Origin of the sequence: Imhoffiella purpurea (assembly GCF_000585215.1) — a bacterium.
In the GTDB taxonomy this organism is placed as follows: domain Bacteria; phylum Pseudomonadota; class Gammaproteobacteria; order Chromatiales; family Chromatiaceae; genus Imhoffiella; species Imhoffiella purpurea.
Genome location: NZ_AONC01000022.1, coordinates 1 through 57671, shown reverse-complemented (window position 1 = coordinate 57671; position 57671 = coordinate 1). Strand labels below are relative to the sequence as shown.

Sequence of the window (57671 nt, the reverse complement as noted above, 5' to 3'; positions counted from 1 at the left end):
CTCGTAGATCCGCGATTCGAGCGACTGGAACTCGGCCAGCGAGATCCACTGCGCCTTTCGGGCGTCGCTGCCGCCCTTGACGCGCGGCAGGGGTCCGGGACGCAGCTCGAACAGAAAGGCATCCGTGATGGTACGCCCGCGCAGCGATCGCTGCGGATCGTCGTAGCGCGCCCGGGCACGGATACTTCCACGCAAAACCGGCTCGGGCACCTTGATGCCGGTCTCCTCGCGCAGTTCGCGGATCACCGCATCCTCGATGGTCTCCTCGACGTCGAGAAAGCCACCGGGCAGGGCCAGCAGACCGCGACCCGGCTGGGCACCGCGCTCGACCATGAGGATATGGCCCGCCTGCAGCACCACGGCATCGACGGTCTGGAAGATGGGCGGATAGGGCAATGCCGCGAACTGTGAGCGATAGCGGCGCACGAAGGCCCATTCCTGACGCAGCGCCTCCCAGGCGTCCGGCTCGGCCCCGATCCAGTCGCGCAGATAGGACTTGACCCCGTCCGGCAGGGGCTGGGCGGCCAGGGTCTCGTCCAAATCGGACGCACCCTCTCCCAGCAGGACGTCACGAATCTCGGTCGCCGACAGCATGGAGACCGGCTCGACCGGGCTGAAGTCCCATTGCGGAAAGAGATCCAGATAGCTGGAGCTGTGATCCTTGCGATGACCGACCAGGGTGATGGACGCCTCGCCGCCGGCCACGGCCGTGACGATCCCATCCACCGCGCCCTGCACCCCGGCGACCCAGCTCGACAGATTGTAGAGCCGATCGGCGACGCCCGTGATCACGACCCGATCGCGCAGATCGGCGGGCAGCGCGGACTCGATCATCTCGCGCCGCTCGGCATAGCCGAATGGATCGCGGATATTGCGCGGACGGTTAATGGATCCGACCAGGACGACCAGATTGGCGGCCAGATCGAGCGCCTGACGAACGCAGGCGAGATGGCCGTCGTAAAACGGCTGAAAGCGGCCGATATAGACCGCGAGATCGTAGCGATTCATGGGAATCCCCCAATGAATGTCTGTGGGATCACCGTCTATCGGTGATCACGGCGGAGGGCCGCCGATGACTTTCGAGGCTACGCCCAATACCGGCGAAGTCAATCGTGAATGCTCGGGACAGACCGGACGCCGTTCACAGATTTCCACCCCGGGATCCTCGATCGCTCACCATCCCGTGCCGGTCCAAGATTCCCTCGATCGTTTTCACCTCTGGAATGCGCAGCCGACGGGCGTCGGTCAATGCAAGACGCAGCAGCGATTCGGCCCGATCACGATCTCCATCACCGCCCCTGGCCAGCAAATTCAACGCGATCTCGGCTTGGCACATCAGCCGGTTACGCACGTCGCCGAGACGCTCATAGACCGGGAGTTCCTCCTTGAGGCGGATGCGCAACGCCTCGCCCAGCTCCCCGCGCGCCTGCAGGATGTCGGCGATCCTACCTTGGGTGACAGCCTTCGAGAGCACGTCGCCAAGGCGCTCATAGACCGGAAGCTGCTCATCAAGGCGGATACGTAGCGCCTCGTCCACCTCGCCGCGCGCCTGCAGGATATCAGCGATCCTCCCATGGGTGACGGCCTTCGAGCGCACGTCGCCGAGGCGCTCATAGACAGGAAGCTGCTCCTCCAGGCGGATGCGCAGCGCTTCGTCTAGCTCCCCGCGCGCCTGCAGGATGTCGGCGATCTGCCCCTGGGTGACGGCCTTCGAGCGCACGTCACCGAGGCGCTCATAGACCGGAAGCTCCTCTTCAAGGCGGATGCGCAACGCCTGCTCCAGCTCCCCACGCGCCTGCAGGATGTCAGCGATTTTTCCCTGAGTGGCGGCCTTCTCACGCACATCGCCGAGGCGCTCATAGACCGGAAGCTCCTCTTCCAACCGGATACGCAACGCCTCATCCAGTTCTCCACGCTCCTGCAAAATGTCGGCGATTTGCCCCTGGGCAACAGCTTTCAAACGCACGTCGCCAAGGTGCTCGAAAGCGACTAGCACCTCATCGGTCAAGATGTGGACTGCCTCAGCCAACTGCCCACGCACCCGCAGAATGTCTGCTATTTGCCCCTGAGTGATGGCCTTCGAGCGAACGTCACCGAAGCGCTCATAGACCGGAAGCTCCTCCTTGAGGCGGATAACCAAGGCAGCATCGAGTTCCCCACGTGCCTGCAGAATGTCTGCTATCTGTCCCTGGGTGATGGCTTTCGAACGCACGTCGCCAAGGCGCTCAAAAGCGACTAGCACCTCATCGGTCAAGATATGCAGTGCCTCAGCTAACTGCCCACGCGCCCGCAGAATGTCTGCTATCTGCCCCTGCGTGATAGCCTTCGAGCGCGCGTCGCCGAGGCGCGTAAAAGCAACTAACACCTCGTCAGTCAGAATGCGCAGCGACTCATCGAGCTCGCCACGGACCCTCAGAATATCGGCGATTTTACTCTTGGTGACCGCCATTTCACGCATGTCGCCGAGGCGCTCATAGACCGGGAGCTCCTCCTCGAGGCGGATACGCAGCGCCTCATCCAACTTCTCGCCTGCTTGCAAGATATCGGCTATTTGCCCCTGGGTGACGGCCTTCGACCGCACATCACCGAGGCGCTCAAAAACGACCAACACTTCATCACTCAAGATGTGCAGCGCTTCATCCAAATCCCCGCGTGCTTGCAGAATGTCGGCGACTTTACCCTTGGTGACAGCCATTTCGCGCACATCACCGATGCGCTCATGGACCGGTAGCTGCTCCTCAAGACGGATGCGCAGCGCCTCGTCGATATCCCCCCTGAGCACCCTGAGCTCCGCAAGCTCCTCCCACCATTCCAGACGGTGGCGGCAGACAGGCTCGTCATCGTTGTCCAGCGTCGCGGCGATGCGGGCCTCCAGTTCCTGGACGCGCGCGTCCTGTTCTTCGCGCGTCAGACGCGGATCGACACCGTACATCCAGTCTCGGACGGCGAATGGGCGCACTTGATCGACGGTCAACTCCGGGAAGTCGAGGATGTCACTGCGCCAATCGAAGAAGTCCGGCGCATCGGCGGTAAGACGGGCGAGCAGACGGCGCGGGATCCAGACGACGACGGGCACGGGAATGCGCGAGGGCCAGTCGCCGCGGCTGAGATTGAGGGCGCTCAGGAGGCGTTCAGCGCGACCCTCGTCCGCGAGTAGGGGCTCGAGCCCCACGATCATGACCGGACCGGGCGGCTGCAGGGCGGCAACGGCCTCCAACGGCTCCTGTTCGGCGGGGTCCGGCAGCTGGATGCGATGGAGGGTGAGACCCGGCAGGGAGGCGGCGAGGTTGGCAATGAGCGCGTCGCGCGTGGCGGGCGCGTCGCAGGTGCAGAGCAGCAGGGAGAAGCCCCGGCTGCGCACGATGGCGCGGCGCAGGGCGCGGAAGGCGTCGCCGGCCAGCTCGACCGGGCTAGGGCTGGCGGAAGCGCTCAAGGGTCCGGAGCACCGGGTTGACCTCGTACCAGATGTCGCCGTTCATGTACTCGAAGACGAAGAGCAGGAAGAGCAGCTGCTGGTGGAGGTCGTCCTTGGGGATGTCGCGCTGGGGCCGGTCGAACCTGGGCAGGGTGGCCCAGGCGTCGTCCGGCACCTCGCGCCGCAGGGCGTTGGCGTATTTGCGGATGGCCTTCTGGGCGATCGGACGGGTGATGGGGAGCGCATCCAGCTCGTTGCAGGCGGCCTGGATGAAGGTCATGAGGTGACGCGGGTGTCCGCCGCTCATTTCGCACAGGTAGTCGAGGGTGTCGCCGCTGTCGAAGGCCTGATCCAGGCTGGTCTCGGCGACGGCGCAGCGTTTCTCGACCATCTCGCGCATCTTGGCCATGCCCAAAGAGTCTGGGTGGATCGGCTCGTCCCGGCTGGGGCGCAGCCGGATCATGGAGACCGGCGTGTTGTATTCGCCGAAGGTCTGCTCCAGCTGACCGACGCGGGGCGAGTAGATGAGCGAGATGGGCACGGTGTAGACGGTATGCACCTTTAGCGAGGCGAGGTGCTCGCTGCGGTCGATGAAGAGACGCTCGTGGGTGTTGGTCCCGTCGCCGCAGTCGCGGCGCACCAGCTTGTCGAGACCGTCGATGATGAGGACCAGACCGTCGTGGCCGGCCTGGCGGGCCTTGACCTCGGCGTCGCCGAGCAAATCGTTGACGGCCTTGAGCAGCGAGGTGCTGTGCATCTCGACGGCGGCCCGCAGCTGGCTACGGGCGTTGGGACGGTTGCGCAGCTCGATGGCGAGCTTGCCGAAGCCGCCCTCGACCTCGCCGCCGCTGAAGCCGACCTCTTTGGAGAGAAGGCCGCAGATGTCGTCCCAGACCCGTTTGAGATAGGTGTTGACGGGACTGAAGCCCGGCAGCTTGCGCTCGGCGAGCTGCTGCTGAAGCTGCGCGGCGATGTAGACCAGCAGGTCCGGAAAGTCGAGATCGTTGACGTCGAGGCGCTCCCCGACGTCGCAGAAGACGACGATGAAGCCCTGGCGGCCAGCCTCTGGCGTTTCCAGCATGCCCTTGAGTCGATAGAGCTCGCTGGTCTTGCCGACGCCACGATGACCGGTGAAGAGCTTGTAGTCCCATTGACCGGCCTTGGCGCGGCGCAGGCTGCGGGCATAGAGGGCGACGACGTTGTCGTCGCCGCGCACGGCATCGAAATTCACCCAGCGCGGATCCTCGGGTCCGATGGACTCGATGGGCTCGCACTGCTGGTAGAGCCGGGTGATGGGGGCTTGGGCGTTGGTGTCGGTCATGTGCGGATCGGGTGTTCGATGGCTGTGGCCATTGTAGGGCATGAAGGGCGCGAGAGGTCTCACGAGACTGGCCGATGGAGGCAGCCTGATCGGACAGCGTGACCCCCAAGCTCAGGGCGCAGACGGCATGGCCTCTTCCGGAAGCTCCCGAATCACCCGATAGACATGGCTGCCGGGATCCTTGGGCCAACGGCCCCGGGGGGATGGATCGGCCGCCTCCGAGCGCTCGAGCGCCGCGCTCAGGTGCGGTGCGAAGCATTCCGGCTGGAGCCGGCTCTTGTTGTAACCGCTGCCCGTGGCCTGGCGAAGCGCCTGCTCGATGTCCCCACAGCGGTCGGTAGCGGGGATATCCGCAGTGAAGTGGTAGAGCAGCCAGACCTCGAAGCAGGGATTGCTGACCGCGAGCCCGAAACCGACGCTCTTGGCCTCCCTGGCGACAGCGGCCAGCTTGTCGCTTCCCCATCGGTCGACGTCCAGCATGAGCCAGAGGCTGTCGCCCTCGTCCAGCTGGTATTCATCCTGGAATCGGCGCAGACGTTCGAGGACGTATTCCGGAGCCGAGCGGTTGTCTGCGCCGGCGGCCAGAACCTTCACCTGGACCCGCGTGCTGCGGAACATGGCGAAATACTGCCGCTCGGTCTGCTGCCCCTCCGCAGCGATGATGACGAGACGGGTGTCGCGCACATGCTCCTGGGCGCGATCGAGAGGGCGAGGCCTGCGCTTGGTGAGCGCCATGAACGGATGCTCAGCAGGACGCGTCCGAGCCGACCGCGGGCTCGCGGATCAGGGGAATGCCGCCGAAACGTCCGTTGAGGTAACTCTTCTCGACCTTGAGATCCGGACGCACCTTGAGTGCGTTCATGGAAAAGAGGCTGGATGCACCGTGCTGGTCCTTCTCGAAGAACCAGATCTCGTCGCGGCGCAGCAGCTCCAGGTCCATGAGGTGGGTGTCATGGGTGGTGAAGATGAGCTGGGTGCGCTGGGCATCGTCGCAGCGGTCGATGAAGCTGGTGACGAATAGACGCGAGAGCAGCGGATGGAGCTTGCGGTCGAGTTCGTCGACGACGTAGACGCGTTCGCCGGAAGCGGCATCCGCCAGGATGGGCAGAATCTCCATGAGGCGCTGGATTCCAGCGGATTCGTCCTCGAAATCGAAATCCTCTTCCAAGGAATCCCTCCCTTTATGCCGGGTCTTCAGACGGGCAACCGTCGGCTGATTCCGGTCATCGAGGTATAGCGTGAGGCTTTGACCGTCCGGCCCCGGCAATCCGAAAACGGCACCTTCGGAGAGATCCGCGTCCAAGTCGTCCCTCATGCCGACCGGCATATCCGGAAAATGTCTCTCGAAATCAAGAGGCTCCTGCTCGATGCCAAGTCCCTCGATACCCGTGCTGGCATTGCGCAGGAAATCCGCCATGAATGCGACGAAGTCTTCTTCCCGGTCGAGTCGCACCGCGAGCGGCTGAGGCGCTTCTTCGGCCGACACGATGGTCAGAACGAATCTGAACCAATGGAACAGCGGCTTCAATGCCTCGACGTTGCGGTCCACGGACTCGGTGAGGAAGAGCTGGTTGGGCCGCGTTCCCTGGGCGACGAACTCGAGAAACTGCCGCTGTTTCCTGTCTCCTCCCGCCAGCTTCGGCCCGATCTCGACGGTGACCTTGCCATCCTCCGTGGTCACGCGCTCGAAATAACGCGACTCCCGCGCGGTCTCACGGATGAAGAGCCACTCTTCATGGACTCGCTCGCTATCCACCGCGAACCCATAACTGTACTCGACCCCCTGGTGGTCGATCAGGAACTCGAAGCGCGATGGACTCTCCCGCCACTGCCGATCGAGACGGAAGGGAGCGGTTCGGATACGTCGTCCACTTCGGGTCCCTCGCACCACGAGATTCTGAGCGAATCTCAGCGCTTCGATGAGTTTGGTCTTGCCGTGGGCATTGGCACCGTACAGGGCGGCCAGCCGCAGGATGCGGGGCTTGCGTCCGGCCCGGCTTTGCACGACGTGGCGCGGGTGCTCGGCACCGGCGGAGGCGACCATCGAGAACAGCACCTCATCGGCGAAGCAGGCATAGTTTTCGACGGCGAATTGAAGCAGCATCTTCCGAACCTAAATCTATCAACTCAGGTGGATTATGGGAGTTTCTCGTGAAATTTTCGACGATTCACCCACAAGAGCATCAAAAAATCTCGGCCAGACCTCTCAACCGCCCGAGCGAATTATTCCCGCCCGGGCGGTCGGGAATCAGGTCACTGAACCTTCATGGCCGAGACCAGCCCGCTTTCCTGATTCTCCTTGAGCGAGCGGATGATCTGCGAGGAGATCTCCTCGATCGACTGGGTGGTGGTGTTGAGCACCGGAACCCCGAGACGCTTGTAGATCTGCTGCGCCTGGCGGATGTCGTCCTGACAGCGCTTGAGGGAGGCGTAGCTGCTGCCTGGACGGCGCTCCTCGCGGATCAGCTGCAGACGCTGGGGATCGATGATCAGGGCGAACAGCTTGTGCTTGCAGTCGTAGAGGAGCTGGGGCACGTCGCCGCGCTCGAAGTCCTCCTCGGTAATGGGATAGTTGGCCGAGCGCAGACCGTAGTGCATGGCCAGATAGAGACAGGTCGGGGTCTTGCCCGAGCGCGAGACGCCGGTCAGGACCACATCGGCGCGATGGAAGTTGTCAGGCCGGATGCCGTCGTCGTTGGCCATCGCGAAGTTGATGGCCTCGATGCGCTTGGTGTAATAGCTGGGCTTGGTGATGGCATGGCTCTGGCCGGACTTGAGGCTGGGGGCTACGCCCAGCTCCTTGGCCAGCGGATCGACGAAGAACTCGAAGAGCTCGACATAGAAGCAGTTGCCACCCTTGAGGATGTCGCCGATCTCCTTGTTGAGCATGGTCGCGAACACGATGGGGCGCGCACCGTCCCGATCGGCGGCCTCCTCCATCCGCTGCGTCAGCGCCTTGGCGCGCAACTCGGTGTTGATATAGGGCATGTACACCTGCTCGAAATTCACGGTATCGAACTGCGACAGCAGGCTGTGTCCGAGCGTCTCGGCGGTGATACCGGTACTTTCGGAGACGAAGAAAACGGTGCGATTCATTGGGCTCACGACTGATATGGATTCGATGATCGGCTGCAACGCCGCCGGGGCCTGTGCCACTAGCCTCGCCTGGTGACAAGACCCGCGTCACGGGAGCAGACTACAACCGTTCATCACAACCGACCACCCTGACCCATGTCAATGTGATCCATAATGGAATTTGTTGATATTCGATGCACCTGATGCGGGTGACGATGGATCACCGGCAGGACCTCCCACCACATGGCTGAGGAACCTCCAATGGCCACGATCGACAACGACCAGGAACTTCGTGCCGCGCTCGACCAGCTGAGCCCCGAGCAGCAGCGTCGGCTCGGCTGCCGCTTCGCCGAGAACGTCATGCGCCTGAGCCGCGACGAGCGCGTCAACCGCGCCATCGCCACCGGGATGCGCGAGGACGCCGCCCCGGACGAGATCGAGGACGCCTTCCGCGCGGCCAAGGCCTATACCGTCAAGACCTATACGGAGTGCGGCAAGGATACCGACTGGCTGGCTCAGGCCGACCACTTCGTCGCCGCCGCGGCGGCCGCCGCGCTGACCCCGGACGCGCTGATGGCCGAGCGGCAGAACCGCGCCTGGAAGGCGGCGGTTCAGGCGCGCATGGCGGTCAACTGCGCCATGATGGAGGACGAAATCGCCTCCGAGCACGAAGAGGCCGGACACCAGCACCGGATCGCCGGCGAATTCCTGGGCTGATCGGATCCTCGAACGCCGTCACGCCCTTCGCTCGCGAACCAAGCGCGCGGCGAAGCCGGGATTCGGCGCGCGACCGTGAAATCGCCTACCGGAACGCGGCAGCGTCCTGGTGCGATGCGCATCGCTTCAGATTCCAAGCCAGATCAGCCGGCACCCGACTCCGCGGACGCCAGCATGGCATCGTAGATCTCCCATGCCTCCATGGCCCGCTCGGCGCTGACCTTCTCGACCGCTTGTCCGAGATGCACCACGACATAGTCGCCGACCTCTATCGTCTCGTGCTGGAGCATGAAAAGATTCACCTCGCGCTCGACGCCCTTGGCCTCGCAGCGCGCGAGAAAGCCGTCCACCGAACGGACCTGCATTGGAATACCGAAGCACATCCCCGAAACCTCCGATTCGATCCATCAGCCTGGCAGCGAGACTATGCCCGTCCGACCCGACCTTCAAGATCAGGAAACCCAGTCCATGACCTCGGACACCATGCCTCAAGCGCCCGCGACACTGATTCTCGGAATCGGCAACGTACTCATGACCGACGAGGCCGTGGGTCCGGAGGTGATTCGCCGATTCTCGAACCAAACGGACGAGGATCCATCCATTGTCTGCATCGACGGCGGGACACTGAGCTTCACGCTCGCCGTGCCGATCGGCGACTGCCGGCAGCTGATCGTGGTCGACGCCTCCGCGCTCGGCGAGCCTCCCGGCAGCGTCCGCGTCTTCGAGGGCGAGGAGATGGATCGTCAGCTCCGCTCGCACGCCAAGACGGTGCACGAGGTCAGCCTCGCGGATCTCATGGACATGGCGCGGCTGACCGACACGCTCCCCGGGCGCCGGGCCCTGATCGGCATCGAGCCGGGATTCATCGGCTGGGGAGAGCGTCTAACGCCGGAGGTCGAGGCCGCCGTTCCGGTGGCGATCGCACGGATTCGCGAGCTTCTGGCGCGCTGGAAGTCCTAACCGGCCGACGAACGGTATGGCCGAGCACAAGGAAATGTGAATTTCATTGAGGAATGATATTCGAGTCTAACCACTTTCTAATAAAGGTGCGCTGCATCAAATCCGACAGGAGTGAATGGTCCTAGAATTTCGTCCGACCGACGCAGAGGTGCCCATATGTCCGGTTTGGATCAGATCCCTGTCACTATCGAATCGAGCGCTTCATGTTCCGCTCGGTCTCGCGACTTCGGCAACGCCCCCGCCGTCCTCAACCAGATCCGCGACGCCCTCGAACGTCTCGTTTCCAGCGGCGAGGAAACTTGCATCGACCTCAACGCCATGCCCTTCGGGCCAGGCGACCTGGAACGGCTGACCGAACTCCTCGGCACGGGCGAGGCAGAGGCCAGCGTCGAGGCGCTCGGCCCCACGCGGATTCGAGAGACCGGGATCCCCGGCGTCTGGCTGGTCGACTATCTGAATGCCGAAGGCCAGCGGCTGACGCTCCATGTCGAGATCGCGACCGTCCCTCAGATACTGCGTCCGCAACCCCAGGATCTCGCCTGCGCGATCGAACGGCTCGACGCCCGGCTCACGCGTCTCCGGGATCCCGCTCACTCGCCACTATCGTCCTGACACCCACAAGGAGGGACCATGGCCAACCTCAAGACACCCGACAAGACACTCGGCGAAGGACTGCGCGAGATCGGCTTGTCGCGCCGCGGATTCCTCAAGTTCTGCGCCGCGACCGCCTCCATGATGGCCCTGCCGCCCAATCTGGTGCCGGCGATCGCCGCCGCGCTCGAGCAGGCCAGGCGCCCCTCGGTCATCTGGCTCTCCTTCCAGGAATGCACGGGCTGCACCGAGTCACTGACCCGCAGCCACAGCCCGAGCGTCGAGAACCTCATCCTCGACCTGGTCTCGCTCGACTATCACCACACCCTGCAGGCCGCCGCCGGCGAGGCCGCCGAGGAGGCGCGTCTGCAGGCGATGGAGGCCAATCGGGGCCAATACCTGGTGATCGTCGACGGATCCATTCCCGGACCCGACGCCAACCCCGGGTATTCGACGGTCGCCGGCCACAGCAACTACGACATCCTCATGGAGACGGTCGAGCACGCCGCCGCCGTGATCGCGGTCGGGACCTGCGCCGCCTTCGGTGGACTGCCGCAGGCCAAACCCAATCCGACCGGCGCCATGTCGGTCATGGACCTGGTCCACGACAAGCCGGTGATCAACGTCTCCGGGTGTCCGCCCATCCCCATGGTCATCACCGGGGTGCTGGCGCACTACCTTACCTTCGGCCGGCTGCCCGAGCTGGACGCCTACCGCCGCCCCATGGCCTTCTACGGTCAGTCCATCCACGACCGCTGCTATCGCCGCCCCTTCTACGACAAGGGCCTGTTCGCCGAGAGCTTCGACGACGCGGGGGCCAAGCTCGGCTGGTGTCTCTACCGTCTGGGCTGCAAGGGGCCGACCACGTACAACGCCTGCGCCACCATGCGCTGGAATTCGGGAACCAGCTGGCCGGTCGAGTCCGGCCATCCCTGTCTCGGCTGCTCCGAGCCAGGCTTCTGGGACGACGCGGGATTCTACGAACCCGTCTCGGTGCCCATCGGCGTCACCTCCAAGACCCTGATCGAGGGCGCCGCGGTCGGCGCCGTGGCTGGAGCCGGAATCGCGGCACTCGCCCGCAAGGCCAAGAAGGAGGCGGTGGCGAACCGCCAGCCCGTCACCATCGACGAACTGGAGCAGAAGCTATGAGCGGCGCGATGGGATTTCTGCTGTGGGTCAAGGGCCCCATGTTCAACATCGCCCTGGCGATCTTCGCCATCGGGCTGATCGCACGCCTGGTCGAAATCTTCCTGCTCGGACGCGCGCCCAACTATGCCGAGCCGCGCGCCGGCGAATGGGGCCCGGGACTGCGGACCATGCTCAGCCGCACCATTGCCGACCCCGGCACCTTCAAGCGGGCGCCCTTCAACGTGGTCGTCGGCTGGGTCTGGCACATCGGCTTCCTGATCGCCCTGCTGCTCTTCATCCCGCACATCGAGCTGTTCAAGGGCGTGCTCGGTCTCTACTGGCCCGGACTGCCGAACCCGGTGGTCGATCTGGTCACGGCCGTGACCCTCATCACCCTGCTCGCAACCCTCGTCCATCGGCTCTGGCACCCGGTCAAGCGGCGCATCAGCACGACCGAGGACTATCTGGTATGGACGATCGTCTTCATGGTGGTGCTGACCGGCTATCTGGCCTATCACCGTCTGGTCGAGCCCTATCCGCTCGCCCTGGGGATGCACATCCTCTCGGCCGAGCTGATGCTGATCATGCTGCCATTCACCAAGCTGACACACATCTTCACGGCCTTCATCGCCCGCTGGTACAACGGCGCCGCCTTCGGCCGCAAGGGGGTTCAGTCATGAGCGAACTCACGCTAGAGCGCGGACTCGCCGCCTTCCGCGCCGAGATCGACGCGCCGACCGCGGCCTTCTTCTCCAGCTGCGTGCACTGCGGCGTCTGCGCCCAGTCCTGCCCCTTCTACCTGGAGACCGGCGATCCCAAGTACACGCCCATCCTCAAGCTCGAACCGCTGCGTCTGATCTGGGAGGCCGAGTTCACCCTCTGGGGCCGGATCAAGGGTCTGCTCGGACTCCAGGAGAAGGTCACGGACGCCATGCTGGCCGAGTGGGAGGAACTGCTCTACGACTCCTGCTCCATGTGCGGACGCTGTTCCATGGTCTGCCCGGTCGGCAACGACCTGGCCTATATGATCCGCAAGTCGCGCGAGGGCATGGTGCAGGCCGGCCACGCGCCCGAGGGGCTCATCAACGCCTCGATCCGCGCCGTCACCACCGGCAGCCCCATGGGGCTGCAATGGAAGACCCTGGCGGTCCAGATCAAGCACGTCGAGGCCAGTACGGGGCTGGAGGTTCCGGTCGACAAGACCGGCGCCGAATATCTGGTGATGCTCTCCTCGATGGAGGTCATCAACTTCCCCGAGTATCTGGAGGCCATCACCAAGATCTTCGATCACGCCGGGGTGACCTGGACCCTCTCCACCCAGTGCTTCGAGGCCACCAACGCCGGCATCCAGATCGGCAACAAGGACATCGCCGCCCAGCTGGTCGAGCGGGTCGTGGCCGCGGCCGAGACGCTGAAGGTCTCCAAGGTCATCAGCCCCGAGTGCGGCCACGCCTTCACCGCCATCCGCTGGGAGGGGCCGAATCTGATCGGACGCCCCTACCCCTTCCGGGTCTTCCACATCGTCGAGGTGCTCGACGAGCTGCGCGCGACCGGACGCATCCAGACCGAGGGCAAGGAGGACGACCGTCTCTCGATGCACGATCCCTGCAACCTGGCGCGCAAGAGCGGCGTCATCCAGCAGCAGCGCAATCTGATCGATCTGGTCGCCGAGGACTTCGTCGACATGAACGAGCACGGACGCTTTCAGTGGTGCTGTGGCGCCGGCGGCGGCGTCAGCTCCAACGAACGCGCCGAGGAACTCAAGATGGCGGCCTTCAAGCGCAAAAAGGCCCAGATCGAGGAGGTGGCGCCCGAACGCATGGTCACCATGTGCGCAACCTGCCGGACCCAGCTCGAGGAGGGTCTGGAGGAGTACAACATGGACATCCCGGTCATCGGTCTGACCGAGATGATCGCCGACCATCTGGTCGAGAAGCCGCGCGCCGCCGCCGAGCATGACGCCGAGGCCTGATTCGCCGGCCAGCACCCGATAATCGCGGCGCCGGCCCCCGCCGGCCCCGTGCAGGAGATCCGCCAACATGAGTGAACGACTCGTCGTCGACCCCATCACCCGTATCGAAGGCCATCTGCGCATCGAGGCGCAGCTGGACGGCAGCCGCATCGCCCAGGCCTACAGCTCGGGCACCTCGGTACGCGGCATCGAGACCATCCTCAAAGGCCGCGACCCGCGCGACGCCTGGGGCTTCGCCCAGCGCATCTGCGGCGTCTGCACCCTGGTGCACGGCATGGCCTCGGTGCGCGCGGTGGAGGACGCCCTGCGGATCGAGCTTCCGGCCAACGCCCAGCTCATCCGCAATCTGATGATCGGCGCCCAGTTCGTGCACGATCACGTGATGCACTTCTATCATCTGCACGCCCTGGACTGGGTCGACGTGGTCAGCGCCCTGAGCGCCGATCCCCAGGCGACCTCGGATCTGGCCCAGTCGATCAGCGCCTGGCCCAAGTCATCGCCCGGCTATTTCGCCGACACCCAGAAGCGCATCAGGACCTTCGTCGAATCCGGCCAGCTCGGCATCTTCGCCAACGGCTACTGGGGCCATCCGGCCTACAAGCTGCCGCCCGAGGCCAACCTGATGGCGGTCGCCCACTATCTGGAGGCGCTCGCCTGGCAGCGCGACGCGGCCCGGCTGCACGCCATCTTCGGCGGCAAGAACCCGCATCCGAACTTCGTCGTCGGCGGCGTGCCCTGCCCCATCGATCTGGACTCGGACTCGGCCATCAACGCCAAGCGCTTCGCCGAGGTCCGGGACATCCTCCAGTCGATGCAGACCTTCGTCGATCAGGTCTACGTGCCGGATACGCTCGCCATCGCCGGCTTCTACAAGGACTGGGCCGAACGCGGCGAGGGACTGGGCAACTTCATGTGCTACGGCGACCTGCCGGGCACCGGCAGCATGGACCCCGCGACCTTCCTCTTCCCGCGCGGCGTCATCCTCGATCGGGATCTCTCGACCATCCACGAGATCGACCTCCACGACGCGAGCCAGATCCAGGAGTTCGTCGCCCATTCCTGGTACGACTACGAGTCGGGCAACGACCAGGGACTGCACCCCTACGACGGCGAGACCAACCTGGAATACGACGGGCGCGGCGGGGTCAAGCCGCCCTATACCCAGCTCGACGTCGACCAGGGCTATTCCTGGATGAAGTCGCCGCGCTGGAAGGGCCAGGCGATGGAGGTCGGTCCGCTGGCCCGGGTGCTCATGCTCCACGCCACCGGCCATGCCCAGACCCGGGAACTGGTCGAGATGACCCTGTCGAAACTGGACCTGCCGGTCGAGGCCCTCTTCTCCACCCTGGGACGGACCGCCGCCCGGACCCTGGAGACCAAGATCATGGTCGATGCCATGCACGGCTGGCTCGACGACCTGATCGCCAACGTCAAGGCCGGCGACACCCGCACCTTCGACGACAGCCTCTGGAACCCGGCCTCCTGGCCGTCCGAGGCGCGCGGCGCGGGCTACATGGAGGCGCCGCGCGGCGCGCTCGGACACTGGATCCTCATCCGGGACGGGCGGATCGACAACTATCAGGCCGTGGTGCCCTCGACCTGGAACGCCGGCCCACGCGACGTCGCCGACCAGGCCGGCGCCTACGAGGCGGCCCTGCAGGACAATCACGAACTGGCGGACGTCAAACAGCCGATCGAGATCCTGCGGACCATCCACTCCTTCGACCCGTGCATCGCCTGCGCCGTCCACCTCACCGACCCCGAGTCGGGCGAACGGATGCAGATCAGGGTGACCTGACCCCCCGGCGTGCCGCTCACGAGAGCCGGCGGCACGCCCGGCATTCCCGACTCCACTCCCCCGACTCAGCCCCCGAGGACGGCCTCCGGCGATTTCCGGCGCCGATTCGCTTGCCCCCATCGCCTGCCGGTATCAAAATGTCCCGACGACGAAAAGATGTGTTCCGTATCCCAGTCCGAGATTGGAGCGACGCGTAGAGTACGGACGACGAGGCACCTGTCCTCGTCAGCCCCTGCCGCCCATCGGCGCGGCTTGCCCACCGGGCCGCCGCGCATCGTCCAGAACCGACAGGCTGGCGGCTGTTTGGCGAAATCATGGAGGTGACGAGCGATTCGTCGATTGGCCATGACAAGGAAACCCCCTTGCACAGACTTCGATGGTTCGCCCCCGCACGGGGTCCTGGTCCGGCGTAACGAGGCGCTGCTGGCTCCCCGCCGTCCGACGGCTCGCCACACGACCGGACATGCCTTGATTCCGGCTCCGGGCTTCGCGAAAACCAGAACCACTCCAGCCAACCACCACATGGCGTCCGGCGGATCCGCTCACGTCAGCCGCTCACCACAATCATTGGAAGCGATGCCCCGATGAAGATACTCCTGGTCGACGATTCGAAATCCGCACGCTACGCATTGCGGCTCCAACTCCAGCGCCACGGCCTCGAGGTCGATACGGCCGAATCGGCGGAGGCCGCGTTCGAGGTCCTGCGCAAGAGCCTCCCGGACGCCATCCTCATGGATCACATGATGCCCGGCCTCAACGGCTTCGAGGCACTCGAGGTCATCCGCGAGGATCCGCGCACCGCCTCGATACCCGTGATCATGTGCACCTCGCACGAGGAGCCGGATTTCGTCGCCACGGCGAAGAAGAAGGGGGTCTTCGGCATCCTGCCCAAATCGGCCGCGCCCGAGCTGCTGCCCGAGATTCTGGACAAGCTGCGCGCCAAGCTCGGCGCCAGCGTTGAAAAGGCCCCGGCCGAGACACGCGGAGCCCCCGCGCAGCCAGCCGCGGCGGCCGGTCTCTCCGAGGAGGCCGTGATCAAGCTCATCGAGGCCAGGCTGGAGGCACGCCTGTCGCGGATCATGCCGCCCTTGATGGACGAGATCCGCCGCGACCTGAACGAGGGGCTGCTCAACGAGAGTCAGCGCCTCATCGAAGAGCGTTTCGCCGCCGAGCAGAGCGCTCAGCGTGCCGCCCCTCCCAAACCCACCATGGCCGACCTGCAGGCCATCTCCACCCGTCTGGCGACCGAGACCCTGCCCGACCTCATCAAGCGCGGCATCGAGGCGGAGCGCGCCAGTCTCCTGGAATCGCTCGAGAAGCACATGCGCGACCTTCGCCCGCGCGGCGCGGGCGCACATGGGCAGGAAGGCCACCTGGAGAGCGGCGAGAACGCCGCCAAGGCGGCCGCCGCGGCACGTCGAGAAACCCAGGAGGCGATCGAATCGGCGCTCTCGACGTCCCAGCAATCGCTCCAGGCGGTCGAGACGTCGCTGCGCGGAGCCATGGGACGCATCTACACACTGGTCGCACTCGCCGCACTGGCCGGCATCGGAGCCGCCGCAGCCGTCTATTTCCTGCTGCAGGCCTGATTCCGAATCAGAGGCTCCGGAGATTCGATCCCCAGAGAGATATCATCCGACCCCGAGAGGTGGAATGAGGTTCTTCGCATCGATGGAGCGGGCCGCCGAGGACGTGGCGGCCCGCTCTCGACACCCCGACGATCCCGAGCGACGCTGGTTTCTCGAAGCGCTGCTGGCCAGCTCGGCTGGCGCCCTGATCGGAATCCCCGACCTGGCCGAGGCCAAATCCGTCGACTCGCCGCTCGAGCGCCAGGTCTCGCGTCTGGTCAAGAAGATGCGCCGCCAGGGCCGGATCTCGGCCAGCGAGCGCACCTCCTGGTCGGTCTACGACTTCACGACCCGCACCAAGCTCGTCTCCATCAACGAGGCCGTGCCCCGCCAGGCCGCGAGCATGATCAAGCCCTTCGTCGCCCAGGCCTATTTCTATCAGGTCGACCAGGGCCGTAAGGGCGCCCGCTATACGAGCTCGGTGCGCCATACCATGGAGCGGATGATCCAGCACAGCGACAACCGGGCGACCAACCGCATCATCGATCTGGTCAGCCGGCATGGCGCCGGACGCGGACCGCGCGAGGTGGAGGCCGTGCTCAAGGCGGCCGCGCCGAACGTCTTCAAGCAGGTCCGGGTGGTCGAGAAGATCCCAGACAGCGGCGCCACCTACGCCAATCGCGCATCCGCCTGGGACTACAGCCGCTTTCTCTATGCCATGCACCACGGCAAACTGCCCTACAGCGAGGAGATGCGGCGTCTGATGCGACTGCCGAATCACGACCGCATCTTCAAGGGCGTTCCCGGCATTCCCTCCTCGGTGCACGTCTGCGACAAGACCGGATCCACCGCCAAGCTCTGCGGCGACATGGGCATCCTCGAGGCGCGCGACCGACACGGCCGCTATCACGCCTACACCATGATCGGCATCATCGAGCGCCAGACCCGTGCCCGCAACTACGGCAGCTGGATCTCGAAGCGCAGCGACGCCATCCGCGAGGTCTCGAATCTGGTCTACCAGTACATGAAGGATCGGCATCACCTGGTCTGAGTGAATGCGCGTCCCAGGCTGGGCATGCCGTGCGGCGGCGCCTTCTGGTAATCTTGATCGGCTCAGCGAAGACTCGCCTCACACCGATCGGACATACCCCATGAAGACTCAGCCACTCATCCTGCGCAAGGACCAGGAACGCCGCCTGCTCGCCGGCCATTGCTGGACCTACAGCAACGAGGTCGACACCCAGGCGACCCCCCTCAAGTCCCTGGAGCCCGGACAGCCGGTCGAGATACTGAGCAGTCACCAGCGCTGGATCGGTCACGGCTATGTCAATCCGCATTCGCTCATCTGCGCGCGCATCGTCAGCCGCGACCCGAACCACCCCCTGAGCCCGGCCCTCTGGCTGCAGCGCATCCACGACGCGCTCACCCTGCGCGAGCGGCTCTACGATCAGCCCTATTACCGGCTCGTCTTCGGCGAGAGCGACGGACTGCCCGGACTCATCGTCGACCGCTACGGCGACCTGCTCGGCGTCCAGATCACCACGGCCGGCATGGAGCGGGCCCGCGGCGAGATCATGGCCGCACTGGAGCAAGTCGTCCGGCCCCAGTCGATCGTGTTGCGCAACGACACAGCGGTACGCGCGCTCGAAGGTCTGGATCAGAAGGTCGAGGTCGTGCTCGGCTCGCCCTCCGACGCCATCCGACTGGTCGAGCACGGCCTGGAGTACACCGCCGCCCCGCTGACGGGCCAGAAGACCGGCTGGTTCTTCGACCAGTCAGAAAACCGCGCCCGACTCGCCCGCTATGGGGTCGGCAAGCGGGTGCTGGACGTCTGCAGCTATATCGGCGCCTGGGGCGTGCGCGCCGCGGCGCTGGGCGCCGAGCGTGTCAGCTGCGTGGACAGCTCCGAATCGGCGCTCGCGCACCTGGCCGAGAACGCCGCCCGCAACGGTCTCGAGGACCGCATCGACCGGATTCAGGGCGACGCCTTCGAGGTCCTGCGCGCCTTGCGCGACGAAGGCCGGCGCTTCGACACGGTGCTCCTGGATCCGCCCGCCTTCATCAAGCGCCGCAAGGACGAGAAGGACGGCGTCCAGGCCTATCAGCGCCTCAACCGGCTCGGCATCGAACTGCTCGAGCCGGGCGGGCTCCTGGTCACCTCCTCCTGCTCGTTCCATATGGGACGCGACAACTTCCTGCGCACCGTCCAGCAGGCCGGCCGCCGCGCCGGACGCAGCCTGCAGCTGCTCGAGGTCGGCCAGCAGGGTCCCGATCATCCGGTCCAGCCGGCGATCCCCGAGACCGCCTACCTCAAGACGCTCTTCATGCGTGCCCTGCCCGCGTTCTGATTGAGCCGCCAGCCGCCAGCCGCCAGCCGCCAGCCGCCAGCCGCCAGCCGCCAGCAACTATAATCTCGCTGGTAGCTGGTAGCTGGTAGCTGGTAGCTGGTAGCTGGTAGCTGGTAGCTGGTAGCTGGTAGCTGGTAGCTGGTAGCTGGTAATAGATTTTTTTCCGCCGTCTACATAGACTTTCTCATGCCGCACATGAGCCCCGCCGTCCGGTATCGGCTCAAGGATCCACCCATGAAAGTCACGCCAAACCCCATGCAGCACATCGACTCGGGCCGCCGGCCCAACACTCAGAGAACTCGGCTATCCTCGCTCGCCGCACGGCTGCTCGGCACGCTCGTGCTGGTAGGGCTCGTCGGATTGGGCGGATGCGCCCTGCAACAGGAACCGCCGCCCCAGATCACTGGGCCCGTCGACAAGGTCGTGGTGCGAAAATCGATCCGCCAGCTTCAACTCGTCAGCGGCGGGCAGGTGGTGCGCAAGTACCGCATCTCGCTCGGCGGATCGCCGGTGGGCCACAAATACCGCGAGGGCGATCAGCGCACTCCGGTCGGGGATTACACCCTCAATTGGCGCAATCCGAACAGCAACTACTACAAGGCGATCCACATCTCCTACCCCAGCGATCGCGACCGCATGGTCAGCCGCCAGCTCGGATACAGCCCGGGCGGCATGATCATGATCCACGGGCTGCCGAACTATGTGCTCTCGGAGGATCTGCGCAAGCAGTACGCCGGCCGCGACTGGACGCATGGCTGCATCGCGGTCCAGAACCACGAGATCGACGAGATCTGGCGCCTGGTCCCGGACGGCACGCCCATCCAGATCCTGCCCTGAACCGCCCCATGCGGGGCCTGGAAGACCACCGGACTCCCAGGCCCGGTCGGATCACGCCGCCGCCCGAGCCAACACCAGCCGGCGCACGTCCGCCATCAGCACGACCACCAGAAAGACCGCCATCGCCAGGCCGCCGGCGACCAGCGCGTGCCATCCTAAATCCGACTCCAGCCAGCCCGCCCCCAGATAGAGCCCCACGCCCAGCGCGACATAGGCGAGCACGCGTCCCACCTCGTAGGGAACCGGGTAATAGCGCCGTCCGAGCAGATAGGACATGAACACCATGGAGCCATAGCAGACCAGATGCGCCCAGGCCGCGCCCTGGTATCCATGGATCGGCACCCACCAGAACAGCAGCAGGATGGTGATGCCCGAGCCCACCAGCGAGACGCCCGCCCCCAGGAGGGTGCGATCGGTCAGCTTGTACCAGATCGACAGGTTGACGTAGATCCCGAGACAGAGCTGCGCCAGCAGCAGCACGGGAACCACGTCCAGTCCCTCGCGGTAGGCGCTACCGACGAAGTACTGGAAGACGTCCATGAAGAGCACCACCACCAGGAAGAGGAAGACGCAGCAGATCACGAACCAGTTGAGCACCAGGGCATAGGTCTGGCGGGCGTCGCTCTGCTTGGCATAGCTGAAGAAGAAGGGCTCGCCGGCATAGCGGAAGGCCTGGATGAAGAGCGACATGAGGATCGAGAGCTTGTAGCAGGCGCTGTAGATCCCGAGGTGGGCGAGATTGGTCTCGGCATCGTAGGGCAGCAGATACTTGAGCGCGGCACGGTCCAGCATCTCGTTGATGATGCCGGCGAAGCCGATGACCACCATCGGCAGCGAGTAGCGGATGAGACGCCCGAAAAGAACGGTGTCGAAGACACGGAGCCCGCCCCTGAACTGCGGCGACAGCAGGACCAGCTTGATCAGGCTCGCCGCCAGGTTGGCGACGAAGACGTAGCCGACGCCGATCTCGGGGACCCAGAGCCGGCCGAGCAGGGAATCCGGATCGGCCTCGAAGGCATGCCGGCAGACATAGATGAAGAAGAGCGTCAGCCCCACGTTGGCGCCGATCTCGAGCAGCTTGACGACGGCGAACCGCCGCGCCCGGTTCTCCGCCCGCAGCCGGGCGAAGGCCACGGCACCGATCGAATCCAGCGCCAGGATCGCCGCGCACCACCAGATGTACTCGGGATGCCCCGGATGCAGCAGCAGATCGGCGATCGGCTGGCTCAGCACCAGCAGCGCGACGAAGAAGAGCCCGTTGGACAGCAGCAGAAAGCGCAGCACGGTCCCGTAGACGGCCTCCGGCGGCCAGTCCCCGGTCGAGCGGAAGCGGAAATAGCCGGTCTCCAGCCCGAAGGCCAGCACGACCGCGAGAAAGCCCATATAGGCGTAGAACTCGGCGACCACCCCATACTCCGCCGGCGCGAAGCTGTAAGTCAGGAAAGGAACCAGCAGATAGTTGAGGAAGCGCCCGAAGACGCTGCTGACGCCGTAGATGGCTGTCTGTGAGGCGAGACGTTTGAGTGGGTTCAAGGTAGGATCCGAGCAGGTCGCTGAAGAGACTTTGGGGCGGCATTCTATCCTAGAAACCTTCTGGTCCGATTAATCCTAGAACCGATTCCGAATATCTCATAGATCAGTGCCACTCGCCCCGACAGCCCACGCTTTTGCGACATCCCTGGACCCATCTCGATGCACTCTTGCCCCTGCAGTTAACTACAAGGAAAAACTCTCACATAGACGACAGATACCTTAGCGCAGCAAACCCAGGAGGTATAGGCACCATGCGGTAATACATCTACCACTAGCAATAAACAATCTACACCAGCTTCTAAGAATTAGAAGCCACATCTTCACGATAAATGATCGTCGTCTCAATCAAGTCTATTGCGTTGTGAGAATAGTTGGCCACATCGCCATCTTTATTATTAACAGTAGAAGAATAGTTTCTTTTATTCCGCTCAAGATAAGCTTCACCACTTCCTGAATTATCACCTCCAGAAACTATTCTGAAAAGATCACTATATTTAAAATTATACACTTTGCCAAACAAATGAAGAGTAAAATCCATGCGCCCACCAGGCATACGCCCCAGGCGGCAATTCCCCCCCCAACCCTTTTTCTTTATCACGTCTAGCGCACGCCTTGAAAATTCATGCGAGCTAAAAGAAAGACCACGATCCTCCATCAACCTAAACTGTACTGCAATCGAAAACCGCTCATCTCTCGCAGCAAATACAGCACACCCAGCAGATAAAGATAGATCCGTTCGATCCACCTGAAAATCATGGAATAAAATCTGATCAATCTTGTATAGTGAGGCCATTTTGTCGCTAACATCAACGTTGCTCTCTGGCCAAGAGAAAACAATAACAATATCACCCCAACCCTCACCTAATAGCACCAGATCACAATCATCGAGATATTCGCCTGCGGCATCGAGCGGAAGAAGATCTGAAGCCAAACGGGTGGATCCAGTAGGCGAACTATCAAAAAAATCACTCCACTCTTTCTTTTTCTTAACGGAGCGAAGAAGACGATGTAAAAAATATAGCCTCAGATCACGCTGTTTCAAAGTAACGGACAAAACGCCTAAGATCTTCTTAGGTATGCCACCATTTTTATTTGCTGACGGCTTATCCGGATTAGATAAAGATATAGGTAAAGCCAACTCTCTTCGCGCAAAAAAGGTAGGAAAGACTTCCCAATCCGGCCGTTTTTGAATATAGGCAAGTTTGAATGCGGAATTAGTTTTATTATTCTCAAATTCCCTCTGAAACGCAAAAAACTGGGGCAAGCGACAGCGACACATTGGACTATCGATCTGCAAAGACAATAGATCTGGCACACCTAACAAACCAAAGTAGTGTCTAGCCGCCGGCGTTCTACAACCTTCATCCGAGCTCTCTTGAACCCAATCTCGCCAATACCCCTGGGTGAATAGATCCTCTCTCATTTTGCTTGACAAATTTTGATTTTCAGTATCATTAAAATGAAAGTAGGAGCCTGACAAATAAATCCTCGTAACCATGACGATTTGAGGCGAAATCGATTCGCACCCTTGATTCAAAGCCCCATTTTTAAGTCCGTTCGTAAGCGCTCTGATAGACTGGCCCACATCCTCATGCATACTAATGAATCCGCGAATAGGCTCAAGCAGCACCCAGGATTCATTTGAGCACCCCTTAGACGGAGGTAAAGCATCATCAAGTATCTTAAAAAGCTCCGCTAATTTTTTCCCTTGGAGCTTTTCCAAAAAGCGTTGCTCTTGGGAAGCAGGCTCTATTACGGGATCAGCCACACACGCTTCGCCACTAGCGTCGCTCTTATCTCGAAAGAAAAGCAATGCGCTACCAGGATGAATCCGCAAAAGATCTAATGCGCAAACTTTGCCCAAGAACTGATCAAAATCATCTTTAAGTTTTTCATCGATCCGAAACATCCCTGCGCGATATTCTCCAAACAAATCATCAAACCAGGAAGCCTTAAACTTTGTAGGAATCTCACTTTGAGAATTTTGATTCGTTTCATATACAGCAAATACCAAACGATCATACGCAGCTATATAATCTTCTAGTCTATTACGAGTCCATTCTTTTTTCTCCTGACCATCCTTATCCTGATCACCACCTATTGCATCACCAAACATCCAACACGCTAGATTTTGGTATAGCGGATCATTTACCGGTAGTTCTCGGGCTGTAAAATCCCAAAAAAACTCTGTCAGCAAACGAAAAACGATGCCAAAACGATGAAAAGAAGACCGCATGCGCCAGAAGTGAAATTCGAGCCCTATTTGATACAAATCTCGACCTAAAGTAGTTTGCTCGTGAATTTGTCTTTCCCAGTCACCCGTATCAAGCTTTCTTTCTTTACCTTCAGCCAGTTCAGGGCCAACAAAATCTATCGCCCGCATGAGGGCGCATTGCCATGGAATATCGTAATGATGCTGAAAAAGTGGACGATTCGCTATTCTAATTTCATTGAAATCCGCTGAGAAACCAGAGTCAAAATCAAACCTTCTATAATTAAGATAGAGGCTATTAAATGCTTCACCCTTAGCGGCAAGATCATCCGACAGATCGCGCAGCGGCTGATCATCTAAGGACTTAAAATCGATAAGGCGCCGAAAAAGCAGGTTGCGCACTTCCTTTGGTATTCGTCTCGTCGATCTCGGCTGTAATCGAGGTCCGCGATGACCTTCCCCCGAGTCACCCGTTCCATAATCATCACCACGCTTTTTCCGCCATTTACACACCTCTCGCGCAGCCTCTGAGCGCCTCACTAGGGTACAAAGACGCTCACCAAGCCGCCGCCAATAGCGATCCGCCGCCAACTCCACCCCTCTTAGTTCCGCAAGTTGTTTAAAGAGCCGTTTTGAAGCCTCTTCGACGCCTTCTATCAGCGTTGTCTCTAGCTTCGAGAGATCATAACCATTTCGATGCTGAATCGCATTCAGCCATGCACAGACAATGAGCGACCGTAGATACCAGGTTCGACCATAGTCCAACAATTGATTATGTCCACGATCCTCGATATAATCGATTAGATCTATATCAATACGCTCGTCTGGCTGACGAAAGAGTTCCTCGAGATGTGCTCCAGTATCCTGAAAGAATGCAGCCAACAGATAGGCCGGACCAACGATCGCCGAGGCTATCAGATCGGCGGCAATCTCGGTTAGCACATGACGAGGCCGAGCCTCATTCCCAACCTCAGGCTTCGACTCCAACTCATAGGTCGTCAAACAATGAGAGAGAGATCTCAACAAACGCGCAAATGGATCGTCGGCTACCGACAACCGTGGCGAATACAGTTCACCATAGTAATCCATCAAGGCAAGATGCGCGATTTCATGAGCGATAACAGGCTGTAAGTCAGGCCGTTCGATCATCCAGTAAGAGGTATTGATAAAGCCGACTCGCAAGTCCCCTGCATCGCTAGAGGAATCCTTCAATCTCGGTTGGCGACGCTTACATTCCGTATAGTAAACATTGTTGTGAGATGAATAGTCATGGGTCCAGCGATGCATCACCGTCCTGAATCCACTAGGCTTGCAAACACCCATCGAGCCGAACAGCAACTGAATCTCGGTTTGCATATCGCGACAGGAATCGGATAGAAAACCAGAATAGATGCCCTGCTCACGACGGCGTTCGATCAAGGGCCTTGGCTGATCTCGAAGCCCCATATCCAAGTCTCTGGCGAATTGCCCTTGAAGGTCACCAAGACGTTCGACGTATACTCGTGTACGACCCAAGAAGGCCGTACGGATGAGCAGAAAACGTCCGATCGGGTTTGAAACAGACAAACATTTTGAATAACTTGGATCGAAGACCTTCAATCCTTGACGATAGAACTCTATCTTGTCCCTCAGCATATCGCGCTTCAGTGATTGAATCGCTCCAAGAAGGCGATATTGGCGTTTTTGTGTCACACTCCAGGCACCCGCGCTCCAGATGAGGTTCAATTCGTGGCGCAGGTCCAAAAGAATGTGAGAGCGAACATTATACCCGGAAAATGCCTTCCTACCTTCCTCTCCATCATTAGCTGGGGGGATTCTATTTTGTATCAATCCATCCACATCCGGGCGAACTGAAATTTTTGCATCCGGTGGCAGACGTAGGATCGCTTCTTCGGCGCATGTCCTGGAACTGAATGAGGGATTACTGAAGAGTTTTTTCCAGGTATGGAAGGCTTCTTGCGGAGGTTTTGGGTCTATAGGTTTTTTATCATTTTCAAATCCCTGCCCATCTTCTGGTCCGCCTGCCACTTCTGAGGCCCCTTCTCTCCAGTTTGCCGAAAGATCTCGCCATTTACCCCAGAGAAAATCCTCTTCGAACCTCAATACCCGATACAGGGTGGGTAGCCGTAATTGATGCGCGATGTTAACCTGCGTATGCCTTGCCTCTAAAATAAGAATATCGAATCGCTCGAGCGTATCGATAAAGGCAAGAAAAGCCATATAATCGGCTGATTTCGAAATCTTTGCCTGTCCCATCGTCACCCCCCATTATCAATGCGTACCCACTGACACCCGCACGCTGCCCATCGACAAGATGAAATAGAAATCGTAAGTCACGCATCAATCCCAGCAATCTAATTAGGAAAAGGTTATAAGAAACACAACATTCACTAACACACTAATGTATAATCCTAACCGCTATCAGGATTAGAGCACCAATGACTGCGGCAGCAATCGCTTCTAGTCGAAGGCTCCGCAGCGAAGTGCGATGCACACGCAAGCGACCTATAAAATCTATAGGCAGTCCACTTGGATCACTGCCATCGAAATTATCTAAACTCGTCCATTCATGAAAAGAAAAACTTTGAAAATAAACAAAAACAATGCTGTATAGCATCCACAAAAACGTCAAGCTTTCTAAAGCTTTAAAATTATTATCGATCGCCAACTGTTGATGATAAAAATTGCTCTTCTGTGGATTCTGATCGCAGGTTCCTGACTCTTTCTCTGGGCAAATTGATTCAGCAGCATATGTCTGAACGGTAATTTCTTGCGAGGTGTTTTGTGTATATACATTTGGCATTTCCATACCAAGATTCAAGATAACAAGGAACACCAGAATCACAAGATACCCATTCCAAATCGGCAGATAAGAATAGATAAGCCATCGTCGATATCCTCGGTCGAAGAACCCTTTAAATCGGCCGCCACTTTGGAAATACTCGTTCATGGCAAGGACCAGCAATACGCCTTGGGGCGATTCTCGCCCATACCAGCGCGCAGCATCCGGTCGATGATCTATATTCGGAAAGCAACGAAGAACACTTTGTAAAAAAAGTTTAGGCCATGCCAGAGGTCCTGAATATCGACAGAGCCAGCGTGTCGTCCAGGTAAAGGTCCACCATTTCGATATACCGTACAGCCAAGATCGAGTACCGCTTGGAATACCGTCGAAGACCTTATCCAGCACTGGCATGCGGCAGACACCATACACGAAAAGAGGGAGAAAAACTGCCATAGCGAGAGCTACAATGATTCCAGATAACCAGCCGAAATGTGCCCCTAAGAAAATCGCGTAAGCGAGTGAAGGAAGAAAAATCCAAACCCTTAACCCATTTGGCCATAGAAACAAACGGTCGCTGGATGCAATGGTTTCCAGCGCATTCAATTGAGAGGGATTGTTCTTATGGCCAACAGACCGAGACCGGCAGGAGGACTTGAAGAAATATCTTCGTTTATCTACTTCGTCTTCCGCTCGCTGTGGATCAACAACTCGCAACAACATGAAAGGCGGCGCGAGATTTCCTCCATAAAACGGAAGATTCTCGACCGCAGCCATGAGACGTCGATGCATCCAAATGACGGGATTCATTCGATTGATTAAACAACACACTAGACAACCAAAGGCAAGCGCGTTATCTCAGAAGCTAAGGAAATGAACATATACCAATAGAATAACGCGCTTCACATTCAACTGACAGAACATTCAGTCGAGTATCTTTATCTATTTCCTGTAGGGATGATCAGGTACCCAACGTGACCTAGGCTCGACAAACGCCCGCCCTGTTGGGGTGAAGCTTATCGATGCCGGCCTGTATTCACCTTGCCCCCCGTTCATTTTTGTTGTTTCGAAAAAATGAATACGCGTTTCGATTTTATCTATCGCTTCATCGTTTTTATCAAATCTTTTTTTCAACTCATCAACCGCCTTTCCATGATCACCAAGCTTTTTTTTCACATCTTCAAAATCTTCATTCTGTTTATCACGAATTTCTTTCAGCTCTTTGCGGATTGCTTTAATTTCCTTTATCATCGAGAACATTGCTTTAATTCCTCGTCGCATTGACATTAATGCTCAAACCTTGAGCCAAGAGCAAGATGCAAGAATTTTCAAGAGGGGGAGCTTACATTTATATCCCCTCAGAACCATTTACAGAAGGTCGGCTCGCTGAACAACTAAGGCGTGAATCACCCCCCCTGTAAAGACACACCAGAGATCAAAACGAGCTATAGTGATTGATTAAGCTAAACCTGGCTCCGTGAACTAAATGACGGCCCAGAATAGGAAAATATTTGTAGAACAAAGGGTTGTGATTGAAAAAACCGAATTTATGGCATCACCCACTGGGTGCGGATTTTCAATCCTAACCCTTTGTTCTAAATGCATTTTACTATTCTGAATCGTCATTTAGTTCACGGAGCCAGGTCATAGAAAATCACCGGTTTGTATAGACAGCTCGATGGAATTCTGGCGACTCTCCGACCGAGGTCGTACACAGATCTCGATCAAGCATACGTTTATGCAACCGGAGCTTCATTGATCTGAAACAAGATTGTAGAGCAGCGATATCCCTTGTCCGCACAATAGTCAATATCTTCGCCCTGGCATTAACGCTGCGGCACCGTACCCTCGACCGGTTTGAGCGACCGCCCGGGCCGCTTCAGTGACATCTGGCTGCGGGGCGACGGCGGATACTCCTGGGTCCTCGGTCGCGGTGGCCTGTGATGGTGGTGGCGCCCGAGCCAACCCCAGGGAAGAACATAGACGGGCTCGCGCGCCCGCTGGGCCTCCGCCTCCAGCTGTCGGGTCCGTGCCTCGGCGGCTTCGATCTCGGCCAGCCGCTGGCGTTCCTCCAATTCGTCCAGATAGGCCCTGCGCCGCGCGAGTTCGCGCGCCTTGCGCTCGGCCTCCATGCGACGGGTCTGGTTGATCACCGAATAAGGGTCGCCCTCCCGTCTGGCCGCTCCCGGCGACTCGGGCATCGCCATGGACTCGACCGGACGGTCGCTCGCCTCCGGGGCACGATCGCTGAAATGGACCTGACCTGCCTCATCGGTCCAGCGATAGAGCCTGTCCTCCCCGAGTGCCGCCCCGGAAGGGGACATCAGCATCAGACAGGCGCAAGCGGCGAGCAGCCCTCCGCCAGCGCCATGGCGGGTGATGACCGCCGATTCCAGCCGCGAAGCACCCATGATTCGACCTCCGGTCGACTTTTCAGCCGACGACTATTGTGGAAAATTCGCCCAGCGGGGAGAATCAAAGCCGCTGGGACGCCCGAGGATTCATGCCCGCGCCCTATCCCTCCACGCCACTTCGGGTCCCGCCCTGCCCTTTCCTTGGACTATCGCTCAGAGATCGATACGCTTGAAACCCTGGTGGACGACCGAACGGATCCTGCGGCTGCTTACGGATCTCATCGCCTCGAAGATCGGCCGTTTTCGTCCGACCCTGGAGAGACTTCAGCGCAGCCATGACCCGATCGGGGCCGCCATCCATATCGGCACCCAATCGCACGCCAACGTCGATGCCGCCGTGTTCGATCTCGACTCGCTGGAACTCGTGGATCTGGCGCAGACCATCGAGGACCGCTTCCATCTCGAGGAGGCCGGACTCGACGGAGCCCTGCTCGAACAGCGCAATCTGGACGACTGGGTCCGGATCGTCCTCGACGGTCGCGCGCGCTGGGACGAGGAGATGAGCTTCGAGACCTCGGGTTCGACCGGACGGCCGAAGCTGTGCACCCACCGGATGTCGGCGCTCGAACAGGAGGTCGGCTGCATGGCCGACCGGTTCGCGGACCGGTCCAGGGTGCTGTGCGGCGTCCCCTGCCATCACATCTACGGTTTCCTGTTCGGACTGATGCTGCCGGCCAGGCTCGACATCCCGATGCGCGACGTCCGAGATTCGCTGCCCAGCAGCGTCCTCAAGCGTGCCCGGTCGGGCGACCTCATCGTCGCCAACCCGGCCTTCTTCGACATGGCGACGCGCCGGTCGCTCGGGATCGCACCCGGCGTCACCCTGCTGACCTCCACCTCGACCTGCCCGCCCAACCTCTGGCGACGCTTGCTCGAAAGCCGCGCGGAACGCGTCGTCGAGATCTACGGCTCCACCGAAAACGGCGGCATCGGTACGCGGGAGTCGTCCCACAACCCCTTCGCGCTGCTGCCATACTGGTCGCGCCTGGCGGGATACGAGGACCGTCTCATCCGCGCCATGCCGGACGCCCGGCCCCAGCCGACCGCACTCCAGGATCGCCTGCGCTGGATCGACGATACCCGCTTCGAGGTTCTCGAACGCAGGGACGGACCGGCGCATCGATCCTGACTCCGCAGACCGGCATCGCCCCCGCTGCGGCTATCGTCTGCCGGACGACTGGAAGTAATAGCTCAGCTTGTCCGACAGATTGAGATACTCGATCTGATCCTGTGTCAGATCGGTGCGATGGAGGCTCTCGCGGATACCGACCTCCTCCTCGGCCAGGTCCAGGATCAATGCCTCCTCCTGGGGGATCTCTGGCGAATAGACCAGCACGTTGGGCTTGAGCAGGTCCTGGGGGTTGATGGTGACCACCAGGGCGACCCGCTCGTCCGACAGCTGGACCACGGTCCCTGGCGGATAGACGCCCAGATTGGTGATGAAGGTGGTCAGCACCTTGGCGTCGTAGCATTGACGCTCGCTGGTATACATGTGCGAGATCGCCTGATGGGGCGACATGCCGCGATCGGCGCCGAATCCGTTGCACAGATTGTCGTAGCGGTTCACGACCGTGACGATGCGGGTCAGCATCCCGATGTCGCCCCCCTTGACCCCCTCGGGAAACCCGCTGCCGTCGAGATGCTCGTGGTGCCTGGCGATGATCTCGACCACGGGCTTGGGCAGGGCCGAGAGGTTGCGCGCGATCTCGACGCCATAGCGCGGGTGCTGCTCGTAGAATTTGCGCTCGGGCGAGTTGAATGCCTCCTTCTTGAGCAGGATCTGGGTGGGGATCTTCTGGTGTCCGAGATCGTGGAACAGCGCCCCCATTCCGAGCAGGCGCAGCTGCGACTTGTCGAGCGAGAGCTGCTGTCCGATGACCATGGCCAAGGCCGCCACGTTGACGCAATGGTAGTAGCTGTTCTCGTCCTGGTGCTTGAGGTTGACCAGCTGCACCGTGGCCTCGCAGTCCGCGGTGAGGTCGTCGACCATCTGGGTCACCAGATCGCTGGCCGCCTCCACCGCCTGCATGGGCGAGGATCGCAGCTGGCTCATCAGCTTTCTGGCCGAGCCGACCGATTTGGTATAGCGCTTGGAGCACTGATTGAGCCTGGAACGGCGCTGCTTGAGCGCCTCGATGCGCTGCCGCTTCTCCTCCCACAGGGCCTCTGCCAGATGCTCCCGCATTTCCTCGATCAGTGGCGGCTCCTCGGCCACCGCCTCGGCGTCTTTCGCGGGAGACGAACCGGCGGCCGGCGGATCGCTGCGCCCGGGATCGATCCGGATCTTGGCGAGACGCAGCTGACGCAAGGCGTCGAGCTGCTTCTGGGTACGGATCTTGAAGCTGCTGGTCAGGAACGGATGATCCATCCACGGCATGTCGAGATGCACGAAGAGTCCGATTCGCAACTGACTCGTTTCGAGGAATGTCTTGCTCACATCATGGACCAACCCAAGCAGACCGCCCTGGTCATCGAGAACGAAGCCCGATCCTCCAAGAGGATAAGGCGATAGAATCCCCACTCATCGAATGGATCCATCCAAATCCGCGCGACTTTAGGGATAGTAGACGACAGCCAAGGCCCCGCGCCCCGAATCGATCCGCTTGATTCTCGGCCGAACCACTTGTAGCTTGCATCATCAGGATTTTTCGAGCCTTACCGACGCACCCGAGACCGATAGAAGTGACCGATTACAAGAACACCCTGAATCTACCCAATACCGGCTTCGCGATGAAGGCCAATCTGGCCCAGCGCGAACCCGAGATGCTCAAGCGCTGGGAATCCCTGGACGTCTACGGGCGCATCCGTGCGGCCCGCGCCGGGGCCCCCACCTTCATCCTGCATGACGGTCCTCCCTACGCCAACGGCGACATCCACATCGGTCACGCGGTCAACAAGGTTCTCAAGGACATTATCGTCAAGGCGCGCACGCTCGACGGTCTGGACGCGCCCTATGTTCCGGGCTGGGACTGTCACGGTCTACCCATCGAGTTGCAGGTCGAGAAGAAGAAGGGCAAGCCCGGCCACAAGATCTCGGCGGCCGAGTTCCGTGTCGCCTGCCGTGAATATGCCGCCAAACAGGTCGACGGCCAGCGCCAGGACTTCAAGCGGCTCGGCGTCTTCGGCGACTGGGAGCGCCCCTATCTGACCATGGACTTCGGCTTCGAGGCCGAGATCGTACGCTCGCTCGGCCGCATCGTCGCCAACGGCCATCTGCAGAAGGGCGAGAAGCCGGTGCACTGGTGCATCGACTGCGGATCGGCCCTGGCCGAGGCCGAGGTCGAGTATGCCGACAAGCAGTCGATCGCCATCGACGTGCGCTTCCCCCTGGTCGATCCCTCCGTGCTCGCCGAACGCTGTCACGGCACGCCCAGCGGCTGCGGCGAGGGCCCGGTCTCGGTCGTCATCTGGACCACCACGCCCTGGACCTTGCCGGCCAACCAGGCGGTCGCGCTCAATGCCGAGCTCGACTACGTCATCGTCGAGGCCGACTCCGAGGCGGGCAGGGAGCGGCTCATCGTCGCCGAGGGTCTGCTCAAGGACACCATGGACCGCTGGGGCATCGAGCGCTACCGGGTGGTTGGATACGGACGCGGCATCGATTTCGAGGGGGTTAGACTCCAGCACCCCTTCTACGACCGCGAGGTGCCGGTGATCGTCGGCGAGCACGTCACCCTCGACGCCGGCACCGGCGCGGTCCACACGGCCCCGGGACACGGCCTGGAGGACTATATCGTCGGTCAGCGCTACGGTCTCCCGGTCGACAACCCGGTCGGCGGCAACGGGCGTTTCCTGCCCGGAACCCCGCTCTTCGAGGGCGAGAACGTCTTCCAGGCCAACGAGCACGTGGTCGAGACCCTCAAGGAGAAGGGCGCCCTGCTGCTGGAGACCCGCTTCAACCACAGCTATCCGCACTGCTGGCGCCACAAGACCCCGATCATCTTCCGCGCCACCCCCCAGTGGTTCATCAGCATGGACAAGCAGGGTCTGCGCGAGAGCGCCTTGAAGGAGATCGACAAGGTCGAGTGGATGCCCGACTGGGGCCGCAACCGTATCGAGAGCATGGTGCAGGGACGTCCCGACTGGTGCATCTCGCGCCAGCGCACCTGGGGCGTGCCCATCCCGCTCTTCGTCCACAAGCAGACGGCCGAGCTGCATCCGCGCGCCCAGGAGCTGATCGAACTGGTCGCCAAGCGGATCGAGAAGCACGGCATCGAGGCCTGGTTCGCGCTGGAGCCGGCGGATCTGCTCGGCGACGAGGGGACGGACTACGACAAGGTCCACGACACCCTGGACGTCTGGTTCGATTCGGGCGTCACCCACGCCTGCGTGCTCGAGCGCCGCGAGGGGCTCGCCACACCCGCCGATCTCTATCTGGAGGGCTCCGACCAGCATCGCGGCTGGTTCCAGTCCTCGCTCATGACCTCGGTGGCCATGCACGGCCACGCGCCCTATCGACAGGTGCTGACCCACGGCTTCACCGTGGACGCCAAGGGCCAGAAGATGTCCAAGTCCAAGGGCAACACCGTCAGCCCCCAGCAGGTGATGAAGACCCTCGGCGCCGACATCATCCGGCTCTGGGTCGCGGCCACCGACTATCGCGGCGAGATCAGCGTCAGCGACGAGATCCTCAAGCGCACCGCCGACGCCTATCGGCGCATCCGCAACACGGCGCGTTTCCTGCTCGCCAACCTCAATGGATTCGACCCGGCCGCCAATCTGGTGCCGTCCGCCGAGATGGTCGCGCTCGACCGCTGGGCGGTCGACCGCGCCTGGCGCCTGCAACAGGAGGTCATCGCCGCCTACCAGGACTACCAGTTCCACCTCATCTACCAGAAGGTGCAGCAGTTCTGCGTGGTCGACATGGGCGGTTTCTATCTGGACGTCATCAAGGACCGCCAGTACACCACACCGGCCGACAGCCTGGCGCGGCGCTCCTGCCAGACCGCCATGTACCACATCGTCGAGGCCATGAGCCGCTGGCTCATGCCCATCCTCAGCTTCACCGCCGACGAGATCTGGCAGGCCATCCCGGGCGAACGCGCCGAGACCATCTTCACCGAGACCTGGTACCAGGGACTCTTCGCCCTGGACGCCGACGCCCCCATGGACCGCGACTTCTGGGACGGCGTGATCGCCGCGCGCATCGCCATCGGTCCGGCGCTGGAGGGCGCGCGCAAGGCAGGCCGGATCGGCTCCTCGCTCGACGCCGAGCTGGACCTCTACGTCTCCGACGCGCTCCTGGAGCGGCTGGGCCGACTCGGCGAGGAGGTGCGGTTCGCCCTCATCGTCTCCGAGGTGCGCATCCATCCGCTCGCCGAGCGTCCGGAGTCGGCGACGGACACGGATCTGGACGGACTCGCCGTGCTGGTCGCGCCCTCGGACCACACCAAGTGCGTGCGCTGCTGGCACCACCGAGACGACGTCGGCACAGATGCGGAGCACCCCGAACTCTGCGGGCGCTGCGTCGAGAACGTCACCGGCGGCGGCGAGGTCAGGCACTTCGCCTGAGCCCGACGCCCTCTCGGCCGCGAGCGGAGAGTCTCCGCTCGCGCACAATCCCGGACAGGATCCTGACCATAAGGGGCCCATTCTTGAAACACTGGCTCTGGCTATCGCTCTTCATCCTGGTGCTCGACCAGGCGACCAAGTGGTCCGTACTGGCGCTGATGCAGCCCTTCCAGCCCCTCGAGCTGCTGCCGAACCTCAATCTCACCCTCATGTTCAACGAGGGCGCGGCCTTCAGCTTCCTGGCAACGGCGGGCGGCTGGCAACGCTGGCTGTTCGCCATGCTGGCGCTGGTGGTGAGCCTCGTCCTGGTCGTCTGGCTGCTGCGACTCAAGCCGCACGAGAGGCTCCAGGCGGCGGGTCTCGCCCTGCTGATCGGGGGGGCGGTCGGCAACCTGATCGACCGCGTGCTGCTCGGGCATGTCGTCGACTTCATCCAGGTCTACATCCCGATCATCCCGCTCGCCATCTTCAATCCGTGGCCGGCCTTCAATGTCGCCGACAGTGCCATCACGCTCGGCGTCGTCACGCTCTTCTGGACCATGCTGGTCGAGGATCTGCGCAAGGGCCGTTCCTCCCGCAACGCGGCACCCTGACCCGCCTATGAAAATCGCCATCCTCTCGCGCAATCCATCCCTCTACTCGACGCGCCGTCTGGTCGAGGCCGCACGTGCGCGCGGACACGAGACCAAGGTCGTCGACGTGCTGCGCTGCTATATGAACATCACCTCGCACGCCCCATCGATCCATTACAAGGGCGAGGAGCTCAACGACTTCGATGCCGTGATCCCGCGCATCGGCGCCTCGGTGACCTTCTACGGGACGGCCGTGCTGCGCCAGTTCGAGATGATGGGCGTCTATCCGCTCAACGAATCGGTCGCCATCACCCGCGCGCGCGACAAGCTGCGCTCGCTGCAGCTGCTGGCGCGCAAGGGGATCGGGCTGCCCATTACCGGATTCGCGCACGCGCCGGACGACGTGCAGGACCTGATCAAGATGGTCGGAGGCGCCCCTCTGGTGATCAAGCTGCTCGAGGGCACGCAGGGCATCGGCGTGGTCCTGGCGGAGACCCAGAAGGCCGCCGAGAGCGTCGTCGAGGCATTCATGGGCCTCAAGGTCAACATCCTGGTCCAGGAATACATCAAGGAGGCCAAGGGCGCGGACATCCGCTGTCTGGTCATCGGCGACAAGGTGGTGGCCGCCATGAAGCGCCAGGCCAAGGAGGGCGAGTTCCGCTCCAATCTGCACCGCGGCGGCACCGCCTCGCTCATCCGCATCACCCCGGAGGAGCGCTCCACCGCGACCCGTGCCGCCAAGATCATGGGGCTCAACGTCGCCGGCGTGGACATCCTGCGCTCCAACCACGGACCGGTCGTCATGGAGGTCAACTCCTCGCCGGGCCTCGAAGGCATCGAGGCCGCGACCGGCAAGGACGTCGCCGGTATGACGATCGAGTTCATCGAGAAGAACGCCGCGATCGGCAAGACCCGGACCCGAGGTCAGGGCTGAGGAGCGGCAGCGGCATCATGGAGCCAGATCCACTCGTCATCGCCGGGGTCGACGTCCTTCCCGGCGAGCGCACGCGCATCGACATCCCATTGCCGAACCTCTATACCCAGACACCGGTACTCATGCCGGTGCATGTGGTCCGGGGACGCCGGCCGGGACCCCGCCTGTTCGTCACCGCCTGCGTCCACGGCGACGAGATCAACGGCGTGGAGATCATCCGCCGGCTGCTGAGCCACAAGGCGCTCAAGGGCCTCAGGGGGAGCCTGCTGGCGGTTCCTGTGGTCAACGTCTACGGCTTCATCCGTCAATCGCGCTATCTGCCCGACCGGCGCGACCTGAACCGCTGCTTTCCGGGGTCGGACACGGGCTCGCTCGCGGCACGCCTGGCCGCCACGCTCATCGACGAGGTGGTCGCCGGCTCGACGCACGGCATCGACCTGCACACGGGCGCCCTGCACCGCGAGAATCTGCCGCAGATCCGTGTCGGCATCGGTAGCGATCCGGCGTTGTCAGAGCTCGCCCAAGCCTTCGGCACGCCGGTCATCCTCGACGTCGAGGGACGGTCCGGATCGCTGCGCGAGGCCGCCGCCGCGCGCGGCATTCCCCTGCTGCTCTTCGAGGGCGGCGAATCGCTGCGCTTCGACGAGTTCGCCGTGCGCGCCGGCCTGCGCGGCATTCTCGGCGTGATGCGCCACCTGGGGATGGTTCGAGGAGGCTCCGGACGCCAGGCGGCGGGACACAAGACGGTCATCGCCCGCTCCAGCCTCTGGACGCGCGCCGATCGGAGCGGGGTGCTGCTATCCTTGACACCGCTCGGCGCCTGCGTCAAGAAGGGCGATACACTTGGTATAATCACAGACCCGTTCCGACCCGCCGACGAGCCGGTGCTGGCACCCTGCAGCGGAATCGTGATCGGGCGAACCAATCTGCCGCTCATCACCGAGGGCGAGGGTCTCTACCATATCGCCCGGTTCGGCGATCTGGAGGCGACGGCCGAGCAGCTCGAACAGTATCGCCACGCGCTGGATCCGGAGGAGGACGAACGACAACTGGCCATCTAGCGCACCTTGACCGAACCATATGAGCATGCCGCCCCACCCCGATCACGCCCCTCAGGTTCCCCCATGCCCTCGGAGCACACCATGGCCAACGGCTTCGTACTCGTTCTACTGAGGGAGATCCGCGAAAGCATCCAGAAGCTGCGCCAGGAATGCGGCGACCGCCTGGACCAGAGCAGCGAGCGTCTGGAACGCGCCACCGACAGCCTGGGAAGGGTGGAGAACGATCTCAACGAACAGCGCAAGTTCACGCGCCAGATCGCCCTGAACCAGTCCAAGCACGAAGAGCTGCATACCGGCAACATGGAGCAGATCCAGCACGAGCTCCGCGAGCTCCGGGAAGAGATCCGCCAGCTCAGACAGGGGCGCTGACGAGGCCGCACCGGCGGAGGCGATCCGGACGCACACTCATTTGAACGCCAGGGTCAGCTGACTCTTCTCGTCGTCGATGGTCATGCGGAAACGTCCGAGCAGACTCATGCCGAGCAGCGCGTTTCCACCGAGGCTCTGATCGTCGATGAACGCGACATCCACGTCCTCGACCCGAGTCTCGTTCAGCCAGACGGCCGACAGCTTGCCGATATGCGCCTCGACCGGGCCATTGGCCGTCTGGACCGGCTGAGTACGCAGCTGATTGCCGCTGAAACCGAGCGTCGACATGAGCGACACCGGCAGCACCACCTGATCCGCTCCCGTATCGATGAGCAATGGCTCCTGGGTCTTCTGTCCCCCGGCTCCCTCCAGGGTCAGGGTCACCAGATGCGAGGCACCCTTGCGGCTGGTCGCGAGCACGATCTCCTCGCCATCCGAAGCCGAACCCGTATCGTCGCCAGCCGACCCGTCTCCATCGGACCCGGTCACGACAGCCGGTGGCACATAGGCAACCTTCTCACCCAGAATGATGACGCGCTCGATACCGCCACCCGGATTCTGAATGATGATATGGTCGAATTCCTCGAGCAGCGAATCGACCCGCGTCACCAGATCCTCGCCGCTCGCGTGTCCCCGCGCGTCCTGAGTCTGCTCGATACCCCGAACGACGAACCCATGCTGGGACATGAGACGCTCCAGCTCGGAGGACACCTCGACCTGCCCGGACCGATGCACCTCCTGCGCGGAACAGACCATTACCCAAGCGATGAGGGAGGGTGCCAACCACAACCGATGGACCATGGACGTCATCGTGCCCGAACCCCGAAAAATCGAAAGAAAACGTGGACGAGAAGCCTAACAGCCGCCGCATCCGGCAACCAGCCGTGCGCCTCCTGCAAGGCCGCCATGGGCTCGATATTACAATAGGCTGCAAAATGGCAGGAATGATAGAAATACCTGCCTCCAGATGCCGAATCCCGACGAAAGACCAAGCCCCATGCCGACATCCATCCTCCCGCTGCTGCGAAAACAGCCCACCTGCCCCACCCATGGCTGCGATCTGGTGTTGTCGAATCACGGCACCAAGCCCAATCCCTACCACCACCTGATCGAGGTGGTGAATACGCCCCTGCTCTACTGCCCTCGGTGCCTGGAGAACGGCAAGCACACCTCGGTCGAGGTCGAACCGGCCGCCTCGATGGCCTTTCTCAAGAAACTGGTTCGCCTGCTGGACAAGAGCCAATTCCCCGGCCTCCTCTCCAAGCCCAAGATCCGGGTCGACTTCAATCCGACCAAGAGCATCATCGATCTGGTGCCGGGAGGCGGGTTCGAACGCCCTGACGAGGAGGAGATCCAGCAGGAGCAAGCCGCACCGTCATCGGCCCCAACCGCTCCCGACCAAGACCCGGAGCGTCTGGCCGGTATCGACCCGGTGGAACCCCGCCACAGCCTCGACCAGCTCATCCTGGACCCAGAAACCCTGCAGCAGATCCGCGAGGCGACCAACGTCATGCTCTCGCGCGACCTGCTCTACGAGACCTGGAATCTCGCCTCGGTGGCGCGAACGGGGCGCCGCGTCGCGCTCAACTTCTACGGACCGCCGGGCACGGGCAAGACCCTGGCCGCGGATGCCGTCGCCGACATGCTGGACAAGCGGATCCTCAAGATCAGCTATGCCGAGCTGGAATCGAAATACGTCGGCGAGACGCCCAAGAACATCAAGGCCGCCTTCGCCAAGGCACGCGAAACGGACGCCCTGCTGTTCTTCGACGAGGCCGATTCGATCCTCGGCAAACGTCTCGTCGACGTTTCCCAGTCGGCCGACAACAGCATCAACGTCGCCCGCAGCACCACATTGATCGAGCTCGACAATTTCGAGGGCGCGGTCATCTTCGCCTCCAATCTGGTGAGCAACTACGACACCGCCTTCCTGCGCAGGATGCTCGCCCATGTCGAGTTCAGGCTGCCCGACTGCGAGCGGCGCGCACGCATCTGGCGCAGCCATATTCCGGCCGAGCTGCCGCTTGCCGAAGACGTGGATTTCGAGACGCTCGCCCAGCACTCGGAGGGTGCCGCCGGCGGCGACATCCAGAACGCCGTCCTGCTCGCCGCCTCCTACGCCTCGATGCGCCCGCCGGAGACGCGCATCGTGCGTCTGGCCGACCTCGAGCGCGCGACCGGATTCATCCTCGAAGGCAAACGCAAGATCCTCGAAGGGTCGCGTTCGCCCGGCATGGGGCCGAACGGGCGCACATGAGTGTTTTTCCGGATTTTTCAACCGTGGAAGCAGGCTAGGATGGGGCATCGAACGGGAAGAAAAGAGGGGTGCCATCATGGATAAAGAAGGCCACGAATGCGAGGTCGCGAACCTCGACGAGCGGCGTCTGCAGCGACTCGAACAGGCGATCGCGGTGACCCGAACCAAACTCGATGTCGTGGGGATTCGTCTCGAATGGCTCGGGCGCAAGCTTCTGAGCACCGAGCTCGAGCGTGCCGAGCTACGCCGCACGCTCGCCGAGCGCGTGTGGGAACTCAATCTCCTGCGTCACCGCCTCAAGCTCGACCGCAGGAACCCGAACGATCAACCAGCCGCCGCGAGCGCCTGCAAGTCCTCGGTAACCGATTGAGCGCCGATGCAGTACGGCGGACGGGTGGACTGACGCGAGCGTAGCGCACGCATGCCCCGCTCATCGGGAACGGACATCAGCCATCCCAGGACGCCTGGATGCAGCCGCCCGACCGCCGAGATGGCCGCCTCCCCGCTCCTTCCGAAACAGAACATGGGCAGACCGATCTGACCAGCGGAGATGGCCGCCCCGACCAGCGCGATGATCTCTGGATCGGCCAGGAGCGCGAGCGTGCGGTATGGATCGCCTCCCATCGCCCGAGGGGGCGAAGCGGCATCGCCGGTTTCGCGCGACCAGGCAAGGCCGACGAAGAAAGGTGTGCCGGCGAGCTTGGCGCGCTCGACGGCATGCCGGCCGCGGCTCAAGGCGACGTCCAGGGCATGCTTGCTTAGGAGCCGTTGCCGAGTCGCGAGGTATTCGTCGCCTGGCGCCGCATCGCTCGGCGCCAGCCCCAGGCATCCGACAGGACTCGGATCGGAGAGCTCGATCTCCCAAGCACCGAGCCCCCGCCCGGGCTCACTCCCGTCCAGCACACCCATGGATTTCAGCGCAGCGTCGATTCCCAGCCGATCGAGCTGACCGCGCACCGAACCCGGATCCCGCCCCTCGACGAAGCAGGTCAACCGCGGCGGGATATGCGGATCCACCGCCAGACCCCGGAGCGCAGTACCCTGCGGCGCGGCAGGAACCTCCAGCCATTCGGGCCGTTGCGACCACAAATGGCCGGCGGGCGGCATCTCAGCAGGAAACTCGAACCCGGGGCACTCCGACATGCTCAGAGGCTCGAATCCAAGGCCCCGGCCAGACGCTGCCATTCCGACACGTCTCCGGGCAGACCGAACCTCAGACTCTGGGGCGCATCGAAACGGCGCACCAGGATCGCCCGACACGCCAGTGCATCCTGAATCCTGACGGCCTCCTGAGTCCGAACCCATTGGAAGAGCGCGGTACCTCCGGCCGGCGTCAGGCCATGCCGGTCGAGGAGATCGGCGAGACGCGCCGCGCGCAACGGCAGGGATCGGCGCTCCCGCTCCTGCCAGCCGCGATCCGACAGGGCCAGACGGGCGACCTCGCGCGCCGGGCTCGCCAGAGTCCAAGGTCCGAGCAGGCGTCTCACGCGCTCGCGTAGCCGAGGCTCGGCGAAGAGAAACCCGACCCGAGCGCCGGCCAGGCCGAAGAACTTGCCGAGCGAGCGCAGCACCACCAATCCCTCCCGGCCGGCATACGGCAGCAGGCTCGCCCCTGGGGTCGCGTCCATGAAGGCCTCGTCGACCACCAGCCAGCCGCCGCGCTCGGCGAGACGCGCATGCCACGCGAGCAACCGCTCGATCGGCCAGCACCGACCGCTCGGGTTGTTGGGATTGATGACGACCAGAACATCCAGTCCGCCCGCCGAATCGTCCAGATGCGCCTCGATCGCCTCATCGTCCAGCTCGATCAGCGAGTGACCCGCGCGACGCCAGGCATGGGCGTGCTCGCGATAGCCGAGACGCTGGATCCCAACCCGAGCGGACTCGCGCAGCATGGGCAGCGCCTGGATGGCGGCCTGGGAACCGGCCAAGGGCAACGGGCTGGAGGCGCCGTAGTAATCGGCCGCGGCCGAGTCCAGACCGTCCTCGTCCTCGGGAAGGCGCCACCAGCAATGGGGCGACAGCCTAGGCACGGGCCAGGGGTCGGGATTGATGCCGGTCGAGAGGTCGAGCCAGTCCGAGACCGGAATCTGATAGCGCTCGGCGGCCTGACGCAAACGTCCGCCGTGCTCGGGTGGTGCCAGATCTAACAGTGGAAGATCTCCAGCGACTGAGAATGGAAGGGCCGCATCTCGCGGGACGCAGCCCTTCAATCTGCCACCCGAACGCGCGCTCCGCAAGTGATTGATGAGACCCCCGGGATCGACGGGGCCTCTCAAGCCATGCGGTGCCTGAACAGCCATCCTGCCGCGCCGAGGGTCGCCAGCGCGATCAGGGCCAGCGGCCACATCTGATCGAAGAGCAGGTCGAAGCCGCCCCCCTCGAGAAAGACCGAGCGCAGGATGACCAGGTAATAGCGCAGAGGATCGATCAGGGTCAGCATCTGCACCGCGGGCGGCATGTTGGCGATGGGCGTCGCGAACCCCGAGAGGATGACGGCCGGCACCAGGAAGAGGAAGGCCCCGAGCAGGGCCTGCTGCAGGGTCGCCGCGAGCGAGGAGATCATGAGCCCCACCCCGACGGCGGCGAAGACGAACAGCAGAATGCCGCTGTAGAGCACGCTGAGATCGCCGACCAGGGGCACCCCGAACCAGAGCACGGCGAGCGCCACCACCAGCGAGGCCTCCAGCACGCCGATGACCAGTCCGGGCATCGCCTTGCCGATCAGGATCTCGACCGGACGCAGGGGCGTCACCAGCAGTTGGTCGAAGGTGCCCTGCTCGCGCTCGCGCGCCACCGAGAGCGCCGTCACCATTATGGTCACCACCAGAGTCAGTAGCCCCACCAAACCCGAGACGAAGAACCAACGGCTCTCCAAATTGGGGTTGTACCAGGCCCGGGTGACCAGGGTCACCGGCATCCCCTGCCCACCATGCGCGGCTACCCAGTTTCGGTTGAAGTCGTTCAGAATCCTGCCGACGTAGTTCTGGACGATCTGGGCGCTGTTCGAGTTGCGCCCGTCGATGAGAACCTGCACCTGACCGGTGCGACCGGCGACCAGATCCGCCGTGAATCGGGGATCGATCTGGATCACGAAGAGGACGTCGCGCACATTGATGCGATCGGCGATCTGTCCCTGATGAACGACCGGCTGCGCCTGCTCGAAACTGGGGGCGCCCGAAAAGCGCGCCAGCAGATCGCGCGCGGCATAGCCGCCGTCGCGGTCGTAGACGGCATAGGGGATGTGATTCAAATCGAAGGAGGCCGCATAGCCGAACACCAGCAGCTGGATCAGGGGCGGTATCACGACCACGAAGCGGCTGCGCTTGTCCTTGAAGAGGGCCAGGAATTCCTTGATCGACAGTGCCAGGATGCGTGCGAACATCTCCGTGTCCCTCATTCGATCCGCTTGCGCAGACGCCGCCGGCTCAGCCCGAGGAAGAAGGCCGCCATCAGCACCAATGCCGCCGCATTGGGCAGGATCAGGCTCCAAACGTCCCCGGCGAGAAAGAGCGTCTGCAGGATGGCGACGAAATAGCGCGCCGCCACGACATGGGTCAGGACCTGGACCACGACCGGCATGCTACCGATGTCGAACAGGAAGCCGGACAGCAGAAAGGCCGGAAGAAAGGTAGCGAGGATGGCGATCATGCCGGCGACGAACTGATTGCGGGTAACGATGGAGATGAGCAGCCCCATGCCCAATGCGCTCAGCAGGAAGAGGGTCGAGCAGACCGCCAAGACCCAGAAGGAGCCGCGCATCGGCACCTCGAACAGGAACAGCGCCATGACCACCGAAAGCACCATGCCGCCCATTCCCAGCACGAAATAGGGCAGCAACTTGCCGATCAGGATCTCGCCGATGGTCACGGGCGTCACCATCAGCGCCTCCAGCGTGCCCCGCTCCCACTCGCGGGCGAGGACCAACGCGGTCAGCAGCGCGCCCACCAGCGTCATGTTCACCACCAGCAGCCCCGGGACCAGATAGTTGCGGCTCGCCAGCTCGGGATTGAACCAGATCCGCGTCTGCGCCTCGACCGGCACCGAGACCGGAATCTGGCGCGCCTCCAGCTCGCGCTGCAGCCAGATCGACCAGACGCCCTGCACATAGCCCTCGAGCAGACGCGCCGAATTGGCGTCGACCCCATTGACGATCACCTGGATGGGCGCGTCCCGGTCCCCCTTGAGCCGCTGAGCGAAATCGGCCGCCAGCACCAGGATGCCATCCACCCGGCGCTCGCGCAGCGCCGCCCTCCCCGCCTGCAGCGAGCGATAGATCCTCGGCTCGAAATAGACCGACTGCCGGAAGGCCGCGACGAAGGACGCCGTCTCGGCCCCAGGTTGCTCGACCACGATCCCGATCGGAACGTGCTTGGAATCGAGCGACACCCCGTAGCCGAACAGCAGCAGCAACACCACTGGCAGCACGAAGGCAATGGCAATGCTGGACGGATCGCGCAGGATCTGCAGCGATTCCTTGCGCAGCAGGCCGAGCAGACGGCGGTTGATCATGGATCCAGTCATGGTTAATCCCTCAAGCATGCGTCCATCGAAAGGCATGTTCCACCCGAACGGAGAAAACCTATCTGCCAATTCAGATATCTGCTGCAGCAGATCAGATCATCGGATGCCATCGTGTCGAGCAAGACGGCATCGCTGATATAGCGCCGCCACCCTCTACCGTCCAAGCAGCGCGGCAGCCACATCCATCTGTTCATGCTCGAAGGCCGGCGCGAAGTCGTCCAGTTCGGCCGATCGCAAGCCCACCTCCGGACCGGCCGCGACCTGCCGCCATTTGGACACCGCAGCATGCACCTCTCCCAGAACAGCCAGAGACTGCTCCTCGTCCAGCGCGAAATAGGCCGCACGGTCCAGCAACATTCCGACGTCGGTGATCGGCCCGTCCAGCTCGGACAGCCAGGTCTTGGATTCCCGATCCTTGTCCGGAAAGGGGTTGATGTCGAAAGCCGGCGCGAATCGCCAGAGTCCGTGCTCCACATGCAGGAAGCCATGGTTCTGCAGATGGTCGTCCACGTTGGTGATCAGTAGATTGAAAACCAGTCTACGCCAGAGCTGTCTTACATCTCGGGTGGGGGCATGACCATGGGAACGGATGGCATCGACGATATCCGTATAGCTGCGTTCATCCTCGCGCGAGGCCTGCAGTAGGGATGCGGCCGATTGATAGGGGATGCGACCACCCTGCTCATCGCGATCGAAGCGGCGAATGACGGCCACTGGAACGTCCGCAAGCGTGACGATCCGAGCGGGCGCGGTATCGATGCCCGCCAAGGCCGCCAGCTTCAGTGCCAGAACCTCGCCGCGCGTGACGCTGCGAGCATCGCCGACGCTCGGAAACTTGCCGATAGCGAGCTGGCCATCCTCCTCCAGTACCGTGCACTTGGGCCGCATACCGCCGAGAGATGTCCCCCTCCCTTGCAGGTAACGCAGGTCCTCGGCCGTCTCCTGACCGCGCTCGACGGCACGACTGGCATGGTAGATGCGCTCCAACTCGATCAGCGGGGGGGTACTGCGCCGCCCCTCGGGAACCGTTCTTTGCCAGACCTCATCCGAATCGCGCAGACGCAGCGCACCGACGCGGCTGAAATCGTCGACCGCCAGCAAGTAGTCGAGCTCGGTAAGAGCCGGCAATTTCGGATCGGTCTTGCGGCGCTTGGCATGGTCGCGGGCGATGACGCGGCGTCCCCAGGCGTCCGGCGCGGTATCGGCGATCGCACCATGGAACAGGGAATCGCGAGACGAGGCGGCCTTGCGCGTCTGATGACCCGGCAACAGCTGAAGGTCGGCCGAGACGTTGAATCGAGCTGGGCTGGCCAACCAGGCATCGTCATAGACGAAGGCGCAGTGCTCGCGCCGGCCTTGACGGACATAGACGAGCGAACCGAGCGGCAGACCCGCCTTGCCGATACAGACCTGGACCTGCCGGCGGATCGATGCGACAGCGGCCATCACAAGGCCCCCGAGGGACCGCCTGGCTTGCCGCGCACGCGCTTGGGCAAGCGCTCGTCCATCAGCGTCAGACCGATTTCGTCATTCGGCGTATCCAGGAGATGCTCGAGCGCCTGGATCTCGCCGAATAGATGCAGCGCGCGGGCGAAGAAATGGATGGGCACGCGCCCATCGCCTTTCTCCATGCGGCGTACGGTGGACAGAGACGCCCCCATGCGCTCGGCCAGCGATGCCTGGGAGATGTGACGCCGACGTCGAGCCAGGGATATGTCGCTACCAAGCTTCTGGATGGCGCGCTCGACGGGCAAAGGAAGTGGGGTCTTGATCTTAAAATCTCCTTGAAGAGCGTTTAAGTATTTTAAGCACTCTTATAGGAGCTTTTATATAGGCAACAGCACGTTTCAATCTCCCTCGCGTCGCTGGATGAGCGCGATGAAGGCATCCTCCAGGTTTGGACTGGGACGGTCCGGGGTCGCGGCCTGGGACTTGATCTCGCTCGGGGTGCCGAGGGCGAGGATCTCGCCGGCGGACATGATGGCGAGCCGGTCGCAGTATTCGGCCTCCTCCATGAAGTGGGTCGTGACCAGGACGGTGACGCCGCTCTCGGCCAGGGCGTTGATGCGCGACCAGAACTCGCGCCTGGCCAGGGGGTCGACGCCCGAGGTGGGCTCGTCGAGGAAGAGGATGTCGGGCTCGTGCATCAGGGCCGCCGCCATGGCCAGGCGCTGCTTGTAGCCGAGCGGCAGGGAGCCGCTCTCGGCGTCGGCCAGATCGGTCAGCTCGAAGGCGTCGAGCGCCCACTGGACGCGGCCGCGCGCCCCAGCGCCGCGCAGCCCGTAGGCGCGGGCGAAGAAGTCGAGGTTCTGACGCGCCGAGAGGTTGGCGTAGAGCGAGAATTTCTGCGACATGTAGCCGATGCGTCCGCGCGCCTTGGCGGCCGCGCGGCGCAGATCGACCCCGGCGACCCGGACCCGGCCGCCGCTCGCCGGCAGCAGACCGCAGAGCATGCGGAAGGTGGTGGTCTTGCCCGCGCCGTTGGCCCCGAGCAGACCGAAGACCTCGCCCGGCCGGACCGAAAAGGAGGATCGCTTGACCGCGACGAAGTCGCCGAAGGTGCGGGTCAGCTCATGGACCTGGATCGCATCGCCCTCGATGCCGGATCGGGTTCGGATCTCGGGCAAGGCGACCGGGTCGCGCTGACGCGCCAGGAGCGCGATGAAGCCGTCCTCGAAGCGGGGATCGGCCGGCTCGCAGCGCACGGACTCGCCAAGATCGCCGGTCTCGAGCCCCGCCCCGGGCTCGGTGACCACGCGCACCGCATCGCCCTCCAGAACCGCATCCAGGACGCCCGGAAGCCGGGCGATCCGGGCCTGGAGCCGCCGGCGTGCGCTGGAGTCGCCTTGGACGCGATGGACACGCCCTTTGAGAGGATCGCTGAAGCGGCTCGGTGGCCCCTGGTCGACGACCCGTCCCTGATGGATGAGGACGACCTCGGCGCAGCGCTCGGCCTCGTCCAGATAGGCCGTCGAGAGCAGCACGCTCATGCCCTCCTCGTCCACCAGACGATAGACGATCTCCCAGAGTTCGCGGCGCGAGACCGGATCGACCCCGACCGTCGGCTCGTCGAGCAGGAGCAGCCGCGGCGGCCTGACCAGGGTGCAGGCGAGTCCGAGCTTCTGCTTCATGCCGCCCGAGAGCCGGCCGGCGAGACGGCGCTCGAAGGCGCCGAGCCCGGTCATCTCCATGAGACGCGCGTAGCGCGCCGGTCGCTCGGACAGGGGTACGCCCTGGAGATCGGCATAGAGATCCAGGTTCTCGCGCACACCCAAATCCTCGTAGAGGCCGAAACGCTGCGGCATATAGCCGATCGCCGACTGCACCGCCAGCGCCTCTCGGGTCGCGTCCAGACCCAGCACCTGGATGCAGCCCCGATCCGGGACCAGTAGCCCGGCCGCGAGCCGCATGAAAGTGGTCTTGCCGGCACCGTCCGGCCCGATGAGACCGATGACGGCACCCGGACGGATGCTCAGATCGATGCCGTCGAGCGCCGTGACCCGCCGTCCTCCGCCGACGAAGGTCTTGACCAGATCCCGGGCGCGCAGCGGCGAGTCCTCGTCCATGGCCTAGTCGTCAGCCTGGCCCTTGGAATCGTTCGGACCACAGCCCGGATCCGAGGGAGCCGGCTCGGTCAGATCGATCGTCACGGTCACCGGCATCCCCTGGCGCAGCTCGCCGGCCGGGTTGCAGACGTAGACCCGCGCCTGATAGACCAGATCGGCGCGCAGCTCGGTGGTCTGGACCGACTTGGGGGTGAACTCGGCGCTCGGGGAGATGTAGCCGATCCAGCCGTCGTAGTGCTTTCCGGGGAAGCTGTCGGTCGAGACCCTGGCCGGCTGACCCTGCCCGACCCGCCCCAGATCGGGCTCGGCCAGATAGACCCGCGCCCAGACCGGCTCGGTCAGGGCGATAGTGTAGAGCGGACGCTCGGGCGAGGCCATGTCGCCGGGCTCGAGGATGCGGTTCTGGACGATCCCGGACTCGGGCGCCTCCAGGACGGCATCGCCCAGATCGACTTCGGCCGCCGCCAGCTCGGACTCGAGCGCTACCAATCGCGCCCGCGCCGCCGCGATCTCCTCCACCCTGAATCCGGCCAGGGCCAGATCCAGCGCCGCCTTGGCCGCGCTGGCCCGGGCCTCGGACGCCTCGGCCTGGGCCTGGGCGTCCTCGTAGTCCTGGGGCGAGGTCAGCTTGCGCCCGGCCAGCTCCTTGGAGCGCTGGGCGCGCCGCTTGGCGTTGGCGGCCTCGACGCGGGCGGCCTCGAGATCGGCGCGCAGCTTCTCGATCTCCTCGGCGCGGGTCCCGGCGATCAGCTTGTCGAGCTCGGCGCGCTGGGCATCGAACTGGGCCTGCGCGGCATTGCGCGCCAGGATCAGACGCCGCTCGTCGAGCAGGGCCAGCATATCGCCCGCGGAGACGGTGGCCCCCTCGGCGACCGGCATGGAGGCGATGCGTCCGCTCACCTCGAAGGACAGATTGACCAGACGGACATCGATGTTGCCGTAGAGCGTCAGGACGCCGGAATCCTGCGAGCCGACACCCGAGTCGCGCAGCAGCAGATAGCCTCCGCCCCCTAGCAGCAGCAGAAGGATGGCGATGAGCAGCTTCTTCATGAAAGGACTCCCGAGGATCGGACCGAAGGTCTCAAGAAGAACGAGCGGTCACGAAAAGTTGAGACCTGCGGCAAAGGATTCGACCTTCACGACTTGGCGACGCCGCGCTCAGCAGGTATCTTGCTCCGCTGCTTCATCATCAGACACGGATTCGGACCGCGTCCAGCATGATATGCATTGTTTCGAATGTGATTTCGCGCCACGACCGAACTCGATTCGTTGACGATCACCATCGAACGGATCCCAAATTCGGATTGTCCCGGCCCAGGGATCGACGCCGGCCGTCAGGCGATGCCCCATTCGCAGCGACCCATTTCATGCTGGGTCCGGATCGCCATCCTACTCTAGAGGAAACCACATGCCCTCCGCACGAGCCCTTTTCGTCGGACTCCTGGCGCTCATGGCCCCATTCGGGGTCTTCGCGTCAGTAGCCTCCGAACCTCTCGATCTCAATCTGACGGCCCATTGGGTCGGATATACCGCACTCATCATCTTCGGTCTGGCCTATGCGCTGGTGATGGCCGAGGAATTCCTGCATCTGCGCAAATCCAAGCCGGTCATCATTGCCGCCGGCATCATCTGGTGTCTCATCGCCTACGTCTACGCCCTGCATGGCGAGCCTCACGTCGCCGGCGAAGCGGTCCGGCACAATCTGCTCGAATATGCCGAGCTGATGCTCTTCCTGCTGGTCGCCATGACCTACATCAACGCCCTGGAGGAGCGGCTCGTCTTCGACGCGCTGCGCGCCTGGCTCATCCGCAAGGGGTTCGGCTTCCGCTCGCTGTTCTGGATGACCGGCATCCTGGCCTTCTTCATCTCGCCGATCGCCGACAATCTCACCACCGCCTTGCTCATGTGCGCCGTGGTCATGGCCGTCGGCGGCGACAACAAGCGCTTCGTCACCCTCGCCTGCATCAACATCGTGGTCGCAGCCAACGCCGGCGGCGCCTTCAGCCCCTTCGGCGACATCACCACGCTGATGGTGTGGCAGAAGGGCATCATCGACTTCTTCGGCTTCTTCAAGCTGCTGATCCCCTCGGTCGTCAACTTCGTCGTCCCCGCGGCCATCATGTTCCTGGCGGTTCCCAACCTCAAGCCGGACGCGGCGGACGAAAACGTGCACATGCGCCGCGGCGCGCGCCGCATCATACTGCTGTTCCTGGCGACCATCACCACCGCGGTGTGCTTCCACAACTTCCTGCACCTGCCGCCCGTCATCGGCATGCTGACCGGCCTGGGATATCTGCAGTTCTTCGGCTACTACCTGCGCAAGACGCATGACGCCTGGCACCTGCGCAACCAGGACAAGGCGACCCTGGTCGGCGACATGACCCCCTTCGACGTCTTCAACAAGGTCGCCCGCGCCGAATGGGATACCTTGCTGTTCTTCTACGGCGTGGTGCTCTGCGTCGGCGGTCTCGGCCAGCTCGGCTATCTCGCCATGACCTCCGAAGTCATGTACGACCAATGGGGTCCGACGCTCGCCAACGTCGCGGTCGGCGTGCTCTCGGCCATCGTCGACAACATCCCGGTCATGTTCGCGGTGCTGACCATGAACCCGGACATGAACGAGACCCAGTGGCTGCTGGTCACTCTCACCGCGGGCGTCGGGGGCTCGCTGCTCTCGATCGGCTCGGCGGCCGGCGTGGCGCTCATGGGACAGGCACGAGGCACCTACACCTTCTTCGCCCATCTCAACTGGACCCCGGCGATCGCGCTCGGCTATCTGGCAAGCATCGCAGTCCATTTATGGATCAATACCTAGCCGGAAGGATTAGGACCAGGAGATTCGCATAGGTCCGCCATCACCCGAAAAAGCCCGGCGATTGCCGGGCTTTTTCGTTCCCTTGACGGACATGCAATGCTGCTACGCCAAGCCGAAGACCAACCCCTACAAGCTCACCGAAGGTCAACGGCCGAAAGGCTTGGCGCCAATGTTTCGGGGTGGAGCACAATGATCGATTTCGCTAGTTCATCGAATGAAGTGGGGGCGTAAGCATTCAACCGTAAGCGTCCGGCCAATTACATCTATCCCGCCCAGAATCGAGTCTGCAAGATGAAATTCCATTCCATCACGACAGGAGTTTCAGCATGGCAGATCGACGGCGCACACGCGAGCAGTGGCAATCCATTGTTGAAGGCTGGCCGAACAGTGGCCTGACACAGGCGCAGTATTGCGCCCAGCAGGGCATCTCGGTGACGAGCTTCCATCGGTGGCGCGAGCAAGTGCGTCAGCACGCGGATCCTGGTGATCAGGAAACACGCCAGGGCGAAGGTGGGTCGGTTCGCTGGGTGCCTGTCGAGCTGCACGAGGTTCCCGTGCCGGTGGCGGGTCCCGCATTGACCCTCGTTCTGGCCAATGGCTTGCGCCTGGAGGTCGGTGCCGACTTCGAACCCAGGACGCTGCGCCGGGTCTTGGCGGTGCTTCAGGAGCCCCTGGCGGCATGATCACGCTCGGGGCGCAAACCCAGGTCTATCTGGCCGCCGGGGCGACCGACATGCGCAAGCAGATCGACGGGCTGGCGGCGCTGGTGGTCGATGTGCTCGAGGCCGATCCGTTCTCGAGCCAGGTGTTCGTGTTCTGCAATCGCGCACGCGACAAGCTCAAGATCCTGGTGTGGCAGCATAACGGCTTCTGGCTGTGGTACCGGCGCCTCGAGCGTGAGCGCTTCTGGTGGCCGATGTCAGCGAGCGAAGGGCCGGTGAAGCTGTCGGCGCGCGAGTTTCAGTGGTTGCTCGATGGGCTGGATCCGACCCGGGTTCAGGCGCATCAACGCGCCGATTTCGATCTCATCTAGCGCTCATAAACCTGCGTTTTAACAGGGAAATCGGGTATAATACCGAGCATGTCCAGCACCGCTCAGTCCCTCCCCGACGCCCCCGCCGAACTGCGGGCGATCATCGCCCAGTTGACGGAACAATTGGCTGAGGCGGAGCGTGAGCGCGGGGCTCAGGCGCAGCGCATCGCGCAGTTGCTCGAGACCATCGAGCTGCTCAAGCGCAAGCGTTTCGGGCGCAGCGCCGATCAGGTTCCCGACAGCCAGCTGCGCCTGTTCGACGAAACCGAGCTCGAGGCACTCATCGGCGAACTCGAGGCCGAGCTGCCTGCGCCCGCCGCGCCGGACACCGCCAAGGATACGGAGGCACCGACCAAGCGCCAACCCGTGCGCCGTCCTCTGCCAAGCCATCTGCCCCGCGTCGAGCGCCTGCTCGACCTCGGCGAGGAGGAGAAGGCCGCGATGGGGGAGGACTGGAGCTTCATCGGCTACGACACCTCCGAGCAGTTGGCGATCGTTCCGCGCCAGACCTATGTCATCGTCTACAAGCGCGCCAAATACGTCGCGCGTACGGAGGACGTCCCGGGGGCCGAGGTCGGGGTCAAGATCGCCCCGCGTCCCGAACAGATCATCCCCAAGTCGGTCGCCCACGCCTCACTGCTGGCGGGGATCGTCACCGCCAAGTTCGTCGATGCCCTGCCACTGTACCGCCAAGAGAAGATCTTCGAGCGCGAGGGCATCGACCTGACCCGCCAGACCATGGCTGGGCTGCTGATCCAGCTCAACGCACCGCTCGCCCCCATCGCCGCCGCGCTCAAGGCCCAATTGCGCCAAGGCGCGGTGGTCCACGTCGACGAAACGCCCGTGCAGGTGCTTCGTGAGCCCGGGCGCGACAACACCCAAACCTCCTACATGTGGGTGTTCTGCGGCGGGCCGCCCGGACAGCCGGTGCGCTGGTTCGCGTATGCCGACAGCCGCGCCGCCTCCGTGCCCAAGGGCATCCTGCTCGAGGATCCAGCCCAGGCCGATGGGACGGATCCACCGCCAAGGTTCTATCTGCAATCCGATGGCTACAGTGCCTACGGCGTCGTGGCGAATGCCCCCGAGGTGATCGGCCATGCCGGCTGCTGGACCCATGTGCGGCGCAAATTCGTCGACGCCGCCAGTGGGCGCAACAGCGGTGCCGCCCAGCAGATGCTCTGCCTACATCGGCCAGCTCTATGCCGTCGAGAAACGCCTGCGCGAGGCCACGCCCGCCGAGCGCCAGACCGTGCGCCTGCAACACAGCCGCCCCATCCTCGACGCCATCAAGACCTGGCTCGACGCCACCGTCACCCGCACCCCGCCCAAGGGCCTGCTCGGCAAGGCCGTGCACTACGCGCTCGGTCAGTGGCCGATCCTCACGACCTTCCTCGAAGACGGTCGCCTCGAGATCGACAACAACACCGCCGAGAACGCCATCCGGCCCTTTGTCATCGGACGCAAGAACTGGCTGTTCGCCGGCAGTCCCAAGGGTGCCGAAACCAGCGCCTTGCTCTACAGCCTGATCGAGACGGCCAAGGCCAACGCCCTCGAGCCCTGGGCCTACCTCAACCACCTCTTCGAATACCTGCCTGCCGCCAAGACCCCAGAGGCCATCGCGGCACTGTTGCCGCACAATCTGACAATGGACGACATCAAGCCGCTTGGGGCAATCCTGTAATTCGCCAGACGCTTACTAAGCATTCAACCAGCGGGCTTCCTGCAACGAAACATCAAGGGCCACATCTGACCTTCGACACATGGATTGTTGGTCGAGAGAATTCCCTGCCATGGATCCCATAGGAGTCCAGATTCGACTGTTTCAAATCCAAGTTTCTCAAGCTCTTCAAGAAGAGGCCAGCCATGCTGCGTATAAACCAGACTACCCGATTGACTCATGGGATTCCCATGATAGGCCGGCTCTGATATATGTACGATCTCGCCATTTTCGACTTTCGCCCTGGTAATGCTTTCTTCCATGAAGAAGAAAGGACAAGTGAAAACAAGAGTCCCACCAGGCTTGATCACGCGATGGCATTCCCTGATCCCCTGGATCCAATCGGGAACATGCTCCAACACATCGGCATGAAAGATTACATCCAATGATTCATCCGGAAAGGAGATCGCCATCATGTCCTCGTGTCGCACGCGGAGCTTACGGTCGATCATTTTTTGCTCGATTATCGTCCCTGGGGTAATGTCAGGACCGACGTATTCGCAACCTTCCACGAACGGGTAGATTTTTTCCAGGGCCGAAAAAAAAGGCGTAACGCGTTCAAACAGCAGCACTTTCGGCTCAGAAAGCGATTCAATGACAGCTGCCAGCTCAATGTAGGCATGGCGCATGCGCCCATTGAGTCCACAACGCGGACAGATAAAGCTTTCTCGCAAATTTTTCCACTTTTCTCCAGGCGTTACAGTATTGCCGAACTTGACGATATCACCGCATGACGCACAGTATCCGGCAAGCTCTTCGACGCCGGACAGATATCGCTCGCTCATTTCTCGCTTGGCATTCAGCCTGGAGACACAACACTCGAGTTCGCTTCTGGAACCACACCATTTTGTAATCATCGAATGAATTCCCTCAATACGTTCGGCTCTTCTTTGTCCATTTCCGGACCTCGGAGAATGAGCTTAGGCGGCCATGACCGTCCATCAGGCTTCGCCTCTGGTCAGGCTACGACTCCAGGGCCATCCTCTACGATTTCGGGTTGACGCACAAACGTGGCAAATTCGCGCATCGTCGACCGGGTGAAAATCCGGGTACAAGACAGGTTCTCCGCCCTGGCGCCCTTTGCCGCCGTGCTGCTGCTGGCGGGCAGCGCGGCGGCGAACGCCGGAACCGCAGAACAGGGTCGAGACTGCCAGGTGCGGAAGATCCTGGACGGGGATTCGTTGATACTGGACTGCGCGGGCGACCGCTTGGAGGTTCGGTTGCGCTGTATCGACGCACCGGAAAAGGATCAGCGCCCCTGGTCCGACCGTTCGCGCGCCAACCTGCGCCGTATCACGCCCGCCAGGGTCGAGGTGATCCCCATCGAGCGGGACCGCTTCGGCCGCACCGTCGCCGATCTCTACGGCGCGGATTCGGAGCGGCGATTCATCAACCTGGAACAGGTCTCGAGCGGCAATGCCGCGGTCTACCGGCGCTACTGCAAGGACCCACGCTTCATGGAGACGGAGCGGGAGGCGCGCCGCTCGGGGAGAGGGATCTGGAGCGAACCGGGGGAGCACCAATCACCCTGGCGCTTCCGGCACCGTCATTGACCCCGAAGGCAGGCCATATCCGCACTCCGGATTCGGCCCGAGGCGGGATCGAGCCGATCCCTGGTTCAGGCCCTCAGAACGCCCCCTGTTCGGCCATCGAGAATCCGTGAGGGTCGGCTCGCGCCACGGCAAACACCGCTCAAGATATAGTCGGGACCATCCGGCAGACCCAGGCGCACATCGAGCGCGGTCCGCCCAGGACGCCGATCCGCCATATTGGCGCTGGTCGACACGATGGCCCCACCGTGAAGACGGCAGAGCGCAGCGGCGACCGGGTGAGCGGTCACGCGCACGGCGAGCGTATCGAAACGCCCCGTCAGCCATCTCGGCGTCGTGGATCGGGCGGGAAACAGCCAGGTCACGGGACCGGGCCAGGTGGCTTCGATCTCGGCCATGCGATCCTCGGGCAGCCTCTCGACGAAGGGATTCAGCTGAGCGGCGTCGGCGGCGATCAGAATCAGTCCCTTGGACACATCCCTCCGCTTGATCGCGAGCAGGCGCATCACCGCATCACCGTTCCAGGGATCGCAACCCAAACCATAGACCGCCTCCGTCGGATAGGCGATCACCCCGCCGGAGCGAATATGGTGACGTGCAAGACGCAATCGATGCAGTGGAACCGAAGACATGATGGACACTCGTGCGACACGGTCGGCGATGCGGATCCCAGGATCCGGGTCGTTACTATGGAGAATCATTGCGCATCTTTCCAGATTCGGGGATCCATCCGGATAGATCGAGCAGGCACGGACGGGGGATACTCGATCTACCTGGAAATACACCAAACGTTCCCCCATAGTTTTCGGCTGATTCAATAACGATCAGTAACTTGAGCACGCGACAGAAGCATCAGACCAAGCTCGAAGAATGGATGGAGCTCATCCGGCGGCAGAACATGCCGATCTTCGACAGCACGGCGCGGAGGATCATCGCGATTTCACGCGACGACACGGCCCCCATGTCGGACCTCGCGGGGATCATCCTGAACGATCCGTCGTTTACCGCGCGCGTGCTCAAGCTGGCCAATTCCATCTACTACAACCCGACGAGCACCGTGATCAGCACCATCACCAGGGCGGTGATCGTGCTTGGAATCAACGCGGTCAGCAATATCTGCGTCACCCTCGCACTGGTCGACGCCACCATGCAGGGTGCGGCCAAACAACGCTTCGGCCGCGAGCTGGGCCGATCCATGCATGCGGCCGTGCAGGCTCGTGCCCTGGCCATCGCACGCGGCGACAAATCACCCGAAGAGATCTTCATCGCCACCCTCCTCTACAATATCGGCGACTTGGCCTTCTGGTGCTTCGGTGGGGAGCTGGCCGAGCAGCTGGATCGGCTCGTCACATCGACCGGCATGGCGCCCGAGATGGCTCAGGAGCGCCTGCTGGGATTTCGTCTCAGCCAGCTGACCCGGCAACTCGTGAGCGAATGGCAGCTGACCGAGCTGCTCCAGGAGGCGATCAACAACCCCAAGAAGAAGACCGACCGCATCCTGACCCTGAACCTCGGTCAACAGATCGCACTCTGCGCCGAAGAGAAGGGCTGGACATCGAACGATATGGATCAGCTCGTCCGCAAGGCGTCGATCCTGGTGGAGCGCTCGCAGCACGAAACGCGCAACCTGTTTTTCGAAAAGGCCAGGGCGGCCTGCAGCATCGCCAACGACTATGGCGCCGAATTCGCGGCCACATTCATCCCACAGCCCCTGGAAAGCGAGGCGGAGCCGGAAACGCCTGAGATACCTCGGAGCACGACCCGCTCCGCCGCCACGCCGGCGTCCGATCAACCGGTGGCGGACCACATCACCCAAGTGAAGATCCTGCGCGAGCTGACCGGGCTCATCGCCGAGGAGCGCTGCGACTTCAACGTCGTCATGGAGCTGGTCCTGGAAGGCATCTATCGCGGCGTCGGGATGGACCGCGTTCTCTTCGCCCTGACGAGCCCGGACAAGCGCGTGATCAAGGCCAAATACGCACTCGGGGCGGACGAGGATCGGCTGATGAAGGGATTTCAGTTCGTCCGCAACCCCAAGGCACCGACCGTCCTCTTCCTCACCCTGGACCGCAAGCTGCCTCGAATGGTCAGCACGGCCGACCAAGAAACCGTCGAGGGGTCCATCCCGGAGAACCTGGCCCGGCTCACGGGCATCGTGCCTTTCATGATCGCACCCATCATCGTCAGCAATCAGTGCATCGGGCTCATCTACGCCGATCGCGGACCCAGCGGGCGCGCGCTCGATCCGACCAGCTTCCAGGATTTCAAGCACTTCGTCCATCAGGCCAACATGGGACTGACCCAGGCCCGCTCGCGCAAAGGGGGATGAAGGGATGCCCGGATCAGTACAGGGATCGTGGACAGGTTTGCCGACCTCGATCTGCATTCTGTTGCTGGCCATGGCCTCTACGGCCATGGCGCGCCCCATCGATCTCATCGTCATCCATGCGACCGGCGGTCCCGGATGCAGGGACGATCGTCTCTGGCATGCCCCGGGCGGAACGCTGGAATCGAACGTCCGGCACTTCGCCAACCACCCAGACATCAGCTATCACTATCTCATCGGCCGGGACGGGGAAACGGTCGCGGGCGTTGCAGAATCCGAGGTCGCCCATCACGTCCGAGGCCACAACCGGAACTCGATCGGAATCGAGCTGGTCAACGACGGCAACGGCAAAGACCCCTTCCCGCCCGCGCAGATCAATGCCTTGATGGGCCTGCTCGACCGTCTGCTGCTGCGCTACCGGCTGACGCCCGACCGGATCCGCGGCCATAGCGAACTCGACCGGAGCGCCTTCGAGTGCGGTGGAAAACGCTACAAGCGCAAGATCGACCCGGGCGGCGAATACCCGGGCTCGACGGGCAATTTCCCCTGGAAGCGGATTCGGGAATCGCTGCGCTGACCGGGACGGAAGGATCCGATCCGGATCAATCCGACTCGCTCTCCTGAGGCTCGGACTGCTCGAGCGGCTCGCGGTAGCCGCATTCCTTCTGCGGACACACCTTGGCGGCGCCCTTGGTCTTGGTGACCTTGAGGGTCAGGATCGGCCATCCGCATTTGGGGCAAGGCTCGGCGATCGGCTCCGCCCCC

The 57671-nt window shown here is 62.5% G+C and carries 50 protein-coding genes and 1 pseudogene (1 of these 51 running past the window's edge); 27 read left to right on the top strand and 24 right to left on the bottom strand.

The features are described from left to right. The 6 genes from D779_RS07625 to ppsR form a co-directional block, all read right to left on the bottom strand. Positions 1 to 1008, bottom strand: the 5' portion of a protein-coding gene (locus tag D779_RS07625) for a bifunctional nicotinamide-nucleotide adenylyltransferase/Nudix hydroxylase (RefSeq protein WP_043751978.1). The gene continues 42 nt to the left of window position 1, outside the view; the window shows 1008 of its 1050 coding nt (coding positions 1-1008); its start codon is at positions 1006 to 1008; its stop codon lies beyond the left edge, outside the window. A gap of 133 nt (positions 1009 to 1141) precedes the next feature. After that, on the bottom strand, positions 1142 to 3433 hold the full coding sequence (locus tag D779_RS21020; protein ID WP_052347937.1) for a tetratricopeptide repeat protein: 2292 nt from the start codon (positions 3431 to 3433) through the stop codon (positions 1142 to 1144). Next, positions 3411 to 4736, bottom strand: coding sequence for a hypothetical protein (locus D779_RS07615; RefSeq protein WP_043751975.1), 1326 nt, complete (start codon positions 4734 to 4736; stop codon positions 3411 to 3413). The genes D779_RS21020 and D779_RS07615 overlap by 23 nt, the downstream gene beginning before the upstream one ends. Positions 4737 to 4847: 111 nt before the next feature. After that, a complete protein-coding gene (locus D779_RS07610; RefSeq protein ID WP_043751971.1) occupies positions 4848 to 5471 on the bottom strand; it encodes an RloB family protein in 624 nt (207 codons plus the stop codon). A gap of 10 nt (positions 5472 to 5481) precedes the next feature. Then, positions 5482 to 6840, bottom strand: a complete 1359-nt coding sequence (locus tag D779_RS07605; protein WP_043751969.1) for an AAA family ATPase — start codon at positions 6838 to 6840, stop codon at positions 5482 to 5484. Positions 6841 to 6989: 149 nt separating this feature from the next. Further along, positions 6990 to 7832, bottom strand: coding sequence for a posphoenolpyruvate synthetase regulatory kinase/phosphorylase PpsR (gene ppsR / locus D779_RS07600; RefSeq protein WP_043751967.1), 843 nt, complete (start codon positions 7830 to 7832; stop codon positions 6990 to 6992). Between the two features lie 240 nt (positions 7833 to 8072). On the opposite strand from ppsR, the gene D779_RS07595 reads away from it, so the two are divergent. Further along, positions 8073 to 8528 (top strand): hypothetical protein, encoded by a 456-nt coding sequence (locus tag D779_RS07595; RefSeq protein WP_043751966.1) that lies wholly within the window; start codon positions 8073 to 8075, stop codon positions 8526 to 8528. A 143-nt stretch (positions 8529 to 8671) separates the two neighbouring features. On the opposite strand, the gene D779_RS07590 is transcribed toward D779_RS07595, so the two are convergent. After that, positions 8672 to 8911 carry a HypC/HybG/HupF family hydrogenase formation chaperone gene (locus D779_RS07590; protein ID WP_043751963.1) on the bottom strand — a complete coding sequence of 80 codons (240 nt, stop codon included), beginning with the start codon at positions 8909 to 8911 and terminating at the stop codon, positions 8672 to 8674. Positions 8912 to 8996: 85 nt separating this feature from the next. On the opposite strand from D779_RS07590, the gene D779_RS07585 reads away from it, so the two are divergent. From D779_RS07585 to D779_RS07540, 10 genes are all read left to right on the top strand, one after another. After that, a complete protein-coding gene (locus D779_RS07585; protein WP_232424117.1) occupies positions 8997 to 9488 on the top strand; it encodes a HyaD/HybD family hydrogenase maturation endopeptidase in 492 nt (163 codons plus the stop codon). A 156-nt stretch (positions 9489 to 9644) separates the two neighbouring features. After that, on the top strand, positions 9645 to 10100 hold the full coding sequence (locus tag D779_RS07580; protein ID WP_043751961.1) for a hydrogenase expression/formation protein: 456 nt from the start codon (positions 9645 to 9647) through the stop codon (positions 10098 to 10100). A gap of 18 nt (positions 10101 to 10118) precedes the next feature. Then, complete coding sequence (locus D779_RS07575) at positions 10119 to 11228, top strand: hydrogenase small subunit (RefSeq protein ID WP_043751959.1); 1110 nt, start codon at positions 10119 to 10121, stop codon at positions 11226 to 11228. Then, positions 11225 to 11887, top strand: coding sequence for a hypothetical protein (locus tag D779_RS07570; protein ID WP_043751957.1), 663 nt, complete (start codon positions 11225 to 11227; stop codon positions 11885 to 11887). Before D779_RS07575 ends, D779_RS07570 begins: the two co-directional genes overlap by 4 nt. Beyond that, positions 11884 to 13179: a (Fe-S)-binding protein gene (locus tag D779_RS07565; RefSeq protein WP_043751956.1), complete on the top strand. Its 1296-nt coding sequence runs from the start codon at positions 11884 to 11886 to the stop codon at positions 13177 to 13179. Before D779_RS07570 ends, D779_RS07565 begins: the two co-directional genes overlap by 4 nt. Before the next feature lie 67 nt (positions 13180 to 13246). Continuing rightward, positions 13247 to 14977, top strand: a complete 1731-nt coding sequence (locus D779_RS07560; protein ID WP_043751954.1) for a nickel-dependent hydrogenase large subunit — start codon at positions 13247 to 13249, stop codon at positions 14975 to 14977. A gap of 584 nt (positions 14978 to 15561) precedes the next feature. Further along, positions 15562 to 16566: a response regulator gene (locus D779_RS07555; protein ID WP_043751951.1), complete on the top strand. Its 1005-nt coding sequence runs from the start codon at positions 15562 to 15564 to the stop codon at positions 16564 to 16566. 64 nt (positions 16567 to 16630) lie between these two features. After that, positions 16631 to 17596 (top strand): serine hydrolase, encoded by a 966-nt coding sequence (locus D779_RS07550; RefSeq protein ID WP_043751949.1) that lies wholly within the window; start codon positions 16631 to 16633, stop codon positions 17594 to 17596. A 100-nt stretch (positions 17597 to 17696) separates the two neighbouring features. After that, entirely contained in the window at positions 17697 to 18893 is a 1197-nt protein-coding gene (locus D779_RS07545) for a class I SAM-dependent rRNA methyltransferase (protein ID WP_043751946.1), read from the top strand. A 234-nt stretch (positions 18894 to 19127) separates the two neighbouring features. Next, on the top strand, positions 19128 to 19730 hold the full coding sequence (locus tag D779_RS07540) for a L,D-transpeptidase family protein (RefSeq protein ID WP_232424116.1): 603 nt from the start codon (positions 19128 to 19130) through the stop codon (positions 19728 to 19730). 51 nt (positions 19731 to 19781) lie between these two features. Here D779_RS07540 and D779_RS07535 read toward each other — a convergent pair whose 3' ends face one another. The 5 genes from D779_RS07535 to D779_RS07525 form a co-directional block, all read right to left on the bottom strand. Further along, positions 19782 to 21263, bottom strand: coding sequence for an oligosaccharide flippase family protein (locus D779_RS07535; protein ID WP_043751941.1), 1482 nt, complete (start codon positions 21261 to 21263; stop codon positions 19782 to 19784). Between the two features lie 298 nt (positions 21264 to 21561). Next, positions 21562 to 25731, bottom strand: coding sequence for a hypothetical protein (locus tag D779_RS22170; RefSeq protein WP_157726346.1), 4170 nt, complete (start codon positions 25729 to 25731; stop codon positions 21562 to 21564). 142 nt (positions 25732 to 25873) lie between these two features. Beyond that, on the bottom strand, positions 25874 to 27034 hold the full coding sequence (locus D779_RS22165) for a hypothetical protein (RefSeq protein ID WP_157726345.1): 1161 nt from the start codon (positions 27032 to 27034) through the stop codon (positions 25874 to 25876). Positions 27035 to 27199: 165 nt separating this feature from the next. Beyond that, the gene (locus tag D779_RS22160) at positions 27200 to 27517 is read right to left on the bottom strand and encodes a hypothetical protein (protein ID WP_232424115.1); all 318 of its coding nucleotides are present in this window, start codon (positions 27515 to 27517) and stop codon (positions 27200 to 27202) included. A gap of 566 nt (positions 27518 to 28083) precedes the next feature. Then, positions 28084 to 28668, bottom strand: a complete 585-nt coding sequence (locus D779_RS07525) for a DUF4124 domain-containing protein (protein ID WP_043751935.1) — start codon at positions 28666 to 28668, stop codon at positions 28084 to 28086. 172 nt (positions 28669 to 28840) lie between these two features. Between D779_RS07525 and D779_RS07520 the strand changes: the two genes are divergently transcribed. Next, the gene (locus tag D779_RS07520) at positions 28841 to 29800 is read left to right on the top strand and encodes an AMP-binding protein (protein ID WP_052347936.1); all 960 of its coding nucleotides are present in this window, start codon (positions 28841 to 28843) and stop codon (positions 29798 to 29800) included. A gap of 30 nt (positions 29801 to 29830) precedes the next feature. Here the strand turns inward: D779_RS07520 and D779_RS07515 are convergent, their stop codons facing one another. Further along, the gene (locus tag D779_RS07515; protein ID WP_043751931.1) at positions 29831 to 31108 is read right to left on the bottom strand and encodes an HD-GYP domain-containing protein; all 1278 of its coding nucleotides are present in this window, start codon (positions 31106 to 31108) and stop codon (positions 29831 to 29833) included. Between the two features lie 245 nt (positions 31109 to 31353). Here D779_RS07515 and ileS point away from each other — a divergent pair, with 245 nt between their 5' ends. The 5 genes from ileS (at position 31354) to D779_RS07490 (ending at position 37118) form a co-directional block, all read left to right on the top strand. Beyond that, positions 31354 to 34182, top strand: a complete 2829-nt coding sequence (gene ileS, locus D779_RS07510; RefSeq protein WP_043751928.1) for an isoleucine--tRNA ligase — start codon at positions 31354 to 31356, stop codon at positions 34180 to 34182. A gap of 83 nt (positions 34183 to 34265) precedes the next feature. Further along, positions 34266 to 34775, top strand: a complete 510-nt coding sequence (gene lspA, locus D779_RS07505) for a signal peptidase II (RefSeq protein ID WP_043751925.1) — start codon at positions 34266 to 34268, stop codon at positions 34773 to 34775. A 7-nt stretch (positions 34776 to 34782) separates the two neighbouring features. Then, positions 34783 to 35688 (top strand): 30S ribosomal protein S6--L-glutamate ligase, encoded by a 906-nt coding sequence (gene rimK, locus D779_RS07500; RefSeq protein ID WP_043751922.1) that lies wholly within the window; start codon positions 34783 to 34785, stop codon positions 35686 to 35688. Between the two features lie 17 nt (positions 35689 to 35705). After that, entirely contained in the window at positions 35706 to 36749 is a 1044-nt protein-coding gene (locus D779_RS07495; protein ID WP_043751919.1) for a succinylglutamate desuccinylase/aspartoacylase family protein, read from the top strand. 63 nt (positions 36750 to 36812) lie between these two features. Next, on the top strand, positions 36813 to 37118 hold the full coding sequence (locus tag D779_RS07490) for a hypothetical protein (RefSeq protein WP_232424114.1): 306 nt from the start codon (positions 36813 to 36815) through the stop codon (positions 37116 to 37118). Positions 37119 to 37154: 36 nt separating this feature from the next. On the opposite strand, the gene D779_RS07485 is transcribed toward D779_RS07490, so the two are convergent. Next, the gene (locus D779_RS07485; protein WP_232424113.1) at positions 37155 to 37874 is read right to left on the bottom strand and encodes a retropepsin-like aspartic protease family protein; all 720 of its coding nucleotides are present in this window, start codon (positions 37872 to 37874) and stop codon (positions 37155 to 37157) included. Between the two features lie 241 nt (positions 37875 to 38115). Between D779_RS07485 and D779_RS21015 the strand changes: the two genes are divergently transcribed. Then, positions 38116 to 39375: an ATP-binding protein gene (locus tag D779_RS21015; protein WP_052347935.1), complete on the top strand. Its 1260-nt coding sequence runs from the start codon at positions 38116 to 38118 to the stop codon at positions 39373 to 39375. Positions 39376 to 39451: 76 nt separating this feature from the next. After that, positions 39452 to 39745 carry a hypothetical protein gene (locus D779_RS07475; RefSeq protein WP_043751912.1) on the top strand — a complete coding sequence of 98 codons (294 nt, stop codon included), beginning with the start codon at positions 39452 to 39454 and terminating at the stop codon, positions 39743 to 39745. Here D779_RS07475 and D779_RS07470 read toward each other — a convergent pair. From D779_RS07470 to D779_RS07435, 8 genes are all read right to left on the bottom strand, one after another. Then, positions 39700 to 40518: a hypothetical protein gene (locus D779_RS07470; RefSeq protein WP_157726343.1), complete on the bottom strand. Its 819-nt coding sequence runs from the start codon at positions 40516 to 40518 to the stop codon at positions 39700 to 39702. The genes D779_RS07475 and D779_RS07470 overlap by 46 nt on opposite strands. Before the next feature lie 2 nt (positions 40519 to 40520). Continuing rightward, positions 40521 to 41492 carry a threonine-phosphate decarboxylase CobD gene (gene cobD, locus D779_RS07465; RefSeq protein ID WP_232424112.1) on the bottom strand — a complete coding sequence of 324 codons (972 nt, stop codon included), beginning with the start codon at positions 41490 to 41492 and terminating at the stop codon, positions 40521 to 40523. A gap of 158 nt (positions 41493 to 41650) precedes the next feature. Beyond that, the gene (locus D779_RS07460) at positions 41651 to 42760 is read right to left on the bottom strand and encodes an ABC transporter permease (protein WP_043751905.1); all 1110 of its coding nucleotides are present in this window, start codon (positions 42758 to 42760) and stop codon (positions 41651 to 41653) included. 11 nt (positions 42761 to 42771) lie between these two features. Continuing rightward, the gene (locus D779_RS07455; RefSeq protein ID WP_198295686.1) at positions 42772 to 43899 is read right to left on the bottom strand and encodes an ABC transporter permease; all 1128 of its coding nucleotides are present in this window, start codon (positions 43897 to 43899) and stop codon (positions 42772 to 42774) included. Between the two features lie 153 nt (positions 43900 to 44052). Next, positions 44053 to 45345 (bottom strand): type II toxin-antitoxin system HipA family toxin, encoded by a 1293-nt coding sequence (locus D779_RS07450; RefSeq protein WP_043751902.1) that lies wholly within the window; start codon positions 45343 to 45345, stop codon positions 44053 to 44055. Beyond that, on the bottom strand, positions 45345 to 45653 hold the full coding sequence (locus tag D779_RS07445; RefSeq protein ID WP_232424111.1) for a helix-turn-helix domain-containing protein: 309 nt from the start codon (positions 45651 to 45653) through the stop codon (positions 45345 to 45347). The genes D779_RS07450 and D779_RS07445 overlap by 1 nt, the downstream gene beginning before the upstream one ends. Positions 45654 to 45746: 93 nt before the next feature. After that, the gene (locus D779_RS07440) at positions 45747 to 47465 is read right to left on the bottom strand and encodes an ATP-binding cassette domain-containing protein (protein WP_043751896.1); all 1719 of its coding nucleotides are present in this window, start codon (positions 47463 to 47465) and stop codon (positions 45747 to 45749) included. A gap of 3 nt (positions 47466 to 47468) precedes the next feature. Continuing rightward, entirely contained in the window at positions 47469 to 48515 is a 1047-nt protein-coding gene (locus tag D779_RS07435) for an efflux RND transporter periplasmic adaptor subunit (RefSeq protein WP_043751893.1), read from the bottom strand. 358 nt (positions 48516 to 48873) lie between these two features. Between D779_RS07435 and nhaD the strand changes: the two genes are divergently transcribed. The 5 genes and pseudogenes from nhaD to D779_RS22825 all read left to right on the top strand — a co-directional run bounded on the left by nhaD (position 48874) and on the right by D779_RS22825 (position 52994). Then, complete coding sequence (nhaD, locus tag D779_RS07430; protein WP_043751889.1) at positions 48874 to 50280, top strand: sodium:proton antiporter NhaD; 1407 nt, start codon at positions 48874 to 48876, stop codon at positions 50278 to 50280. 326 nt (positions 50281 to 50606) lie between these two features. Further along, positions 50607 to 50963: an IS66 family insertion sequence element accessory protein TnpA gene (gene tnpA, locus D779_RS07425; protein WP_052347934.1), complete on the top strand. Its 357-nt coding sequence runs from the start codon at positions 50607 to 50609 to the stop codon at positions 50961 to 50963. After that, a complete protein-coding gene (gene tnpB, locus D779_RS07420; RefSeq protein WP_043751884.1) occupies positions 50960 to 51313 on the top strand; it encodes an IS66 family insertion sequence element accessory protein TnpB in 354 nt (117 codons plus the stop codon). The genes tnpA and tnpB overlap by 4 nt, the downstream gene beginning before the upstream one ends. Positions 51314 to 51361: 48 nt before the next feature. After that, a pseudogene (gene tnpC / locus D779_RS07415) lies at positions 51362 to 52441 on the top strand (IS66 family transposase); the annotation flags it as partial. A 31-nt stretch (positions 52442 to 52472) separates the two neighbouring features. Next, the gene (locus D779_RS22825) at positions 52473 to 52994 is read left to right on the top strand and encodes an IS66 family transposase (protein WP_408606002.1); all 522 of its coding nucleotides are present in this window, start codon (positions 52473 to 52475) and stop codon (positions 52992 to 52994) included. 23 nt (positions 52995 to 53017) lie between these two features. On the opposite strand, the gene D779_RS21010 is transcribed toward D779_RS22825, so the two are convergent. Next, positions 53018 to 53887: a class I SAM-dependent methyltransferase gene (locus D779_RS21010; protein WP_081763391.1), complete on the bottom strand. Its 870-nt coding sequence runs from the start codon at positions 53885 to 53887 to the stop codon at positions 53018 to 53020. A gap of 153 nt (positions 53888 to 54040) precedes the next feature. Here D779_RS21010 and D779_RS07405 point away from each other — a divergent pair, with 153 nt between their 5' ends. Then, positions 54041 to 54583, top strand: coding sequence for a thermonuclease family protein (locus tag D779_RS07405; protein WP_232424110.1), 543 nt, complete (start codon positions 54041 to 54043; stop codon positions 54581 to 54583). Between the two features lie 65 nt (positions 54584 to 54648). On the opposite strand, the gene D779_RS07400 is transcribed toward D779_RS07405, so the two are convergent. Continuing rightward, the gene (locus tag D779_RS07400; protein ID WP_043752004.1) at positions 54649 to 55212 is read right to left on the bottom strand and encodes an L-threonylcarbamoyladenylate synthase; all 564 of its coding nucleotides are present in this window, start codon (positions 55210 to 55212) and stop codon (positions 54649 to 54651) included. Between the two features lie 200 nt (positions 55213 to 55412). On the opposite strand from D779_RS07400, the gene D779_RS07395 reads away from it, so the two are divergent. Beyond that, positions 55413 to 56909: an HDOD domain-containing protein gene (locus D779_RS07395; protein ID WP_043751880.1), complete on the top strand. Its 1497-nt coding sequence runs from the start codon at positions 55413 to 55415 to the stop codon at positions 56907 to 56909. Between the two features lie 37 nt (positions 56910 to 56946). Beyond that, positions 56947 to 57483 carry an N-acetylmuramoyl-L-alanine amidase gene (locus D779_RS07390; protein WP_232424109.1) on the top strand — a complete coding sequence of 179 codons (537 nt, stop codon included), beginning with the start codon at positions 56947 to 56949 and terminating at the stop codon, positions 57481 to 57483. Positions 57484 to 57671: the final 188 nt, after the last annotated feature.

What these genes read in the sequence shown, in the direction of transcription:
- D779_RS07615 (WP_043751975.1), bottom strand. Translation starts at nt 4,736, where the DNA reads ATGACCGACACCAACGCCCAAGCCCCCATCACCCGGCTCTACCAGCAG.
- D779_RS07610 (WP_043751971.1), bottom strand. Translation starts at nt 5,471, where the DNA reads ATGGCGCTCACCAAGCGCAGGCCTCGCCCTCTCGATCGCGCCCAGGAG.
- D779_RS07605 (WP_043751969.1), bottom strand. Translation starts at nt 6,840, where the DNA reads ATGCTGCTTCAATTCGCCGTCGAAAACTATGCCTGCTTCGCCGATGAG.
- ppsR (WP_043751967.1), bottom strand. Translation starts at nt 7,832, where the DNA reads ATGAATCGCACCGTTTTCTTCGTCTCCGAAAGTACCGGTATCACCGCC.
- D779_RS07595 (WP_043751966.1), top strand. Translation starts at nt 8,073, where the DNA reads ATGGCCACGATCGACAACGACCAGGAACTTCGTGCCGCGCTCGACCAG.
- D779_RS07590 (WP_043751963.1), bottom strand. Translation starts at nt 8,911, where the DNA reads ATGTGCTTCGGTATTCCAATGCAGGTCCGTTCGGTGGACGGCTTTCTC.
- D779_RS07585 (WP_232424117.1), top strand. Translation starts at nt 8,997, where the DNA reads ATGACCTCGGACACCATGCCTCAAGCGCCCGCGACACTGATTCTCGGA.
- D779_RS07580 (WP_043751961.1), top strand. Translation starts at nt 9,645, where the DNA reads ATGTCCGGTTTGGATCAGATCCCTGTCACTATCGAATCGAGCGCTTCA.
- D779_RS07575 (WP_043751959.1), top strand. Translation starts at nt 10,119, where the DNA reads ATGGCCAACCTCAAGACACCCGACAAGACACTCGGCGAAGGACTGCGC.
- D779_RS07570 (WP_043751957.1), top strand. Translation starts at nt 11,225, where the DNA reads ATGAGCGGCGCGATGGGATTTCTGCTGTGGGTCAAGGGCCCCATGTTC.
- D779_RS07565 (WP_043751956.1), top strand. Translation starts at nt 11,884, where the DNA reads ATGAGCGAACTCACGCTAGAGCGCGGACTCGCCGCCTTCCGCGCCGAG.
- D779_RS07560 (WP_043751954.1), top strand. Translation starts at nt 13,247, where the DNA reads ATGAGTGAACGACTCGTCGTCGACCCCATCACCCGTATCGAAGGCCAT.
- D779_RS07555 (WP_043751951.1), top strand. Translation starts at nt 15,562, where the DNA reads ATGAAGATACTCCTGGTCGACGATTCGAAATCCGCACGCTACGCATTG.
- D779_RS07550 (WP_043751949.1), top strand. Translation starts at nt 16,631, where the DNA reads ATGAGGTTCTTCGCATCGATGGAGCGGGCCGCCGAGGACGTGGCGGCC.
- D779_RS07545 (WP_043751946.1), top strand. Translation starts at nt 17,697, where the DNA reads ATGAAGACTCAGCCACTCATCCTGCGCAAGGACCAGGAACGCCGCCTG.
- D779_RS07540 (WP_232424116.1), top strand. Translation starts at nt 19,128, where the DNA reads ATGAAAGTCACGCCAAACCCCATGCAGCACATCGACTCGGGCCGCCGG.
- D779_RS22170 (WP_157726346.1), bottom strand. Translation starts at nt 25,731, where the DNA reads ATGGGACAGGCAAAGATTTCGAAATCAGCCGATTATATGGCTTTTCTT.
- D779_RS22165 (WP_157726345.1), bottom strand. Translation starts at nt 27,034, where the DNA reads ATGGCTGCGGTCGAGAATCTTCCGTTTTATGGAGGAAATCTCGCGCCG.
- D779_RS22160 (WP_232424115.1), bottom strand. Translation starts at nt 27,517, where the DNA reads ATGTTCTCGATGATAAAGGAAATTAAAGCAATCCGCAAAGAGCTGAAA.
- D779_RS07525 (WP_043751935.1), bottom strand. Translation starts at nt 28,668, where the DNA reads ATGGGTGCTTCGCGGCTGGAATCGGCGGTCATCACCCGCCATGGCGCT.
- rimK (WP_043751922.1), top strand. Translation starts at nt 34,783, where the DNA reads ATGAAAATCGCCATCCTCTCGCGCAATCCATCCCTCTACTCGACGCGC.
- D779_RS07495 (WP_043751919.1), top strand. Translation starts at nt 35,706, where the DNA reads ATGGAGCCAGATCCACTCGTCATCGCCGGGGTCGACGTCCTTCCCGGC.
- D779_RS07490 (WP_232424114.1), top strand. Translation starts at nt 36,813, where the DNA reads ATGCCCTCGGAGCACACCATGGCCAACGGCTTCGTACTCGTTCTACTG.
- D779_RS07485 (WP_232424113.1), bottom strand. Translation starts at nt 37,874, where the DNA reads ATGGTCTGTTCCGCGCAGGAGGTGCATCGGTCCGGGCAGGTCGAGGTG.
- D779_RS21015 (WP_052347935.1), top strand. Translation starts at nt 38,116, where the DNA reads ATGCCGACATCCATCCTCCCGCTGCTGCGAAAACAGCCCACCTGCCCC.
- D779_RS07475 (WP_043751912.1), top strand. Translation starts at nt 39,452, where the DNA reads ATGGATAAAGAAGGCCACGAATGCGAGGTCGCGAACCTCGACGAGCGG.
- D779_RS07470 (WP_157726343.1), bottom strand. Translation starts at nt 40,518, where the DNA reads ATGTCGGAGTGCCCCGGGTTCGAGTTTCCTGCTGAGATGCCGCCCGCC.
- D779_RS07460 (WP_043751905.1), bottom strand. Translation starts at nt 42,760, where the DNA reads ATGTTCGCACGCATCCTGGCACTGTCGATCAAGGAATTCCTGGCCCTC.
- D779_RS07455 (WP_198295686.1), bottom strand. Translation starts at nt 43,899, where the DNA reads ATGACTGGATCCATGATCAACCGCCGTCTGCTCGGCCTGCTGCGCAAG.
- D779_RS07450 (WP_043751902.1), bottom strand. Translation starts at nt 45,345, where the DNA reads ATGGCCGCTGTCGCATCGATCCGCCGGCAGGTCCAGGTCTGTATCGGC.
- D779_RS07440 (WP_043751896.1), bottom strand. Translation starts at nt 47,465, where the DNA reads ATGGACGAGGACTCGCCGCTGCGCGCCCGGGATCTGGTCAAGACCTTC.
- D779_RS07435 (WP_043751893.1), bottom strand. Translation starts at nt 48,515, where the DNA reads ATGAAGAAGCTGCTCATCGCCATCCTTCTGCTGCTGCTAGGGGGCGGA.
- nhaD (WP_043751889.1), top strand. Translation starts at nt 48,874, where the DNA reads ATGCCCTCCGCACGAGCCCTTTTCGTCGGACTCCTGGCGCTCATGGCC.
- tnpA (WP_052347934.1), top strand. Translation starts at nt 50,607, where the DNA reads ATGGCAGATCGACGGCGCACACGCGAGCAGTGGCAATCCATTGTTGAA.
- tnpB (WP_043751884.1), top strand. Translation starts at nt 50,960, where the DNA reads ATGATCACGCTCGGGGCGCAAACCCAGGTCTATCTGGCCGCCGGGGCG.
- D779_RS21010 (WP_081763391.1), bottom strand. Translation starts at nt 53,887, where the DNA reads ATGATTACAAAATGGTGTGGTTCCAGAAGCGAACTCGAGTGTTGTGTC.
- D779_RS07400 (WP_043752004.1), bottom strand. Translation starts at nt 55,212, where the DNA reads ATGTCTTCGGTTCCACTGCATCGATTGCGTCTTGCACGTCACCATATT.